Source organism: Streptomyces sp. NPDC043952, from assembly GCF_056435325.1.
The window spans coordinates 78395-134198 of record NZ_JBWKES010000009.1 but is presented as its reverse complement, the minus strand read 5'-3'; the positions used below and the strand labels follow the sequence as shown (position 1 = coordinate 134198).

Below are 55804 nucleotides of genomic sequence, written 5' to 3'. Positions count from 1 at the left end.
CCATCTCCAGGGTGAGGTCGATCGGGAAGCCCCAGGTGTCGTGGAGCAGGAAGGCCTTCTCACCGGACAGCACGCGGCCACCGGACTGCTTGGTCTCGGTGACGGCGGTGTCCAGGATGTTGGTGCCGGCCTTCAGCGTCTTCAGGAAGGCGTTCTCCTCGGCGAGGGCGACCTTCTCGATGCGCTCGCGGTCGGTGATCAGCTCCGGGTACTGCTGGCCCATCATGGCGATCACGGTGTCGATCAGGTCCTTGACGACCGGACCCGTGGCGCCGAGGAGCCGCATGTTGCGGATGGCGCGGCGCATGATGCGGCGCAGCACGTAGCCGCGGCCCTCGTTGCCCGGAGTGACGCCGTCGCCGATGAGCATCACGGAGGTGCGCATGTGGTCGGTGACCACGCGCAGGGAGACGTCCGAGTCGTGGGCGTCGCCGTAGCGGACGCCGGTCAGCTCGGTGGCCTTCTCGATGACGGCCATCGAGGTGTCGATCTCGTACATGTTCTGCACGCCCTGCAGGATCATGGCGAGACGTTCGAGGCCGAGGCCGGTGTCGATGTTCTTGCTGGGCAGGTCGCCGAGGATCTCGAAGTCGTCCTTGCCGGTGCCCTCGCCCCGCTCGTACTGCATGAAGACGAGGTTCCAGATCTCCACGTACCGCTCGTCGTTGACGGCCGGGCCGCCCTCGGCGCCGAACTCGGGGCCGCGGTCGTAGTTGATCTCGGAGCAGGGTCCGCAGGGGCCGGGGACCCCCATGGACCAGAAGTTGTCCTTCTTGCCCAGGCGCTGGATGCGCTCCTTGGGCACGCCGACGACCTCGTGCCAGATCTGCTCGGCCTCGTCGTCGTCCTGGTAGACGGTGATCCACAGGCGCTCGGGGTCGAGGCCGTAACCGCCCTTGTCCCGGTCGCTGGTGAGCAGCTCCCAGGCGTACTTGATGGCGCCTTCCTTGAAGTAGTCGCCGAAGGAGAAGTTGCCGCACATCTGGAAGAACGTGCCGTGGCGGGTGGTCTTGCCGACCTCTTCGATGTCGGGGGTGCGCACGCACTTCTGCACGCTGGTGGCGCGCTGGAAGGGCGGCTTGACCTCACCCAGGAAGTAGGGCTTGAAGGGCACCATGCCGGCGGGGACGAGGAGCAGAGTCGGGTCGTCCGCGATGAGCGACGCCGAAGGGACGACGGTGTGCCCGCGCTCCTCGAAGAAGCTCAGCCAGCGGCGGCGAATCTCGGCCGACTCCATCAGTGGTCCTCATTCCGGTTGTACGAGTGCATCGGGGATTCGATGTACTTCGGGTTGGTGCGGTTGGTGTTCGGGGCGTACTCGATGGCGGTGAGCCGCCGGGGGGCCGGGAGCGCGTCGCCCTGGATGCCGAGGGCCTCCTGGAGCTCGTCCTCCCGCTGGGCCATGTTGTCGCGGACGTCGAGCGCGAAGCCGACCGCGCGGTCCTTCAGGCGCTGCCCGGTCTCCAGGGCCTTGTTGGCCGCGGTGGCGGCCAGGCTCTCGGGAGTCAGCTGCCTCAGCTTGCGGTTGACCTTGGTGGTGGCCCAGACGCCGGCGGCGACACCGGTGGTGAACCAGAAGGTACGACGGAACATGGCTCGCTCTCAGTCCCTCTTCCCGCGGAGGTTGCGCTTGCGTCGTGCGGCGGGGACCGTGCGGCCCACGATCACGGTACGCCGGTCCGATGTCCCGGCCACGTCCTCCTCCTTGCGGCCGCCGAGCGCCCTGCGGACGCCGTAGCCGAAGGCCGCGACCTTGACCAGCGGGCCGCCGAAGGTGGAGGCGACGGTGGTGGACAGGGCGGAGGCGTTGGAGGTGACCTCCTGGACGTCGCTGGCGATCGCGTCGACCCGGTCGATCTGGGTCTGCGCGGAGCGCACCGCCCGGGAGGCGTCCGCGAGCAGCGGGACGGCCTGGTCGGTCACGTCCGCCACGAGCTTGGTGGTCGCCTTGAGCGTCTGGGCCACCCTCGCGAGAGCCACCGCGAGGAAGGAGACCAGGATCGCCCAGAAGACGGCCACCAGGATTCCGGCCACCTCGCCACCGGACACTGTGCGCACCCGCTCCCTGAAACGTGCCTGAGCATCGGAAAAGTCGTGTCCCGAGCCTATCGCGCCGGGGCGGACGCTCCGTACCGGATTACCGGCGGAAACGGTGGAGTTACAGGAAGCGATTGTACGGAATGAACACGGTTCAGTACGCTCCGTGTCCCATGCGAGGTCCTCAGTGCCCAGAATCTTTCGCCGATGGCGAGCCGCCCTTTGAACTGACCGGATTCGTCGGACGGACGGCGCAGGCGGCGGAGCTCGCCGCGGCGCTGCGGTCGGCCCGCCTGGTGACGGTGACCGGGGCCGGCGGAGTGGGCAAGTCCCGGCTGGCCGCGCGCGTCGCCGCCGGCTGGGAGACCGCCTACGGCTGGGTGGAGCTGGCGTCCGTGCACGACGGGGAGTCCGTGGAGTACGCGGTGGCGGAGGCCCTCGGGCTGACCGACCACACCACCCGGCCGCCGCGCGAGACCGTGCCGGAGCAACTGGCCGGGCGCCCGCTGCTGCTGGTCCTCGACGGGTTCGAGCATCTGGTGGCGGCCACCGCCGAGCTGGTCGCGCACCTGCTGCGCAAGCTGCCCGAACTGCGGGTGCTGGCGGTGGGCCGGCGCCCGCTGGGCCTCGCGGGCGAGCGGCTGTTCCCGCTGGCGCCGCTCGGCGCTGACGAGGCGGCCGAGCTGCTCGTCGAGCGGGCCGGGGAGCACGGGATCACGGTGTCCGACGGCCCCGAGGTGCGGGAGCTGTGCCGCCGGCTGGACGGCATCCCGCTGGCGCTGGAGCTGGCGGCGGCGCGGCTGCGGGCCCTGTCCCCCGCGCAGTTGCTGGACCGCCTCGACGACCGGTTCCGGCTGCTGACCGGCGGCGGGCGCGGTGTGCTGCCCCGGCACCGGACGCTGCGCACGGCGATCGGCTGGAGCCATGAGCTGTGCACCGGGCCCGAGCGGCTGCTGTGGGCGCGGCTGACGGTGTTCGCGGGGAGCTTCGACCTGGAGGCGGTCGAATACGTGTGCAGCGGGGACGGGCTCCCCGAGGCGGACATCCTGGACGTGCTCTCGGAGCTGCTGGCCCAGTCGGTGATCGCCCGCGAGGAGACCGGGGCGGGTGTGCGCTACCGGATGCTGGACTCCGTGCGGGCCTACGGCGCCGGCTGGCTGGAGGCGACCGGGGACGCGGCGCGGCTGCGGCGGCGGCACCGGGACTGGTACCTGGGCCTGGCGACCTGGTGCGAGCTGGAGTGGTTCTCGCCCCGGCAGCGGGAGGTGGCCGCGCGGGTGGCGGTGGAGCTGCCCAGCCTGCGGGCCGCGCTGGAGTTCTGCCTCACCGAGCCCGCGGAGGCGCATCTGGGGCAGTACCTGGCGGGGTCGCTGTGGTTCTGCTGGGTGGGCTGCGGGCGGCTGGCGGAGGGGCGGCGCTGGCTGGAGCGGAGCCTGGCGCTGGAGTCGGGTTACGAGCGGTCCCGGCTGAAGGCGCTGTGGGTGCTCGGCTATGTGGCGGTGCTCCAGGGCGACAGCGGGCCGGCGCTCCGGGTGCTGCGCGGGTGCCGGGAGCGGGCGCGGCGGTCGGGGGACGCGCTGGCGCTGGCGTACGCGGAGCACCGCACCGGCTGTCTGGCGCTGGTCACGGACGATCTGCCGCGTGCAGAAACGCTGCTGCGCTCGGCGCTGGCGCGCTACCGGGAGCTGGGCGAGCTGAACAGCAATGTGCTGATGGGGCGGGTCGAGCTGGCGATGGCGCGGGCCTTCCAGGGGGATCTGCCGGAGGCGGTGGGGCTGTGCGAGGACGTGCGCCGGGTGTGTGAGGAGCACGGGGAGCGCTGGGCGCGGTCGTACGCGCTGTACGTCCTGGCGTACGCGGCCTGGCGGGAGGGCGCCCCGGCGCGGGCGCGGGAGCTGCTGACCGAGTGCCTGGGCCACGCGCACGCCTTCGACGATCTGCTCGGCTCGGTCCTGGCCCTGGAACTGCTCGCGCTGGTGACGGCGACCGAGGGCGATCACGCCGAGGCGGCCGTCCTCCAGGGCGCGGCCGCCCGGCTGTGGCCCTCGGTGGGGCTGCCCCTGTTCGGTTCGGCGCACTACAACGCGCCGCACGCGCAGTGCGAGTCGGCCGCCCGCGGCGCGCTCGGCGATGCCCGGTACGAGGAGTGCGTCCGGCGCGGGGGGCGTCTGGACCGGGAGGCGGCGGTGCGCCGGGCGCTGGGCGCGCCGGGGGTACGGGCCGCAGTGCCGGCTCCGCGCGGGGCGGAGCGGCGGGACGCGGTGCGGACGGGCGGGGGGCGCGAGGCGGGGAAGGACCGGTAGGTCCGGCAGGGGGCGCGAACGGTCCGGTGGGGGTGTGCGCGGCGCGGCCTGGTCGCGTCGCGCGTCGCGCGGGCCCGGAAACGCGGACCCGCCGCCCCCTGCCCTCGCGGGCGGGAGACGGCGGGCCGGAGTGCGGTGCTGCGCCGGGGCTGGGATCAGCGGGCGTAGTACTCGACGACGAGCTGCTCGTCGCAGATCACCGGGATCTCCTTGCGGTTCGGCTCGCGGTCCAGGCGGAACGCCAGGGCCTTGAGGTTCACCTGGAGGTAGCGCGGGGTCTCGCCGTCCGCGGCGAAGCCACCCTCACGGGCGATCTGGAACAGCGTCTTGTCCTTGGAGCGGTCGCGGACCTGCACGACGTCGTCCGGACGGACACGGAAGGACGGCTTGTCGACCTTCTGGCCGTTGACCTGGATGTGGCCGTGGACGACCATCTGGCGGGCCTGGTAGATCGTGCGGGCCAGGCCCGAACGCAGGACCAGCGCGTCGAGGCGGCGCTCCAGCTCGATGATCAGGGCCTCACCGGTCTTGCCCTGAACCTTGGAGGCACGCTCGTAGGCGCGGACGAGCTGGCGCTCGGACACGTCGTACTGCGCGCGCAGGCGCTGCTTCTCCAGCAGACGGACCTTGTAGTCCGAGTTCTGCTTGCGGCCGCGGCCGTGCTCACCCGGCGGGTAGGGGCGGGCCTCGAAGTACTTGACGGCCTTCGGGGTCAGCGCGATACCGAGGGCACGCGACTTCTTGACCTTGGGGCGGGACTGGTTCGCCACTGTCTCAATCTCGTTTCGTAGTGTTCGGCTTGCCAGATGTTTCGGGAGGTCGCATCCGCAGCCGGGAAGACCCGCCGGTCCTGGGACCCGCTGGGCAGCCGCTTCCCTGGTCTGGGCACATACGTGCAGCACGCGAGTGGCCCACCGACCGCTCCGGGGCTCCGGGTGGTGGTGGGCTGCCCGCGACACCGTTCGACGGTGCGCGACGCTCCTGGAGTCCGTCCCGGAGGACGGGGTCTCCGGCCCGCTGTCCCGCTCTGACGGCACGGGACTGGGCGCTTCGCAGCAGTCTACAGGCTGCTCAGGACCGCCTGCGACCGAGGTGCTTGCGGGTCCAGTCGACCGCGTCCGCGTAGCGCGCCTCGGCGCCGTGCCGGGTCGGGGCGTAGTACTCGCGGTCCTTGATCGCGTCCGGGGCGTACTGCTGCTCGGCGATGCCCTCGGGCAGGTCGTGCGGATACACGTACCCCTGCGCGTGGCCGAGTTTGGCGGCGCCCTTGTAGTGGCCGTCGCGCAGATGCGGCGGGACGGCGCCGGCCAGGCCCTTGCGGACGTCCTCCAGGGCGGCGCCTATCGCGGTCGTCGCGGAGTTGGACTTGGGGGCGAGCGCGAGGGCGATGGTGGCGTGGCTGAGGGTGAGGGCCGCCTCGGGGAAGCCGATCATGGCGACGGCCTGGGCGGCGGCGACCGCGATGGGCAGCGCGTTCGGGTCGGCCAGGCCGATGTCCTCGCTGGCGGAGATCATCAGCCGCCGGGCGATGAACCGGGGGTCCTCGCCGGCCTCGATCATGCGGGCGAGGTAGTGCAGGGCGGCGTCCACGTCGGAGCCGCGGATGGACTTGATGAGGGCGCTGGCGACGTCGTAGTGCTGGTCGCCGTCGCGGTCGTACTTCACCGCCGCCCGGTCCACGGTCTGCTCCAGCGTGGCCAGGGAGATCTCGCTCTCGCCTTGGTCGAGGGCGGCGCCGGCGGCGGCCTCCAGGGCGGTCAGGGCGCGCCGGGCGTCGCCGCCCGCGATACGCAGCAAGTGCTCCTCGGTGTCCTCGGGGAGGGTGACCGCGCCCTTCAGGCCGCGCTCGGCGGTCAGGGCGCGGCGGAGCAGGCCGCGGATGTCGTCGTCGGTGAGGGGTTCGAGGGTGAGCAGCAGGGAGCGGGACAGCAGCGGGGAGATCACGGAGAAGTAGGGGTTCTCGGTGGTGGCCGCGATCAGGGTCACCCAGCGGTTCTCGACCGCGGGGAGCAGGGAATCCTGCTGGGCCTTGCTGAAGCGGTGGATCTCGTCCAGGAAGAGGACGGTCTCGGTGCCGAAGCCGCCGGTGGCGCGGCGGGCGCCGTCGATGACCGCGCGCACCTCCTTGACGCCCGCGGTGATCGCGGACAGCTCCACGAAGCGCTTGTTGGTGGCCTTGGAGACCACGTACGCGAGGGTGGTCTTGCCGGTGCCGGGAGGGCCCCACAGGATCACCGAGGACGGTCCGGCGGGGCCGCCGGAGCCCTCGCCGACCAGGCGGCGCAGCGGTGAGCCGGGCCTGAGCAGGTGCTGCTGGCCCACGACCTCGTCCAGGGTGCGCGGGCGCATGCGCACCGCCAGGGGACTGGCCGCCGGGTCCTTCTCCTGGCGTTCCTCGGCTGCGGCGGTGAAGAGGTCGGGTTCCACGCTGAAACCCTAAGACACGGCACTGACAATGCGGCCCGGCCCCTTGCCGGGACCGGGCCGAAGGCGGTGGGCGGGCCGGGTCAGGCCCAGAGGGCGCTGCCCCAGCGGGTCAGGATCAGCATGGCGATGATGCCGCAGTGGGTGACCGGCAGCACCCAGGTGAACTCGCCGAACAAGGAGCGCAGCCAGCGCGGGGCGGGCAGGAAGGCGTTGCGGACGTTGAACGAGGTGACGTACCAGAACATGGTGATCGTGGCGACCCAGGCCAGCGAGCACCACAGGCACAGCGCGTTGATCCGGTACAGGGACTGGAACTGGAGCCAGGTGACGAAGCAGACGCCGAAGAGGCAGCCGAAGTTGAAGGTCAGCCAGTACCAGCGCGGGAAGCGGGCGTGGGCCAGCAGGCTCATGCCGACGCAGATCACGATGCCGTAGCAGACGAGACCGAGCATCGGGTTGGGGAAGCCGAAGGCGGCGGCCTGCTTGCTCTCCATCACGCTGCCGCAGGAGACCACCGGGTTCATGCTGCAACCGGGGGTGAAGGTCTTGCCCGCGACCTTGTACTCGAGGATCTTGAACTTGTCGAGCGTGATCACCCAGGCGGCCAGCAGTCCGGCCGCGCCGGTGATGACCAGAAGCAGGGCGAAGGCGCGGCTGCCGCCCACCGAGCGGCCGTCGGCGGTGCGGTCGGGACCGGACACCGCGGAGACGTCGTTGACTGTCGTCTTGCTCATCACGCCGATTCCGTCACTTGAGAGTTGGACCATCTTCGGGCACCGGCCATTGTGCCGCACCCCTGTGTGTGTCCACCGTTCGATGGACATAAGGAAGTCCGCCCGGTGGTCACGGACCGCACGGTTTTGGCCGGAACATCAAGGCCATGACAGCACACGCGAACGAATTCGCGGTGAACGTACGGGGGCTGCGCAAGCAGTACGGGGACGTGACCGCGGTGGACGGCCTGGATCTCGGCATCCGGCGCGGCGAGGTGTTCGGCCTGCTCGGACCCAATGGCGCGGGCAAGAGCACCACGGTGGAGATCCTCCAGGGCAACCGGTCACGGGACGCGGGCGAGGTCTCGGTGCTCGGCGCGGATCCGGCGAAGGGCGGCCGCGCCTGGCGGTCACGGGTCGGCATCGTCTGGCAGGACGAATCGGCACCCGCGGAGTTGACGGTCGCCGAGACCGTACGGCACTTCGCCCGCTACTACCCGCGCCCCCGCGACCCCGAAGAGGTCATCCGCCTGGTCGGCCTGGAGGCGAAGAGGCACAGCCGGGTCAAGGGCCTGTCCGGCGGCCAGCGCCGCCGCCTCGACGTGGCGCTCGGCGTGATCGGCGGCCCCGAGCTGCTGCTCCTGGACGAGCCCACCACCGGCTTCGACCCGGCCGCCCGGCGCCGGTTCTGGGACCTGATCCGGCTGCTCGCCGACGAGGGCACCACGATCCTGCTGACCACCCACTACCTGGAGGAGGCCGAGCACCTGGCCCACCGGCTGGCGGTGGTCGCCCGTGGCCGGACGGTCGCCGAGGGCACCCCGGCCGAATTGCGCGAACGGTACGGCTCCGACGCCACCGTCACCTGGACCGACACCGACGGCACACCGCGCGCGGAACGCACCGCCACCCCCACCAGGACCGTCGCCGCCCTGACGCACCGCTTCGACGGCGAGATCCCCGGCCTGACCGTCACCCGCCCCACCCTGGAGGACGTCTACCTCCGGCTGACCGGCCAGGAGGCCGCCCGATGAGCACGACGACGGCCGCACCACCGGCCACCCGCGACACGGCCGGCGCCCTGCCCGGCGCCTGGCGGACCGGGCTGCTGCGCGGCGGCCTGGAGATCCGGCAGTTCTTCCGGCTGCGCGAGCAGGTGGTGTTCACCTTCGCCTTCCCGGTGGTCCTCCTGTTCCTGTTCGCGTCGATCTTCCACGCGCGGGTCGGCCACTCCGGGGTCACCGCCTCCCAGCTCTACGTCCCCGCGATGACCGCCTCCGGCATCATGTCGACCAGCTTCCAGTCGCTCGGCATCTCCATCGCCGTCGAACGCGACGAGAAGGTGCTGCGCCGGCTGCGCGGCACCCCGATGCCACCGGCCGCCTACTTCCTGGGCAAGCTCTGGATGGTTCTGTTCACCGGCCTGCTGGAGACCGCGCTCCTGCTCACCGTCGGGGTGCTCTGCTACGGCGTCCATCTGCCCGCCGACCCCGGGCGCTGGCTGAACCTCTGCTGGATCTTCGTGCTCGGCCTCACCGCCTGCGCCCTGCTCGGCATCGCGATCAGCTCCGTGCCGAAGTCGGCGAAAAGCGCCGGCTCCGTCGTCGTGCTGCCCTTCCTGGTGCTCCAGTTCGTCTCCGGGGTCTACATCTCCGTGGACGCCATCCCGCATTGGCTGCTCGACATCGGCGCCCTGTTCCCGCTGAAGTGGATGTGCCAGGGGCTGCGCGGGGTGTTCCTGCCCGACTCGGCCAGGGTCCTGGAGCAGGCGGGGAGCTGGGAGTTCGGGCGGATCGCGCTGGTGCTGGCCGCGTGGTGTGCCGGAGGATTGGCGCTGTGTCTGCTGACCTTCCGGTGGAAGAACCGGCGCGACGGATGACCGGCGCACGGGCCGCGCGGCCCACGGCCGGGGACACGCACGCCTGGGACCGCACGATCCGGTTCTGGGACGCGTACTTCGCCGTGGCCTGGGCGGGCACGCTCGCCTTCGTGCTCGACGCGCCGGGCCCGGCCGCGCCGGTCCGGGCCGTCGCCGCGGGACTGCTGGTGCCGCTCGTGCCCTGGTATCTGGCGGTGGGCAGGCGGCTGTTGCAGCAGGACCCGCCCGACGAGCGGCGCGCGCTGTGCTACCTGGCCGGGGCCATCGCCCTGTTCCTGCCGGCCGCCGTCCTGGTCGACCAGTCCCGGCTGATGGCCTACGCGCTGGTCCCGCAGTGCTTCATGGCGCTGCGGATGCGCTGGGCCCTGGTCAGCGTGACCGTCGTCAACCTGGTGCCGGTCTCCGGCTGGGCGCTGCTGTGGCGGCCGGCCTGGCCGGACCTGTTCGCCAACGCCCTGTTCGCCGTCGTCACCCTGGCCTTCTCGCTGGTGATCGGCGGCTGGATCATGCGGATCATCGAGCAGAGCGCCGAACGGGCCGGGCTGATCGCCGAGTTGGAGGCGAGCCGGCACGAGATCTCCCGGCTGTCCGTCGCCCACGGCGCCCTCGCCGAGCGCGAACGGCTGGCACGGGAGATCCACGACACCCTCGCCCAGGGCTTCACCAGCCTGCTGATGCTGGTCCAGGCCGTGGACGCGGAACTCGACGGCGACCCCGCGCAGGTCCGCCGCCATCTCGCGCTGATGGAGGACACGGCCCGCCGCAACCTCGCCGAGGCCCGCGCCCTGGTCGCCGGTGGCGCCCCCGCCGATCTGGCCGGGGCCAGCCTCCCGGACGCCCTGGAACGCCTCGCCGTCCGGCACGCGGCGGCCCTTGAGGTGACCGGCCCGGTGCGGCCTCTCTCCCCCGGCATCGAGGTCGTGGCCCTGCGCGCCTGCCAGGAAGCGCTCACCAATGCCCGTAAGCACGCCGGGAGTTCGGCCACCGTCGAGGTACGGCTCGACTACGCCGACGTGACCCTCACCCTCCTCGTCCGCGACGACGGCCGGGGCTTCGACCCCGCCGCCGCGCTGGGCGGATACGGTCTGGCGGGGCTGCGGGCCCGCGCCGCCGAGGTGGGCGGCACCGCGACGGCGCGCAGCGCCCCCGGCGCCGGTACGACCGTGAGCGTACGACTGCCCGTGCCCGCCGGGGTGGCATCCACCGTGAGGAGTGAGACCGCGTGATCCGGATCGTCCTGGCCGACGACCATCCTGTCGTACGGGAGGGACTGCGCGCGATGCTCAGCGCGGAGCCCGACCTCGACGTGGTCGGGGACGCGGCGAGCGGGCCCGCGGCGGAGGCGCTGGCAGCCGCACTGCGGCCGGACATCGTGCTGATGGACCTGCGGATGCCGGGCGGCGACGGGGTCGACTCCATCGTGCGGCTGACAGCGGCAGGACTGCCGTGCCGGGTGATCGTGCTCACCACGTACGAGACGGACCGGGACATCCTGCGGGCCGTGGAGGCGGGCGCGGCCGGCTATCTGCTCAAGGATCTCCCCCGCCGCGAACTCGCCGACGCGGTACGGGCCGCCGCGCGCGGCGAGACGATCCTCGCCCCCTCCGTCGCCGCCCGGCTGGTCGACCAGTTGCGCAGCAAGCCGGAACGCCCCCGGCTGTCCGACCGCGAGAGGGCGGTCCTGGCCCTGGTCGCCGACGGCTGCACCAACGCCGAGATCGGACGGCGGCTGTACATCGGCGAGTCGACGGTGAAGACGCATCTGCTGCGGATCTTCGGCAAGCTGGGCGTGACGGACCGGACGGCGGCGGTCACGAGCGCGCTGCGGCACGGGCTGCTGGAGCAGTGAAGCAGGGCGCCGGGGATGCCCCCGGCGCCCTGCACGCCGGCTGTCGGCCGCTAGCCGAGCCGCGACTCCAGTTCCGCCACGATCTCGTTGACGCCGATCGCGGTCTGCTCGCCGGACTCCATGTCCTTGAGCTGGACGACGCCCTCGGCCAGGTCGCGCTCGCCGGCGACGAGGGTGTAGCGGGCGCCCGAGCGGTTGGCGTTCTTCATCGCGCCCTTGAGCCCCTTGCCGCCGAACGCGAAGTCCGCCGCGATGCCCACCTTGCGCAGCTCGGTGACCTTGGCGAACAGCACGCGGCGGGCCTCCTCGCCGAGCGGGACGGCGTACACCGAGGTGGTGGACGGGAGGTCCAGCCGCACGCCCTCGGCCTCCAGCGCGAGGACCGTGCGGTCGACGCCGAGGGCCCAGCCGACGGAGGGCAGCGCGGGACCGCCGATCATCTCGGACAGGCCGTCGTACCGGCCGCCGCCGCCCACCGCGGACTGCGAGCCGAGTCCGTCGTGCACGAACTCGAAGGTGGTGCGCGTGTAGTAGTCCAGGCCGCGGACCAGCTTCGGGTCGTCCTCGAAGGCCACGCCGGCCGCCGTGATCAGCTCGCGGACCTCCTCGTGGTACGCCTTGCAGGCGTCGCACAGGTAGTCGCGCAGCAGCGGGGCGCCGGTGAGCTGCTTCTGCACCGACTCGCGCTTGTCGTCCAGGACGCGCAGCGGGTTGATCTCGGCGCGCCGCAGCGTGTCCTCGTCGAGGTCGAGGCCGCGCAGGAAGTCCTGGAGCGCGGCCCGGTACACCGGCCGGCACTCCTTGTCGCCCAGGCTGTTGAGCAGGATGCGGAAATTCCGCAGGCCCAGCGAGCGGTACGCCTGGTCGGCCAGGATGATCAGCTCGGCGTCCAGCGCCGGGTCCTCCGCGCCGATCGCCTCGGCGCCGACCTGGGAGAAGTGGCGGTAACGGCCCTTCTGCGGGCGCTCGTAGCGGTAGTACGAGCCGGAGTACCAGAGCTTGACCGGGAGGTTGCCGGTCTTGTGCAGGTTGGCCTCCAGGGCCGCGCGCAGCACGGAGGCCGTGCCCTCGGGGCGCAGGGCGAGCTTGTCGCCGCCCTTGGTCTCGAAGGCGTACATCTCCTTGGTGACGATGTCGGTGGACTCGCCCACACCGCGCGCGAACAGCTCGACGTTCTCGAAGCCGGGGGTCTCGATGTAGCCGTAGCCGGAGCCGCGCAGCGGGGCGGCGATCGCCTCGCGGACCGCCAGGTACGTCGCGGAGTCCGGCGGGATCAGGTCGTAGGTGCCCTTGGGGGCCTGGAAGGTGCTCACGGAAGCTCTCTCGTCACATTCCTCGTCGGGGAGCCGCGGGGGCTCCCTGGCCGGCGGCCACTTCCCGCAGATAGGGGTTGGTGGCGCGCTCGCGGCCGATGGTCGTCTGGGGGCCGTGGCCGGACAGGACCACGGTGGAGTCGTCGAGCGGCAGGCACACGCGTGCCAGCGACCCGAGCATGTCCGCCATGGAGCCGCCCGGCAGGTCGGTGCGTCCGATGGAGCCGGCGAACAGCAGATCCCCGGAGAAGAACACCGACGGTACGTCGGCGCTCTCGGGCATCCGGAAGGTCACCGACCCCTTGGTATGGCCCGGCGCGTGCGCGACGGAGAACTCCAGGCCGGCCAGGTCCAGCTTCGCCCCGTCGGCCAGCTCCCGGACGTCGTCGGGCTCGCCCACGGTCAGCTCGCCCATGAGGGGCATGCCGATGGAGCGGCCGAGCGCCTTCTCCGGGTCGCTCATCATGTAGCGGTCCGCGGGGTGGATCCAGGCGGGCACGTCATGGGCGCCGCACACGGGGACGACCGAGGCCACATGGTCGATGTGGCCATGGGTGAGGACGACGGCGACGGGCTTGAGCCGATGCTTCCTCAGCGCTTCCTCGACTCCCTCGGCGGCCTGGTGGCCGGGGTCGATGATCACGCACTCCTCACCGGCGGCGGGGGCGACGAGATAGCAGTTCGTCCCCCAGGCCCCGGCGGGGAACCCGGCAATCAGCACGATCGTCCTTCGTTTCATCGGTCGGCAGGCGGTGACAAGGCGGCCTCGGCCGCACTCAGAGCCTACCGGCGCTGCCGTTTCCTCAGCGAACCCATATACGGTACGGGGCTACACGCAGTGGTCGGCCCACGAGGACGCACGCGTACCGCTCGACACACGACACGCATGAGGAGAAAACCCGGTGGTCAGCCAGGAGCAGCGGCGGCGTCAGCTCGCCCGGGAGAAGTTCTTGCGGCAGCAGCAGCGACGCACCGAGTCACGGCGCAAGGCCCGCGTGCGCAACTCCGCGATCGCGTCGGTAGTGGGCGTGGTCGTGATCGGCAGTGTGGTGCTCTACACGACCCATGCGCTGAGCGGCGACGGCAAGAAGACCGACGCCGGTGCCAAGACGACGCCGAGCGCGTCCACCAAGCCGAGCAAGGCGCCGGACCCGTGCCAGAAGCCGGCGGCGGGCTCGGTGAAGAAGCTCAGCTGGAAGAAGGAGCCGGCGATGACGATCGACACGTCGGCGAAGTACACGATGAACCTCGCCACGACGTGCGGTGACATCCCGATCACGCTGAAGACGTCGGCCGCCCCGCACACGGTCAACTCCTTCGACTTCCTCGCGGGCAAGGGCTTCTTCGACCACACCAAGTGCCACCGCCTGACCACGCAGGGCATCTACGTGCTCCAGTGCGGCGACCCGCAGGGCACCGGCATGGGCGGTCCCGGCTACACGCTGCCGGACGAGAACCTGAAGGACGCCAGCCTGAAGAAGAACACCTACCCGGCGGGCACGGTGGCGATGGCCAACACCGGCCAGAAGCACACCGGCGGCAGCCAGTTCTTCCTGGTCTACAAGGACAGCCCGCTGCCGCCCCAGTACACGCCGTTCGGCACGATCTCCGCGTCCGGCATGAAGGTGCTGAACAAGATCGCGGCGGCGGGCGAGAGCACCGGGCAGGGTGACGGTGCCCCGAACGCGACCGTTGTGATCAACAAGGCGACGGTCACCAAGTCCTGAGGCCGGCCAGGGCCGTCGGCGCAATTTCGGTCGCGCTGGATGCGGACAGGGAACCCGCTGGTCGCCTATGTTGGCCGTGACGAAACTGTGGTGGATGTCCGGGGGCGCTGAGGCACCCCGCAGGCATCATGTGGAGGAGGCGCTGTGAGCAGCGACCCGTGGGGCCGCGTCGACGAGACGGGGACCGTGTACGTGCGTACGGCCGACGGCGAGCAGGTCGTCGGATCCTGGGCGGCCGGCTCCCCTGAGGAGGCGCTGGCCTACTTCGAGCGCAAGTACGAGGGCCTGGTTGTCGAGATCGGCCTCCTCGAGAAGCGAGTGCGGACCACCGACCTGTCGGCGAAGGACGCCCAGGCCGCCATCGACCATCTGCGCGAGCAGGTGGACGCGCACCACGCGGTCGGCGATCTGGACGCGCTGCGTGGCCGCCTCGACAAGCTCGTGGAGACGGTCGAGGCGCGCCGCGAGGAGCGCAAGGTCCAGCGGGCCAAGCAGTCCGACGAGGCCCGCAAGGCCAAGGAGGACCTGGTCGCCGAGGCGGAGCGGCTGGCGCAGTCCGACCAGTGGCGGGCCGCGGGTGAGCGGCTGCGGGCGCTGGTGGACACCTGGAAGGGGCTGCCGCGTCTGGACCGCAAGTCCGACGACGAGCTGTGGCACCGCTTCTCGCACGCCCGGTCGGCGTTCTCCAAGCGCCGCAAGGCGCACTTCGCGCAGCTGGACGCGCAGCGCGAGGACGCCCGCCGGATCAAGGAGCGGCTGGTCGCCGAGGCCGAGTCGCTGTCCGGGTCCACGGACTGGGGTCCGACGGCGGCCCGCTACCGCGATCTGATGGCGGAGTGGAAGGCCGCGGGGCGTGCCCAGCGCGAGCACGAGGACGACCTGTGGAACCGCTTCCGCGGCGCCCAGGACGTGTTCTTCGCCGCCCGCAGCTCGGTGTTCGCCGAGCGGGACGCGGAGCAGGCGGAGAACCTGAAGCTCAAGGAGGAGCTGGCCGAGGAGGCCGAGAAGCTGCTGCCGATCGGCGATCTGAAGGCCGCGCGTGCCGCCTTCCGTTCGATCAACGAGCGCTGGGAGGCCATCGGTCACGTCCCGCGGGACGCGCGCCCGAAGGTCGAGGGCCGGATGCACGCGGTCGAGCGGGCGATCCAGGAGGCCGAGGAGGCCGAGTGGCGCCGGACGAACCCGGAGGCGCGGGCGCGCGCCGAGGGTCTGACCGGCCAGCTCCAGGCCGCCGTGGACAAGCTCCGGGGGCAGATCGAGCAGGCCCGCGCCCAGGGCAACAACGCGAAGGCCGACAAGCTCCAGAAGGAGCTGGAGGGCCGCCAGGCACTTCTGGACCAGGCTCTGAAGGGCCTCCAGGAGTTCGGCGGCTGATTCCCCCGTTGCCGGTGTGAAAGGGCCCCGTACGCGCGTACGGGGCCCTTTCCGGGTTTACGGCGCGGTGGCCGCGGTGGTTACGACCGGGTGCGTCCCGAGGTCACGCGGTACACGTCGTACACGCCCTCCACACCGCGCACGGCCTTCAGGACGTGGCCGAGGTGCTTGGGGTCGCCCATTTCGAAGGTGAAGCGGGAGGTGGCGACGCGGTCGCGGGAGGTCTGGACGGCGGCCGACAGGATGTTGACGTGCTGGTCGGACAGCACGCGGGTGACGTCCGAGAGCAGCCGGGAGCGGTCCAGGGCCTCCACCTGGATGGCGACCAGGAAGACCGAGGACTGGGTCGGGGCCCACTCGACGTCGAGGATGCGCTCGGGCTCGCGGGACAGCGACTCCACGTTGAGGCAGTCGCTGCGGTGCACGGAGACGCCGCTGCCGCGGGTGACGAAGCCGATGATCGGGTCGCCGGGCACGGGCGTGCAGCAGCGGGCCAGCTTGACCCACACGTCGTCGACGCCCTTGACCACGACGCCGGGGTCGGCGCTGGAGCGGCGCTTGCGGCGGCCGCGGGACGGCGGGACCGACTCGTCGATCTCCTCGGTGGCGGCCTCCTCGCCGCCGAGGGCCTGCACCAGCTTCTGCACGATGTTCTGCGCGGAGACATGGCCCTCGCCTATCGCCGCGTACAGGGCGGAGATGTCCGAGTAGCGCATCTCGTGCGCGAGCGTGATCAGGGAGTCGCCGTTGAGGATGCGCTGGATCGGCAGGTTCTGCTTGCGCATGGCCCGCACGATGGCGTCCTTGCCCTGCTCGATCGCCTCGTCCCGGCGCTCCTTGGAGAACCAGGCGCGGATCTTGTTGCGCGCCCGCGGCGACTTGACGAAGCCGAGCCAGTCGCGGGAGGGCGCGGCGCCGGGCGCCTTGGAGGTGAAGACCTCCACCAGGTCGCCGTTGTCCAGGGTGGATTCCAGCGGTACGAGGCGGCCGTTGACCCGCGCTCCTATGGTGCGGTGGCCGACCTCGGTGTGCACGGCGTAGGCGAAGTCCACCGGGGTGGCGCCGGCCGGGAGCGCTATGACGTCGCCCTTGGGCGTGAAGACGAAGACCTCGTTGCGCGACAGGTCGAAACGCAGGGACTCCAGGAACTCGCCGGGGTCCTCGGTCTCCTTCTGCCAGTCGAGCAACTGCCGCAGCCACGCCATGTCGTTGATGGCGTCCTTGTCCTTGCCGGTCGTCCTCGGCGCGTCGGTGCGCACCTTGGAGGCGCCGGCGACGGCCTCCTGCTTGTACTTCCAGTGCGCGGCGATGCCGTACTCGGCGCGGCGGTGCATGTCGAAGGTGCGGATCTGGAGTTCGACGGGCTTGCCGTTGGGGCCGATCACCGTGGTGTGCAGCGACTGGTACATGTTGAACTTGGGCATCGCGATGTAGTCCTTGAACCGGCCGGGGACCGGGTTCCATCGCGCGTGCACGGTGCCGAGGGCGGCGTAGCAGTCGCGGACCGTGTCGACCAGGACGCGGATGCCCACCAGGTCGTAGATCTCCGCGAAGTCGCGGCCGCGGACGATCATCTTCTGGTAGACGCTGTAGTAGTGCTTCGGGCGGCCGGTGACGGTCGCCTTGATACGGGCGGCGCGCAGGTCGGACTGGACCTCGTCGGTCACTATGGCGAGGTATTCGTCGCGCTTGGGCGCCCGTTCGGCCACCAGGCGGACGATCTCGTCGTACATCTTGGGGTAGAGGATCGCGAAGGCGAGGTCCTCCAGTTCCCACTTGATGGTGTTCATGCCCAGGCGGTGGGCGAGCGGCGCGTAGATCTCCAGGGTCTCGCGCGCCTTCTTCTCCTGCTTCTCGCGCTTGAGGTAGCGCATGGTGCGCATGTTGTGCAGGCGGTCGGCGAGCTTGATGACCAGGACGCGGGGGTCCTTGGCCATGGCGACGACCATCTTGCGCACGGTCTCGGCCTGCGCGGCCTCGCCGAACTTGACCTTGTCGAGCTTGGTGACGCCGTCGACGAGGAGGGCGACGACGTCGCCGAAGTCGCGGCGCAGGTCCTCCAGGCCGTACTCGGTGTCCTCGACCGTGTCGTGCAGCAGGCCCGCCATCAGCGTGGCCGGGTCCATGCCCAGCTCGGCGAGGATGGTGGTGACCGCGAGCGGGTGCGTGATGTACGGGTCGCCGCTCTTGCGCTTCTGGCCGCGGTGCCAGCGCTCGGCGACCTGGTAGGCGCGTTCGATCTGGCGGAGGGTGGAGTTCTCGATCTTCGGATCGTTGCTGCGCACTATCCGCAGCAGCGGCTCCAGGACCGGGTTGTACGGGTTCGCGCGCTGGACGCCGAGGCGGGCGAGGCGGGCGCGGACGCGGTTGGAGGAGCCGGAGCGGCCGGGCTGCACGGCGGGCGGGCGCACCACGGGGGGCTGGGCCGGGCGCTCGGCGGGGGTCGCCGGTTTGGGGCGCGCGGACTCCGCGGACTTCTCGACGGGCGCGGACGGGGCATGCTCGACCGCCCCGCGGGTGTCGTTCGTGGCGGTCGACACGTTCGGCGCGGGCTTGGCCGCGGGCGCCGAGGCGGGCTCGGGCTTGGCGGCGGTCAGTGGCTGGGCCTCGTCTGGCAAGAGGGCTCCTCGTGCGCGTTCCGGGTCCCCCGGTCAGGCTCCGGAGACCCCATGGTAGCGATCCCGCCGCCGCGGATCGCCCGCAGGCGGAACGCAGGGACCGAGTACCCGTGTAACGCCAGGGGTGCGCAGGAGATTCCGGGAGGTGGCCGGGCGGTGATGTCCGGGGGCGGGCCGGGCGCCGGGAAGGGCGGGGAAACGCCGTACGGCCGCCTCGGCGGCGTGCCGGGGCGGCCGTACGGTGTTGTCGGCGGGGGCTCGCTCAGACCTGGAGGAGGGCCTGCAGGGGGGCTCCGGCGAGGGGCGGCTCCAGGCGGGTGCGGGCGCCGAGGAAGCCCAGCTCCATCAGGACCGCGAGGCCCGCGACCTCGGCGCCGGCGCGCTGGATGAGGTGGATCGCCGCCTCGGCGGTGCCACCGGTGGCCAGCACGTCGTCCACGATCAGGACGCGGTCGCCACCGGTCAGGTCCTCGGCGTGGACCTCGATCTCGGCCGAGCCGTACTCCAGGTCGTACGCCTGGCGCAGGGTGGCGCCGGGCAGCTTGCCGGCCTTGCGGACCGGGATGAAGCCCAGGCCCGCGCGGACGGCGACCGGGGCGCCGAGGATGAAGCCGCGGGCCTCCAGGCCGACGATCTTCGTGGCGCCGGTGCTCGTGGCGATGCCGGCGAGCGTGTCGGTGAGGGCGGTGAACGCGGCGGGGTCCGCCAGCAGCGGCGTGATGTCCTTGAACATCACGCCCGGCTCCGGGTAGTCCGCGACATCGCGGATGCGGCTGAGCAGCAGCTCCTGGATGTCGGTCATCGGCGCTTGCCCGCCTGCCGGCCGCGGCCCCGGCCGCGGGGGGAGGGCTGGTTGCGCGGGCCGACCACGGCGGGCGCGGCGTCCTCGGCGTCGCCGCCCGCGGTGGCGGGACCGGCCTCCGAAGCGGCCTGGGCGCGCTTGGCCATGATCCGCTTGGTGAGCGCCTTCATCGCGGGCTCGCGCTCCTTGAGGTCGGCGACGAGCGGGGTGGCGATGAAGATCGAGGAGTACGCACCGGCCGCGAGGCCGACGAACAGCGACAGCGAGATGTCGTTGAGGTCACCGGCACCGAGGAAGCCGCCGCCGATGAACAGCAGGCCGGCGACCGGCAGCAGGGCGACGACCGTGGTGTTGATGGAGCGGACCAGGGTGCCGTTGATCGACCGGTTGGCGATCTCGCTGTAGGTGAAGCGGGTCTGCTTGGTGATGTCCTTCGTCTGCTCCTTGAGGCTGTCGAAGACGACGACCGTGTCGTAGAGCGAGTAACCGAGGATGGTCAGCAGACCGATGATGGTGCCGGGCGAGACCTCGAAGCCGACCAGGGCGTAAATACCGGTCGTGATGGTGATGTCGTGGATCAGGGCGACCAGGGCCGCGACGGCCATGCGCCACTCGAAGGCGATGGCCAGGTAGATCACGACGAGCACCATGAAGATCGCCAGGCCCTCCCAGGCCTTGTCGGCGATCTCCTGGCCCCAGCTCGGGCCGACCAGGTCGGCGGCGAGCTTCTCGGGGTCGAGCTTCAGGTCCTTGGCCAGGCTCTGCTTGACCTGGTCGGACTTGGCGGTGTCCAGGCCGGCGACCTGGATGCGCAGGCTGCCGTTGCCGAGCTTCTGCACGACGGCCTCGTGGCCCGAGGCGTCTTTGGCGTACGTCTCCGCCTGGGCGACCGAGACGTTCATGCTGGTCGGCGTGGTGAAGACGGCACCGCCCTGGAAGTCGATGCTCATGTTCAGGCCGCGCACCGCCAGGCCGAGGATGGCCGTGATGGTGATCAGGATGGAGACGCCATACCAGATCTTGCGCTTGCCGATGAAGTCGTAGCTGATCTCGCCGCGGTGCAGCCGGGCGCCGATGGTGCCGAGTTTCGACATCGCTCACGCCTCCTTCGGGTCGACAGGGCCGGCCGGACCGGCGGGACGGCGGGTGCGGCGCAGCGGCGGATTGACGCCGAGACTCTTCGGGTCGAGTCCGGACCACTTGTTGCCGCCCGCGAAGAACTTGCGGCGGGCGAGCAGCGTCATCAGCGGCTTGGTGAACAGGAAGACCACGACCACGTCAAGCAGGGTGGTCAGGCCCAGCGTGAACGCGAAGCCCTGGACCTTGCCGACGGTCACGATGAACAGGACGGCGGCGGCGAGGAAGGACACGAAGTCGGAGACCAGGACGGTGCGCCGGGCGCGCGGCCAGGCGCGCTCGACGGCGGGGCGCAGCGAGCGGCCCTCGCGGATCTCGTCCCGGATGCGTTCGAAGTAGACGATGAACGAGTCGGCTGTGATGCCGATGGCGACGATGGCGCCGCAGACGGCCGGCAGGTTCAGCGCGAAGTGGATGGTCGGGCCGAGCAGCGACATGATCACGTAGGTGAGGATCGCGGAGACCATCAGGGACGCCACGGCGATGAGCGACAGCCCGCGGTAGTAGAACACCAGGTAGATGATCACGAGGGCGAGGCCGATCGCGCCGGCGAGGAGACCGGCGTGCAGCTGCTGGCCGCCGAGCGCGGCGGTCACCGTGGTGACGCTCGACTCCTTGAAGGACAGCGGGAGCGCGCCATACGACAGCATGTTGGCGAGGCTCTGGGCGTCCTGCTGGTTGAAGCTGCCCGAGATCTCGGCCTGGCCGCCGGTGATGGCGGTCTGGACGTACGGGTGGGAGACGACCTGGTCGTCGAGGACGATCGCGAACTCGTTCTGCGGGGTGGTCTTCTGCGTCAGCTGGCCGGTGATGTCGGCGAACTTCTTGGCGCCCTTGGAGTCGAAGGTCATCTGGACCTGCCAGCCGCTCGCGCCCTGGGTGTCGAAGACGGCCTGCGCCTTCTTCACGTCCTGGCCGTCGACGGCGACGGGGCCGAGCAGGAACTTGCTCCAGATCTTGCCGTCCTTGCCGCAGGCGACGGTCGACTCACCGGGCTTGGCGCCCTGCCCCGCGCTGTTCTGCGCGGAGGGCTTGGTGCAGTCGAGGGCCGCGTAGCGCGCCTGGAGGTCGGAGGAGCCCTTGTTCCCGGAGGGGGACGGCGAGGGCGAGGTGCTGGCGCCGGGGGTCGTGGACCCGGTCGCGGACGGCGACGGGGAGGTCTTCTTCAGCGCGTCGGTGACGGCGCGGCCCTGAGTGGTCGCGGACGCCGAGGGGCTGCTGGACCCGGTGGCCTTCTGCGAGCCGGTGGACGCGCTCGGTGAGGGGCTGCTGGAGGCGCCCGGAGAGGGGCTGCCGCCCTTGGTGGCGCTCGGGCTGGGCTGGCCGGTGGCGCCCTGGGCCTCCCGCTGCAGGACGGGGCGGAAGTACAGCTTGGCGGTGGTGCCGACCTGCTGCTGTGCCTCCTTGGAGTTCGTGCCCCGCGGAATGTTGACGATGATGTTGCGATCGCCCTGGGTCTGGACTTCCGCCTCCGACACGCCAAGACCGTTGACACGGCGGTTCATGATGTCGACCGCGGTGTCCATGTTGGTCTTGTTGATCGCGTTGGGCTGGCCCGGCTGGTTGACCGCCGTCAGCGTGATGCTGGTGCCGCCGGCAAGGTCGATACCGAGACGGGGGGTGGTGTGCCCTGAGGCGAACATTCCGCCGGTGAGCGCCACGATGGCGATCAGGATCAGGGCCAGTGAGCGCCCTGGTTTGCCCTGGGCGCTCGAGCTCCGGCCCTTCTTAGGTGCTGCCACCTTCTCGTACTCCCTCTCGGGCCGCCCCGCGCCCGGTCGGCGCTCGGCGGCCATGACATGGTGTCGGGCTCCCCGTGCGGGAAACAGACGCGCCCGGTGGTGCGCGGGGCGTGATTATGCCGTCTCGCGCACCACCGGGGCGTGACTACTTCGCGTCGGAGTCGCCGTCGGTCTTCTTCGGCTGGTCCTCCGTCGTGGCCTCGGCGGCCCCGGACTCGCCGGCGGTGTCCTCGTCGGCGTCCTTCTTACCGAGGTCGATCTTGTCGTCGGAGGCGGCGGCAGCGGCGGCAGATCCGTCGGTCTCGTCGGTCTCGGTGAGGGAGGAGGCGTCGTCCGGGACGATGTCGGCGTCGGACTTCAGGTCGTGCTCGATGCCGTGCACGATGCGGTTGTACTCGTCGTCGGTGAGGACGGCGCCGATCGCGTTCTTCGCGAAGAGGAGGTCCACGCCGGGAGCGGCGTCGAGGAGGACGGTGTCCTCGTTGATCTCCTTGACCGTCGCGTACATTCCCCCGATCGTGCGGACACCGGATCCGGGCTGCATCTCATTGCGCATCTGCGCGGCCTGCTGCTGCTTCTTCTTGGCAGAGCGCGTCATCAGGAACATGGCCGCGATGAGCACGATGAACGGGAGAAGGGTATACGGGTTCACGGGACGGGATTTCCTTCGCGCGACCGCGACGGAGAGCGGCCTTTTCGGGGATGGGGGTGTGTCGGCGCCGCCCACAAGGGCGGCATCGGCGGAGTCTAAGCGAGTCCGCGCACATGGAACAACGCCCAGCATGGCACCTGGGTTCCGCACCGGGCCACTGCCGAAGCGGAGGGGCGCCCGGCGCCGGTGGTGTCACGTCCCGAACAGGTCCTGTTGTCCGTTTCCCGGCGCGGCGGAGCCGGGCGGGGTGAGACCGAGGTGTGTCCAGGCGGCGGGCGTGGCGACGCGGCCGCGCGGGGTGCGGGCCAGCAGTCCCTCGCGGACCAGGAAGGGTTCCGCGACCTCCTCGACGGTCTCCCGCTCCTCCCCCACCGCGACGGCCAGGGTGGACAGGCCGACGGGGCCGCCGGCGAAAAGCTTCAGCAAAGCCTCCAGGACGGCGCGGTCCAGCCGGTCCAGGCCCCGCGCGTCGACCTCGTAGACGGCGAGGGCGGCCGCGGCGATCTCCCTGGTGATCATGCCGTCCGCCTTGACCTGCGCGTAGTCGCGGACGCGGCGCAGCAGGCGGTTGGCGATGCGGGGGGTGCCGCGGGAGCGGCCCGCGATCTCGGCGGCGCCCTCGGTGTCGATGCCGACGTCCAGGAGCTGCGCGGAGCGGTGTACGACGCGCTCCAGTTCGCGCGGCTCGTAGAACTCCATGTGCGCGGTGAAGCCGAAGCGGTCGCGCAGCGGGGGCGGCAGCAGGCCGGCGCGGGTGGTGGCGCCGACCAGGGTGAACGGGGGCAGTTCGAGGGGGATGGCGGTGGCGCCGGGGCCCTTGCCGACGATGACGTCGACACGGAAGTCCTCCATCGCCATGTACAGCATCTCCTCGGCGGGCCGGGACATGCGGTGGATCTCGTCCAGGAAGAGGACTTCGCCCTCCTGGAGGGAGGAGAGGATCGCGGCGAGGTCGCCGGCGTGCTGGATGGCGGGGCCCGAGGTGATGCGGATGGGGGCGCCCATCTCGGCCGCGATGATCATCGACAGGGTGGTCTTGCCGAGGCCGGGCGCGCCGGAGAGCAGTACGTGGTCGGCGGTGGCGCCGCGCGCGCGGGCCGCCCGCAGCACCAGGTCGAGCTGTTCGCGGACCTTCTCCTGCCCGATGAACTCGCCGAGGTCCTTGGGGCGCAGGGCGGCCTCGACGGCCTGGTCCTCGCGGTCGGCGACGGAGCCCACCAGCCGCTCGGCGTCGGGTGTGTCGGCCGGGTCGTCCCAGTTCATGTGGTGTGCCTCAACAGGGGTGGGGGTCAGCGGGCGCGGTTCAGGGTCTGGAGGGCTGCCTTCAGGAGGGGGCCGACCTGGGGGGTGCCGCCCGCCGCCTCGGCCTGCGGGGCCACGGCGGTCACGGCTTCGTCGGCCTCGCGGGTGGCGTAGCCGAGGCCGATGAGGGCCGCGTGCAGCTGGTCGCGCCAGCCCTGGGTGACCGGGGCGCCGAGGGCGGGGGCGGTGCCGGTGGGAGCGCCGAGGCGGTCCTTGAGTTCGAGGAGCAGTTTCTGGGCGCCCCTCTTGCCGATGCCGGGGACCGCGGTGAGCGCCTTCTCGTCCGCGCCGGCGACGGCGCGGCGCAGGGCGTCCGGGGTGTGCACGGCGAGCATGGCCTGGGCGAGCCGGGGGCCGACGCCGCTGGCCGTCTGGAGCAGTTCGAAGACCTGGCGCGTGTCGTCGTCGGCGAAGCCGTACAGGGTCAGCGAGTCCTCGCGGACGACCAGCGAGGTGTGCAGCCGGGCGGGCTGTCCGACGCGGAGCGTGGCCAGGGTGTCCGGGGTGCACCGGACGGCCATGCCGACGCCGCCGACCTCCACCACCGCGGTGTCGGGGGTGAGCGCGGTGACCGTGCCGCTGACGGAGGCGATCATGCCGTACGGCCTTTCGTCGTGTGGGTGGTGTTGCTGGGCCAGGTTATGCGGTGGCACCGACAGCACCGCGCAGGCCCCGATGATCAAGGACCGACGGCCCTCTTCCCGTGTCACCGGCCCTTCGGCGCGTGTGCGGTGTGCAGGGCGACGGCCTGCTGGAGCCGGTTCTGGGCGGGGGCGCGCCAGATGTGGCAGATGGCGAGCGCGAGGGCGTCGGCGGCGTCGGCGGGCTTGGGCGGCGCGGCGAGCCGGAGCAGCCGGGTGACCATGGCGCCGACCTGGGCCTTGTCGGCGCGGCCCGAGCCGGTGACGGCGGCCTTGACCTCGCTGGGGGTGTGCAGCGCGACGGGGATGCCGCGGCGGGCGGCGCACAGCATGGCGACGGCGCTGGCCTGGGCGGTCCCCATGACGGTGCGCACATTGTGCTGGCTGAAGATGCGCTCCACGGCGACGAACTCCGGCCGGTGTTCGTCCAGCCACTGCTCGATGCCCCGCTCGACGGCGAGCAGTCGGTGGCTGAGCTCGGCGTCCGCGGGGGTGCGGACGACACCGACGCCGACCATGGTGAGCGGGCGCCCCGCGACCCCCTCCACCACGCCGACCCCGCACCGGGTCAGCCCCGGATCCACCCCCAGTACCCGCACCGGGTCCCCCCTCCCTGCGACTGCTCGATCACCTGTTTGTGCAGGCTATCGGGTGCCTCTGACAACGCGACGGGCCGACGGGGTGTGTCCCGTCGGCCCGTCGCGATGCTCCACGCGTTACGCGTCGACCTTCTCCATGACCTCGTCGCTCACGTCGAAGTTGGCGAAGACGTTCTGCACGTCGTCGCTGTCCTCCAGGGCGTCGATCAGCTTGAAGATCTTCTTGGCGCCCTCCTCGTCCAGCTCGACCTGCATGGTCGGGACGAAGTTGGCCTCGGCGGAGTCGTAGTCGATACCGGCCTCCTGGAGGGCGGTGCGGACCGCGACCAGGTCGGTGGCCTCGCTGAGCACCTCGAAGGACTCGCCGAGGTCGTTGACCTCCTCGGCACCGGCGTCCAGGACGGCGGCGAGCACGTCGTCCTCGGTCAGCTCGCCCTTGGGGACGATGATGACGCCCTTGCGGTTGAAGAGGTACGACACCGAGCCGGGGTCGGCCATGTTGCCGCCGTTGCGGGTCATGGCGACGCGCACGTCGGAGGCGGCGCGGTTGCGGTTGTCGGTAAGGCACTCGATGAGGACCGCGACACCGTTCGGGCCGTAGCCCTCGTACATGATCGTCTCGTAGTCGGCGCCGCCGGCCTCGAGACCGCCACCGCGCTTGATCGCGGAGTCGATGTTCTTGTTCGGGACCGACTGCTTCTTGGCCTTCTGGACGGCGTCGTAGAGCGTCGGGTTACCGTCGAGGTCCACGCCGCCCATGCGCGCGGCAACCTCGATGTTCTTGATCAGCTTCGCGAAGAGCTTGCCGCGCTTGGCGTCGATCACGGCCTTCTTGTGCTTCGTCGTAGCCCATTTAGAGTGGCCGGACATCTGCCTGTCTCCTTCGCGTTACCCATCTATGAACGAACGCCTGAGATCCTACAAGGACTCCGCGGTGGCGTTGGCGCGCACCATGTCCACGAACAGGGCGTGCACACGGTGGTCGCCCGTCAGTTCCGGGTGGAAGGATGTGGCGAGCGCGTTGCCCTGGCGGACGGCGACGATGTGACCGCCGTGCTCGGCAAGCACCTCGGCGCCCGCGCCCACGGACTCCACCCAGGGAGCGCGGATGAAGACGCCCTCCACAGGATCGCCCGCGACGCCGCGCACGTCGACCGCGGCCTCGAAGGACTCGTTCTGGCGTCCGAAGGCGTTACGGCGCACGATCATGTCGATGCCGCCTATGGTCTCCTGGCCCGAGCGCGGGTCGAGGATCTTGTCGGCCAGCATGATCATGCCCGCGCAGGTGCCGTAGACGGGCATGCCGGCGCGCACCCGCGCGCGCAGGGGCTCCATCACGCCGAACAGCACGGCCAGCTTGGAGATGGTGGTGGACTCGCCGCCGGGCAGGACGAGCGCGTCGACCTCGGCGAGTTCCTCGGGGCGCCGCACCGGCCTGGCCACGGCGTCCGCCGCGGCCAGGGCGATGAGGTGCTCCCGTACGTCGCCCTGGAGCGCCAGGACACCGATGACAGGAGTGTTCATGGGATTCGGATACCTGTGGTCCCGTGCTTACCAGCCGCGGTTCGCGTAGCGCTCGGTCTCGGGGAGGGTGTCGCAGTTGATGCCGACCATGGCCTCGCCGAGGTTGCGCGACGCGTCCGCGATGATCTTCGGGTCGTCGTAGAAGGTGGTGGCCTTCACGATGGCGGCGGCACGCTTGGCCGGGTCGCCGGACTTGAAGATGCCGGAGCCGACGAACACGCCCTCGGCGCCGAGCTGGCGCATCAGGGCCGCGTCGGCCGGGGTAGCCACGCCGCCGGCGGAGAACAGCACCACGGGGAGCTTGCCCAGCTCGGCGACTTCCTTGACCAGTTCGTAGGGGGCGCGCAGCTCCTTGGCGGCGGCGTACAGCTCGTTGTTGTCGCAGCCGCGCAGCTTGGCGATCTCGCCCTTGATCTGGCGCAGGTGGCGCACGGCCTCCACGACGTTGCCGGTGCCGGCCTCGCCCTTGGAGCGGATCATCGCGGCACCCTCGGCGATGCGGCGCAGGGCCTCGCCCAGGTTGGTGGCGCCGCACACGAACGGGGTGGTGAACGCCCACTTGTCGGAGTGGTTGACCTCGTCGGCCGGGGTGAGGACCTCGGACTCGTCGATGTAGTCCACGCCGAGGGACTGCAGGACCTGGGCCTCGACGAAGTGGCCGATGCGGGACTTGGCCATGACCGGGATGGAGACGGCGTCGATGATGCCCTCGATCATGTCCGGGTCGGACATCCGGGCCACGCCGCCGTCCTTGCGGATGTCGGCCGGGACCCGCTCCAGGGCCATGACGGCGACGGCGCCCGCGTCCTCGGCGATCTTCGCCTGCTCCGGGGTGACGACGTCCATGATGACGCCGCCCTTGAGCTGCTCGGCCATGCCGCGCTTCACGCGGGCGGTACCGGTCTCGGGAGCCTGGTTCTCGGTGGTGGACACGGGTGACCTCACTGAAGTGAAAGAGGGTTCTCTGCTGCACCGAGGAAACGCGAGCGGACCAGGCCACAGCAAGGGCCAATGGAAAGCCGGTGGCTCGTTTTCGCTGGGAATGCCAGGTGAGGGGTGGTCAGGCGGCCCGTTCCACCAGGGCGGCGGGCGGCTCGTCGTCCATCTCGAAGGCCAGTGGGAAGGGGGCGTGGCCGGCCAGCCGGAACCAGCGGACCTTGCGGTGCTCGCGCAGCCGGCGGGCGGCGCCCACGGCGTCGTTGTGGAAGCGGCGGGCCATCGGGACCCGGCGGACGGCCTCGGCCAGCTCATGGGCGGCGTCCTCGCCGCCGGGCGCCTCGCGCAGGGCCTCCACCTGGGCCGGTTCCGCGAACACCGCGCGCAGCGCCTGGCTCAGCTCGCTCTCGGCCACCTCCCGCTGCTCCTCCTCGGCCTGCCGGGCGGCGTGCGCGGCCTCGTACAGCACGATCGAGGCGGCCGGGTCGAGCACGCCGGAGGTGGCGAGTTCCTGGGCGACGGAGGCGCGGCGCAGCAGCTGGGCGTCGAGCGCGGCGCGGGCCGCGTCCATCCGTACGTGCAGCCGGTCCAGGCGGCCTGCGGTCCAGCTCAGGTAGACGCCGATCGCGAGGAGGGCGACGAGGATCCAGATGAGGGTTGCGGTCACGCGGGAAGGCTACCGGCAGCCCGTCGGCCCACCGGACGCGCGCCTGGACGGCACCTGTTTCACCCGCGCACGGGGTTTCGGCCCCGGACAAGGTCGAAGTGCCGCCCAGGGGTGAAGATTCCGCCTCGTGGCGTCGGTCCTGCCCAGAGGTCGCGGTCCCGCCCAGAGCGCCCAGGGGCGTCGGCCCCGCCCAGGGGTGCCGGCCCCGGCCAGGAACCTCGGTCCCCGCCCGGAGGTTTCGGCTCCGGACGAGGTCCAAGCCGGCACCCCGCGAGCCTCGCTCCCACCGCAGGTTTCGGCCCCGGACGAGAGCTGAGCCGGCGCCCAGCAGGCCTCAGTCCCGCGCCAGTCCGAACCGCGCCCGCAGTCCCGTCGAACGTTCGTCCGCCGCGACCGCCGTGGTGCCGTCCGTGACCGTCTCGTAGACGGAGAGGATGTCCGCGCCGACCGTGGACCAGTCGAAGCGCCGTACATGGGCGCTGCCGCGGGCGCGCAGCGCGGCCCGGCGCTCCGGGTCGGCGAGCAGCCGTACGGCGGCGTCGGCGAGCGCGTCGGCGTCCTCGTTGGCGAAGATCTCGCCCGCTCGGCCCTCGTCGAGGACCTGCACGAAGGCGTCGAGGTCGGAGGCGAGCACGGGGGCGCCCGCCGACATGGCCTCGACCAGGATGATGCCGAAGCTCTCACCGCCGGTGTTGGGCGCCACGTACACGTCCACGCTGCGCAGCAGGCGTGCCTTGTCCTCGTCGCTGACCATGCCGAGGAACTCCACCCGCGAGCGCAGTGGCGCGGGCAGGTTCTCGACGGCCGCCTCCTCGTCGCCGCGGCCCGCGACCAGCAGCCGTGCGCCGGGCCGCGCGGCCAGGATCTTCGGCAGAGCCCTCATCAGCACGGGCAGGCCCTTGCGGGGCTCGTCGATACGGCCGATGAAGCCGATCGTCTCCCCCTGCCACTCGGGTTTCGGCTCCGCCTCGGCGAAGAAGTCGACGTCGACGCCGTTGGGGATGACCACCGCGTCCCCGCCCAGGTGCTCCACCAGCGTGCGCCGGGCGTACTCGCTCACCGCGATCCGGGCGCTGATCTTCTCCAGGGCGGCCTGGAGGATCGAGTACGCGGCGATCATCGCCCGCGAGCGCGGGTTGGAGGTGTGGAAGGTGGCCACGATCGGGCCCTGCGCCGCCCAGCAGGTGAGCAGGCCCAGCGAGGGCGAGGTCGGCTCGTGGATGTGCACCACGTCGAAGGCGCCGTCGTGCAGCCAGCGCCGCACCCGCGCGGCCGACAGGAAGCCGAAGTTCAGCCGGGCCACCGAGCCGTTGTACGGCACCGGGACCGCGCGGCCCGCCGAGACGACGTACGGCGGCAGCGGGGTGTCGTCGTCGGCCGGGGCCAGCACCGAGACCTCGTGGCCGAGGCGGATGAAGTACTCGGCGAGGTCGCGGATGTGGAACTGGACGCCACCGGGCACGTCCCAGGAGTACGGGCAGACGATCCCGATTCTCACGCGGGTCCCTTCGCGGGGTCGAGGTCGGCGAGCCACAGCCGCTGGAGCATGTGCCAGTCCTCCGGGTGCTCGGCGATCCCGGTGGCGAAGGCGTCGGCCAGGGCCTGGGTCATGACGGACGTCTTCTCGGCACGGGTGCCCGACGCGGGCACTTCGAGCGGGGGATGGACCCGGCCCCGCATGACCGGCGAGTCGTCGTACCAGAGGGTGACCGGCAGCAGCAGGGCGCCGGTGTGCTGGGCGAGCAGGGCGGGGCCGGCGGGCATCCGGGCCTTCTCGCCGAAGAAGTCGACCTCGACGCCGGAGGCGGACAGGTCCCGGTCCGCGACCAGGCAGACCAGACCGCCGTCGCGCAGCCTGCGGGCCAGGGTGCCGAAGGCGGAGCCGCCGCTGTGCGGCAGCACCTCCATGCCGAGGCCCTCGCGGTAGGCGACGAAGCGGTCGTAGAGCGTCTCGGGCTTGAGGCGTTCGGCGACCGTGGTGAACGGGGTGCCCAGCGCCGTGGTCACCCAGGCGCCGGCCAGGTCCCAGTTGGCCAGGTGCGGCAGGGCGAGGATCACGCCCTTGCCGGCGTCGAGGCCCTCGGTCAGGTGGTGGACGTCCTTGGGGTCGAAGCCCGCCTTGATCCGCTCCGGGCTCCAGGCGGGCAGCCGGAAGGACTCCATCCAGTAACGCAGGTAGGAGCGCATGCCCTTGCGGGAGAGTTCCGCGAGCCGCTCGGGGGTGGCGCCGGGCACCACCCGCGCGTAGTTCGCCTCCAGGCGCAGCACGCCCTTGCCGCGCTTCTTCCAGGCGAGGTCGGCGATGGAGCGCCCGAGGCGGACGGCGAGGGGTTCCGGGAGCTTCTTGACGGTGCTCCAGCCCGCGCCGTACAGCCCGTCGCTGAGCCGGTCGGCGAGGCTCACTGGGCCGCTCCGCTCGCGTCCTGCCGCGCGGCCGCCTCGGCCTCCGCGGACTCCCGGCGCACCGTGACGACCCGCTGGACCAGGGTGACCAGGCTGCCCGCGGCCACGATCCACAGGGCGATCGGCAGCAGCCACTGGATGCCCGGCACCCCGAATTTGTGCAGGCCCGCGAAACCGGCCGCGACCAGCGAGATCACCAGCCGCTCGGCGCGCTCGACCAGTCCGTTGACGGCGACCGGGAGCCCGATCGACTCGCCGCGCGCCTTGGTGTACGACACCACCTGACCGCTGGCCAGGCAGAAGATCGAGACCGCGCACATCATGTTGTCGTCGCCCCGCCCCGCGTACCAGAGCGCGAAGCCGCCGAAGATCGCGCCGTCCGCGACCCGGTCCAGGGTGGAGTCCAGGAAGGCGCCCCAGCGGCTGGAGCGGCCCAGCTGGCGGGCCATGTTGCCGTCGACCAGGTCGGAGAAGACGAACAGGGTGATCACGACCGTGCCCCAGAAGAACTCGCCTCGGGGATAGAAGACCAGCGCGCCCGCCACCACGCCCGCCGTGCCGAGCAGCGTGACCGTGTCGGGGCTCACCCCCCGCCGGATGAGAAACGCGGCGAACGGTGTGAGGACACGCGTGAAGAATGCACGCGCGTACTTGTTCAGCATGGCCTTCCCGACGGTCGGTGTCGCCGCGGCCCTGATGGCCGTCGGCTGGCCCATCGTAGCCACGCGCGCGTACGCGTGGCGGGCGGGCACCCGCGGCCCGTGCGCCGAGGTGGTGCGCCGGGGCTCGCGCACAGCTCCCCGCGAGCGGCCCGTACGACCCCGCGCGGGGCGCCGGCCTGGAGAACCGGGCGGCCCCGCGCGGGGAACGGGCGGCGGCCACCGCGGGACCTCGTCGGACGGCGGGATCGGGGCCGTCGTATGGACGCCACGTGACGGGAGTGGAAAGCTCGAATAACCGCGGGCGTCGCCGAAGCCGCCGCAGCACGCGGTTCGCGTGTCCGCGCCCCGATGACCTCACCGTGCACGGGAGGCAGGATCATGGGCGACAAGACTCAGACACACCCCGGAGCCGCCGGCAGGGCTCTGACGGCCGACCAACCCGCGTCCATACGGAACGTGGTGCTGGTCGGCCCCTCCGGATCGGGCAAGACGACCCTGGTGGAGGCCCTCGCGCTGACCGCCGGGGCGGTGAACCGGGCGGGCCGCGTGGAGGACGGCGGCTCCGTCTCCGACTACGACGAGATCGAGCATCGCCAGCAGCGCTCCGTCCAGCTGTCCCTGGTGCCGGTCGCCTGGGACGGCATCAAGATCAACATCCTGGACACCCCCGGCTACGCCGACTTCGTCGGGGAGCTGCGGGCCGGTCTGCGCGCCGCGGACGCGGCCCTCTTCGTCGTCTCGGCCGCGGACGGCGTGGACGGCTCCACCCGCATGGTGTGGGAGGAGTGCGCGGCCGTCGGGATGCCCCGCGCGATCGTGATCACCCACCTGGAGGCGGCCCGCGCCGACTTCGAGGAGACGACCCGGATCTGCGCCGAGGCCTTCGGCGGCGACGACCCCGACGCCGTACTCCCCCTCTACCTGCCGCTGCGCGGACCCGAGGGACCCGACGGGCACACGCCCGTCACCGGCCTGGTGGGACTGCTCACCCGCAAGCTGTTCGACTACTCGACCGGCGAACGCAAGGAGTCCGAACCCGGCCCCGACCAGCTGTCCGACCTGGACGAGGCCCGCGACCGGCTCATCGAGGGGATCATCGCCGAAAGCGAGGACGAGACCCTCATGGACCGCTACCTCGGCGGCGAACAGGTCGAGCTGAAGACCCTCGTCCAGGACCTCGAACGGGCCGTGGCCCGCGGCAGCTTCTTCCCGGTGCTGGCCGCCGCCCCCGCCGCCGACGGCGCCCGCCAGGGCCTCGGCACCGTGGAACTGCTCGACCTGGTCACCGGCGGCTTCCCGACCCCCTTCGAACACCCCATGCCCGGCGTGACCACCATCGACGGCGAGCCCCGCGAACTCACACCGTGCGACACCGGGGGGCCGCTGGCCGCAGAGGTCGTCAAGACCGCCTCCGACCCCTACGTCGGCCGCCTCTCCCTGGTCCGCGTCTTCTCCGGCACCCTGCGCCCCGACCAGCCGGTGCACGTCTCCGGACACGGCCTGACCGACCGCGGCCACGAGGACCACGACGTCGACGAGAAGGTCGGCGCCCTGTCCATGCCCTTCGGCAAACAGCAGCGACCGGTCACCCAGGCCGTCGCCGGCGACCTGGTGTGCGTCGCCAAACTCGCCCGCGCCGAGACCGGGGACACCCTCTCCGCCAAGGACGACCCGCTGCTGATGGAGCCCTGGCGGATGCCGGACCCGCTGCTCCCCGTCGCCATCCAGGCGCACAGCAAGGCCGACGAGGACAAACTCTCGCAAGGGCTGTCCCGGCTGGTCGCCGAGGACCCGACGATGCGCCTGGAGCAGAACCAGGACACCCACCAGGTGGTGCTGTGGTGCCTGGGCGAGGCGCACGCGGACGTCGCGCTGGAACGGCTGCGCAGCCGCTACGGCGTCCAGGTCGACGTCGTACCGCACAAGGTCTCCCTGCGCGAGACGTTCGCCGGCAAGGCCACCGGGCGCGGCCGGCACGTCAAGCAGTCCGGCGGCCACGGCCAGTACGCCATCTGCGAGATCGAGGTCGAACCGCTGCCCGGCGGCTCCGGCATCGAGTTCGTGGACAAGGTGGTCGGCGGGGCGGTGCCGCGCCAGTTCATCCCCTCCGTGGAGAAGGGGATCCGCGCCCAGGCCGCCAAGGGCGTCGCCGCCGGACATCCCCTCGTGGACGTACGGGTCACCCTGGTCGACGGCAAGGCGCACTCGGTGGACTCCTCCGACGCCGCCTTCCAGACCGCGGGCGCGCTCGCCCTGCGCGAGGCCGCCGCCGACGCGAAGATCCATCTCCTGGAGCCCGTCGCCGAGGTCGGCGTCCTGGTCCCCGACGACTACGTGGGCGCCGTGATGAGCGACCTCTCGGGCCGCCGCGGCCGGCTGCTCGGCACCGAACAGGTGGGCGCCGGCCGCACCCTGATCCGGGCCGAGGTCCCCGAGTTCGAGATCGGCCGCTACGCCGTCGACCTGCGCTCGCTCTCCCACGGCACGGCCCGCTTCGACCGGGCGTACGCGCGGCACGAGCCGATGCCCGCGCAGATCGCCGAACGCATCCGCGAACAGGGCGGGGACGAGGGGTAGTTCGGCGGGTGGTTCACCGATTCGGGGCGGACGGCTTCCGCCGTCCGCCCCCCGGCTGTCGGTGCCGGCGGATACCCTGATCACCCAGGGCACGTCCCGCGCCGGCCGTCCGGTTCCGGTACGACGACGGGCCCAGAAGGTGTGCGGGGCAGGGAAGCCGGGAAGGCCGCAGAGCGACACCGGCGGCGATGGGGGCGGGAATGTCGTTTGGAACGGAGTGGGACGGGCCCCAGGTGCCCGTCTCCGGCGACGGCCAGCAGGCGGCGACGGCCGCGCTGGCCTCCGCGGCCTACCGGGACGGCCCGGTCGACAAGATCAAGGACGCCGACAACGAATGGCACCAGTCCACCGTCAAGGGCGGCAGGATGCGGCTGTTCAGGCCCAATCTCGGTGAGGCGTTCTCCCGCGCCGTCGTGGACCGCATGCTCGGACCCGGCCGCAAGCCGCTCATCCAGTCCTTCGGTTCCGAACCCCAGTTCGTGGTCGAGCACTGCCTGGCGGCCAACAACATCCGCCGCGAGCGCGACAACCGGCTCACCCTCGTGACGGTCCTGTGCGGCCTGATCTTCCTGCCGGGCCTGATCGGCTGGCTGCTCGTCTTCCAGCTGCGCGCCTTCGTCGCCAGACGGGACGACAAACGGGCCGGCACCCTGGCCACCACCCTGCTCCTCGGCGTGGGCCTGCTGGCCGCGCTGTTCCTGTGGAAGATGCCGTTCGGCGGCTTCTGGGGATGGTACGCACGGGCGGCCGTGGTGCTGCCCGTCATCGGCTGGTACCTGGCCAAGCGGATCTGCGAGCGCACCGCCCAGGATCTGCGCGCCCGCTGGGACGGTCTGCTGTCGGGCAACAGCGTCGGCATCAAGGTGCCCGAGGCGGTGCCGCGCGGCCCGAACCAGAGCGCCGCCGACGCGCTGCGCGAGTCCCTGGCCCGGCTCAGCGCCGAACAGCAGTCCAACTCGGTCTTCTACGCGGGCCCCAAGGGCATACTCGGCATGGGCACCCGCTGGGGCTCCTGGCAGCTCGCCGAGGAACTGGTCTCCGCCGACCCCGGCCGCGAGATCCACCCGTTCCGCAGCTGGGACGTCATCCGCGCGATCCACGATCAGCTGGCCCTGCTGGAGCGCGGCCCGCTGAACACCGGGGGCTTCCCCAAGCCGTCCGTCAAGCACTGGATCGTCACCCCGATCCCCGAGGGCGCGGCGGCCGTCTCCCGCCCCGAGGGCACCGACGTGGAAGCCTTCCAGGTCAAGCCGCACGCCATACAGGAGATCTGCAACAAGCAGCAGTTCGGCAAGGGCGACCGGCACTACCTGGGCGTGCAGTGGACGCTGTGGGACGGCCAGCTGGTGATCACCATGATGATCACGGTCACCGTGCTGCACGAAACGCTGCGCATCGAGGTCACCGGCCATGCGCTCGGCCCGGTCAACGGACTGTTCTGGAGCAAGCCGGAGGCGCCGTCCAAGGAGGTCGCCAAGACCTTCAAGCCCTGGGAGACCCGCAAGATCAACCTGCCCCTGATGACCACCGACGAGGTCGTACGGCTCGCCGTGCGCGCCCCGCTGACCTGGTACCCGCCGCTGCTCAACTGGCTCGGCGGATCCCTGGGCCTGCCCGAGCCGTTCGGGCTGCGGCACGCCTGGGCGGACCAGCCGTGGAAGCACCGCTTCATGGCCGACGACGCGCTGCGCGCGGCCACCCCGGTGCTCAGGGTCGTGCACGCGGCCGCGATCAAGGTCCTCAGGGAACACGGCGTCGACACGGAGAAGTTCGGCAACCGCTCCTCGGTGCTCAGCGGACTGGTCCAGGACCCGTCCCCGCGCAAGGCGGACCTGTACGACGCGTAACGCGTCCGGAACTGGAAGAGGGCGCCCCCTGAGCAAGGGGGCGCCCTCTTGTACGCGGCGTCCCGGTCTAGACGGGCCAGGCGTCCGCCAGCATCTTGCGGGTGTCGGCGAGGAGCTGCGGGAGGACCTTGGTGTGGCTGATCACGGGCAGGAAATTGGTGTCTCCGCCCCAGCGGGGCACCACGTGCTGGTGCAGATGGGCGGCGATGCCGGCGCCCGCCACCGCGCCCTGGTTCATGCCGATGTTGAAGCCGTGCGCCCCGGAGGCGGTGCGCAGGGCGGTCATCGCCTGCTTGGTCAGCTCCGCCAGCTCGGCGGTCTCCGGACCGGTGAGGTCCGTGTAGTCGGCCACGTGGCGGTAGGGCACGACCATGAGGTGACCGCCGTTGTACGGGTACAGGTTGAGCACCGCGTACACCTGCTCGCCGCGCTTGACGATCAGGCCGTCCTCGTCGGGCTTGGCCGGAATCGAGCAGAAGGGACAGCCGTCTCCGGCCTCCGGGCCGCTCGGCTTGTTCTCGCCCTGGATGTAGGCCATCCGATGAGGCGTCCACAGGCGCTGGAACGCGTCCTGCGTCCCCACGCCGATCTGCTGCTCCGGCTCACTGGTCATGCCATGCAGCATATGGCGTAAGGCCTCCGGACAGGCCAGGGCCCCCGGAGACGGACGTCCGCCGGGGGCCCTTCTCGGCCAGGGTCAGACCTGGGCGCGCTCCGCCACGATCTTGGCGATCTTGGCGATGGCCTCGTCGACCGGGATGCCGTTCTCCTGGGAACCGTCGCGGTAGCGGAAGGACACCGAGCCGTTCGACATGTCCTCGTCGCCCGCGATGACCATGAAGGGCACCTTCTGCTTCTGCGCGTTGCGGATCTTCTTCTGCATGCGGTCCGAAGAGGAGTCCACCTCGACGCGCAGGCCCTGCTTGCGGGCCGCCGCGGCGAACTTCTCCAGGTACTCGACGTGGGCGTCACCGATCGGGATGCCCAGCGCCTGCACCGGCGCCAGCCACGCCGGGAAGGCGCCCGCGTAGTGCTCCAGGAGGACCGCGAAGAAGCGCTCGATGGAGCCGAACAGCGCGCGGTGGATCATGACCGGGCGCTGCTTGGAGCCGTCGGAGCCGGTGAACTCCAGGTTGAAGCGCTCGGGCAGGTTGAAGTCGAGCTGGATGGTCGACATCTGCCAGGTGCGGCCGATGGCGTCACGCGCCTGGACCGAGATCTTCGGGCCGTAGAACGCGGCGCCGCCCGGATCGGGAACCAGGGGCAGGCCCTGCTTCTCGGCGACCTGACGCAGGGTCTCCGTGGCCTCTTCCCACGCCTCGTCCGAGCCGACGAACTTCGTCTCGTCCTTGGTGGACAGCTCCAGGTAGAAGTCGGTCAGACCGTAGTCCCGCAGCAGGCCGAGGACGAAGGTGAGCGTCTTGTCCAGTTCCTCGGACATCTGCTCACGGGTGCAGTAGATGTGCGCGTCGTCCTGCGTGAAACCGCGGGCGCGGGTGAGGCCGTGCACGACGCCCGACTTCTCGTACCGGTACACGGTCCCGAACTCGAAGAGGCGCAGCGGCAGTTCGCGGTAGGAGCGGCCGCGCGCGTCGAAGATCAGGTTGTGCATCGGGCAGTTCATGGGCTTGAGGTAGTAGTCCACGCCCTCGTCGAGCTGCATGGGCGGGTACATGCCGTCGGCGTACCAGTCCAGGTGGCCCGAGGTCTCGAAGAGTTTCCCCTTCGTCGCGTGCGGGGTGTAGACGAACTCGTAGCCCTCCTCCTCGTGGCGGCGCCGCGAGTAGTCCTCCATGGTGCGGCGGATGATGCCGCCCTTGGGGTGGAAGACGGCGAGGCCGGAGCCGATCTGCTCGGGGATGGAGAAGAGGTCCAGCTCGGCGCCGAGCTTGCGGTGGTCGCGCTTCTCGGCCTCGGCGAGGAACTCCAGGTACGCCTTCAGCTCGTCCTTGGACGGCCAGGCGGTGCCGTAGATGCGCTGGAGCATGGGGTTCTTCTCGCTGCCGCGCCAGTAGGCGGCCGCGTTGCGCATCAGCTTGAACGCCGGGATGAGGCGGGTGGAGGGCAGATGGGGACCGCGGCAGAGGTCCTTCCAGCACAGCTCGCCGGTCTTGGCGTCCAGGTTGTCGTAGATCGTCAGCTCGCCGGAGCCGACCTCGACGTCCGCGCCGTCGTCGTGCGACGCGGAGCCCTTGAGGCCGATCAGCTCCAGCTTGTACGGCTCGTCGGCCAGCTCCTCGCGGGCGGCCTCGTCGGTGACGACGCGGCGGGCGAACTTCTGCCCCCGCTTCTGGATCTCCTGCATCTTCTTCTCGATGGCCTTGAGATCCTCGGGCGTGAACGGCTTCTCGACGTCGAAGTCGTAGTAGAAACCGTCCTTGACCGGCGGGCCGATGCCCAGCTTGGCCTCGGGGAACAGCTCCTGCACGGCCTGCGCCATGACGTGCGCGGTGGAGTGGCGCAGGATGTTCAGGCCGTCCTCGGAGGTGATCTCGACGGCCTCGACCTCGTCGCCGTCGGACAGTTCGTACGCGAGGTCCTTCAGCTCGCCGCCCACGCGCGCGGCGATGATCGAGCGCTCGCCCGCGAAGAGGTCGGCGGCCGTAGTGCCCGTCGTCACCACGCGTTCTTCCCGCTCGGAATCGCGTTGGATGATCACACGGACGTCTGACACCGGTCTCTCCTGACTGAAGGTGGGTGCGGCGCCATACCAGGAGCGCGCGCACAGGCGATCGTACCGACCCGAGGGCACCGACCGCGAAACGGTCACGGTCGGTCCCCGCGCCCTCACGCCTCCCCGCAGGCCTCCTCGAAGAAGTCCAGGTTCTCCTGGAGGGACTTCATCAGCCGGTCCCGCTCGGCGTCGTCCACCTGCACGGGTACGACCCCGGAGGCGCCGGTGAGCCTGCGGAAGCCGCCGCGCCGCTCCAGCCGGCCGTGCACCCGCACCGGGAGGCCGACGAGGTGGGCGTGGCCCGCGATGCGGTAGTCCTCCTCGTCCAGGGTGACGCGGACGTGCGGCACCTCGGCGCCGGCGAGGACGCGCAGCCGTACGGTGCCCTCGCCGCAGGGGCCCGAGCGGCGCAGGCGCACCACCGCGCCGGTGATCCGCACGGGCACGGAGGGCTCGGCGTGCAGATACCGGGCCGCGGCCTCGCGCAGCACGGGCAGGTCGCCGGGGGAGAACTCGACGGGTTCGGCGCCGGGGGCGCAGCCCTCGGGGACCCCGGCGGCGGGTGCCCAGGCGACGGCGACCCCGGCTCCCTCGGTGCCCCGTACCAGTGTCCCGATCGCCTCGGTGAGCTCGCGGCTGACGCCGGCCTCGACGGCGCCGTCGAAGGCGTCCATGCCGCCGGTGGCGCGCCGGTAGTCGATGGCCTCGCGGGCGGCGTACAGCGCCTGGTGGAGGCGGACGGCGAGGGGGCGGGCGACGGTCACGGGGGCGAAGGCGGTCAGCCGGCCGTCGTCCGCGGCGGGGCCGACGAGGACGTCGTCGAGGAGGGCGGTGGCGGCGCGGCGGTGGCGGGCGCCGTGGTAGCCGGCGCGGGCGTGGGTGGCGAGCGCGGCGGCGAGCAGCAACTGGCGTCCGGCGTCGCGTAGTTGTTCGTCGCGGCCCCAGGAGGCGGCGCCGGCCGGGCCGTTCGGGGCGTCGCGCCACCAGTGGATCTCGTCGCTGGGTACGGCGAGGCAGATCAGCATCTCGCGGGCGGCGGGGGTGTCGCTGCGGGCGAGGGCGTCGAGGGCTTCGGCGAGGAGGTCGTCGCTGTCGGGGAAGTCGCGGCTCTCCGGGACCAGGAGGCTGGTGGCGGTGCCGCCGGGTCCGGGCGGGGTCCAGCGGCCGTAGCGTCCGGTGGCGCCGCCGCGCCGCTGCCAGCCGTGCCGGCGCAGCAGGGCGGCGAGCACGGTGGGGTCGACGTCGGCGGGGCGGGGTGTGCGGTGCCAGGGGAGGGCGCCGGGGTCCGGTCGCTCCGCCGGCTCCTCGTGGGGACGGATCCTCATGGTCTGCCTCCCGTCCCGACGCGGGTCATGATCTCGCACAGCGCCCGGTCGTCGAAGATGCGTGTGGTCGGTATGCGCACGGTGGTCCGGTGCCGGCCGGTGAGGGGGTGGCCGGCCAGGTTGACCCAGTAGCAGCAGTGCCGCAGGTCGAGGCGGTCGTGGCCGGCGCGCAGCCAGTCGTCCTGGGTGCGCGGGACCAGCATCACGACGAGGATCTTGTGCACCGAGACGGGGGTGCGGGCGAGCTTGCGCAGATGGTCGTTGTCGAGAATGAAGGAGAAGGTGCGGCCCGGCGGGTGGGGCGGTATCTGGTACGTGGCCTTCAGCTGGACCTTGATGGTGACCTCGTCGTCGACGGTGTGGCCGGGCGCGCTGTGGCTGACGTGCCAGTCGATGCCGTTGTCCGGGAAGGGCTGGGACAGCGAGCAGCCGGCCGCGGCGGCGACCGCGTGCAGATAGCCGACCTGCAGTGTCTCCATGCAGGCGGTGGTGGCGAGCGAGCCGCGGACGGTGCCCGGGCGCTCGGGCAGCAGCCCGCTCCGCTCGGGCTGCACAGTGACCATGACGAACAGCCTTCCCAACCAAGGGTTTCCCCGCTGCGGGCTGCTGAACTGCAAAGACCCGTACTCCTGTTGTCTCCTCGCGGCGTACGGCGCAAACGGCGCGGGTATCACCAAACGGGCAGAAGACGGGACGTCATCTGCCGTGGGTGAACGAGGAGTTGGGTTGGGATGACGTACTGGTACGAAGGGCCGTTGGCCGCCTTCGACACGGAGACCACGGGTGTGGACGTCGAGACCGACCGGATCGTGTCGGCCGCGGTCGTGGTCCAGGACGCACCGGAGACCCTGCCCCGCGTCTCGCGCTGGCTGGTGAATCCGGGGGTGCCGGTGCCGGCGGAGGCGACGGCGGTGCACGGGCTGACGGAGGAGCACCTCCAGCGCAACGGGCGCTGGCCGGCGCCGGTGATGTTCGAGATAGCCGAGCAGCTGGCGGAGCACGCGGCGCGGGGGCGTCCGCTGGTGGTGATGAACGCGCCGTTCGATCTGACGCTGCTGGACCGGGAGTTGCGCCGGCACCGGGCGTCGTCGCTGGAGCGCTGGTTCCCTTCGGTGCCGCTGCGGGTGCTGGATCCGCGGGTGCTGGACAAGCAGCTGGACCGCTATCGCAAGGGGCGCCGCACGCTGACGGACCTGTGCGGGCACTACGGGGTGGAGCTGGCGGGGGCGCATGACGCGGCGGCGGACGCGCTGGCCGCGCTGGAGGTGGTCCGGGCGCTGGGCCGCCGCTTCGCCACCCGCCTCGAACGCCTCTCCCCCGCCGAGCTGCACGCCCTCCAGGCCGACTGGCACGCCGCCCAGGCCCGCGGCCTCCAGTCCTGGTTCGCCCGCAACGGCTCGGACGAGACGGTCAGCACGGAGTGGCCACTGCGACCGGAACTGCCGGCCGCGGCGTAGGAGACGGTTGGCTCGGCGTGGCGGACGTGGGTTGCGGCGTGGCGGACGAGGGTCGCGGCCTAGGTGACGGGGGTTGCGGCGTGGCGGACGGGGGTCGCGGAGGGGATGCCGGACGGCCGGTCAGGCCGCGCGCTCACCGCCTCGCCCGACGTTGTCGCGCCCGGCGCCGGCACGGGCTGACGCCCGGCGGCGCGGCGGTGCCGCTTCACCAGGAGCCGCCTCCGCCGCCGCCCGCTCCGCCGCCGACGCCCGAGGAGGAGCTGCCGCCGCCCGAACCGCCGCCGGAGCCACCGCTGGACGACGGGGCTCTGGAGGAGGCCCGCGCACGGTCGAGGAGGGCGAGGGCGAGCAGGGTGTCCAGGCGGACGGGGCGGTGGGAGGGCTGACGGGTGGGGACGGTGGCGGCTGCCATGGCCGCGCGCCAGTGGTCGGCGAGGCCGAAGGAGACGGCCCAGGCGGTGCAGTGCCGTATCCGGTCGTGGTCGAGGGGTTCGACGCCGGGGAAGGCGGCGGGGTCGGCGAGGTAGCGCCGGAACGTCTCGGCCCGTAGCCGCTGGGCGCTGCCCTCGGCGGTGCGCCGCTGGAGTTCCCAGGCGCGCCGGGCCAGTGCGAGGCCCGCGCCGAAGACGACCGCGCCGGTGACGAGGAGGGGGCCGCCCACCGTATGGCGGCCGCCGCCGAGGGCCGCGCCCACCACGGCGAGGGCGAAGCCGAGCGGGCACGCGGCGAGGCCGGCGTACCGGCCGATCCGGGCGCGGCGCACCGAGGCCGCCTCCCACAGGCCCGACTCGGCCTGCCACCGGGCCAGATGACCGGCGAGCGCCACCCAGCCCGCCCGGAACGCGGGGTCGTACGCCCCGAGGACGACCTCGCGGCGGCCGGCGAAGACACGCTGGAAGACGTCCCTGGTGACCGGGTCGTACGCGCCGGGACTGGCGCTGCGGCGGCGCAGTTTCGGCGCGTGCTGCTCGCCGGTGAGGTCGAGACGGCCGGCGGCGACGGCGTCGAGCAGCCACGCGGTCTGGTGCCGGGGCTCGATCCGCTCGGTGAGCAGGAGCCCGCCCTGGGCGGCGTTCAGCCCCGGTGGCGGTGTGGGGCCGGGTGTTCCGGGGTCGGTGTCCGGTGGGGCGGGGCGGTCGCGGCCGGCGAGGCGCAGCAGCCCGATCACGATCAGCGCGGTGGCGAAGGCGAGGCCCATGGCGTCGGCGGCGCTGCGCAGCGGATGCGCCAGCGTGGTGCCGACGGCCTTGCCTGCGGGCGGCGCGGGCAGGCGGGCCGCGGCCTTTGGGGCGCCGTGTCCGCGTCCGGCGTAGAGGGTGACCCCTTCCTTGCCCTTGAGCCGGTCCAGCCTGACGGTGAGTTCGCCGGGTCCGGAGTGCTCCACCGGGCAGGGCCGCTCGGAGCCGTCGGTGCCGTGCACACAGCGCGGGACGGCGAGCGGGTACGGGGTGGCGACATGGATCTCGACGCGGGAGCGGTCGACCCGCCAGCCGGTGCCGACCGCGTCCCAGCCCAGCCGGCCGTTCTTCACCACGTTCTGGAGCGTGTACTGGACGCGGTAGCGGTGTACCCCGGTGACGGCCCGGTCCGGGTCGCCGATCTCGATGCGGGTGGCGTCGTCCCGTTCGCCGTCCGGTTCCAGGTATGCGTCGCCCGCCGTCAGGTCCCAGGGGACGCGGTGGCCGTCCATGGTGGCGGTGACGCGGGCCTGTTCCTCGTCGTCGGGCAGGTCCGGCAGGTCGCGGTAGATGCCGTGCCGGTCCTGATCCGGGTAGCCGAAGTCGTAGTCGATGACCTCGGTGATCCGTGCGCTGCCGTCGGCGGCGATCCGCGCCCCGACCCACATCGTGGTCACGCGTTCGGTGTTGAAGGTGATCTGGGCCAGCAGCACGCAGAAGCCCGGCACCAGTACGAGGAAGAAGATCGCGATCAGACTGCGGGCGCGCGTCCCGCGCACCCGTGCGCCGGGTCTCGGTCCGTCCCCGCCGCGCGGCCCGCCCTGTTCCTTGCCCATGACGCCCCCCTGGCATCAAAAGAGCCGGCCCGCTGGTGCGGACCGGCTCTTTCCCGGTGGGCGATACTGGGTTCGAACCAGTGACCTCTTCGGTGTGAACGAAGCGCTCTCCCACTGAGCTAATCGCCCGGGAACGCACTGAACAATACAGGTCCCGACGCCGATCCTTCAAACCGCTCCCAGGTGGCGCAGCAGTCCGCGCCGGCCGGCCCGCATCATCAGGCGGTGGTTGGCGCGGAAGACCGGGCGACAGGGCACGGCGAGGTGCCGGAGCAGGGGCTTGCGGACGTCGACTTCCTGCTCGTAGACGGCGAGCGTCCCGGTGCCCTCGGCGGTGACCGACCAGCGGGCCCAGCCCTCGATGTCACCGCTCATGGCGATCTCCAGGACCCCGGCGGCCGGATTGCGGCGCCGCTCGTGCGCGGTGAAGGTCATGGCGTACGGCAGGGCCGAGCGGATGGTGAGGACGCCGGTGGTGTCGTCGAGCCGGGTCACCGAGCGCACCTGGGGCCACCAGTGGGGGTAGTCCTCGGGCCGTTCCAGCACGGCGTAGACGGCGGCCGGCGCGGCGGGCAGGTGCCACGGGCTGTGGAAGCGGTAGTGGTTCCAGTCCATGCGCCGAGTCTGCCCGCGGCCGGGCGGCCGTCCGCGCCGCGGGCTGATTCGGGCTCAGTTTCCGCACTCCCGCGGGGCGTTGGCGCCGGGCGGAATTTCCCGCTCCCGGCGCGGCGGCCGGGAAAGCCCGCGGCTTTCCGGAAAACGCGGGGTACTTTCGGCCGGTTGCGCGGAAGTGGAACTTGTCCAACCGCCGGGTGACGGTTCGTCACGGCTCATGAATACGACGACGGCCCGTCCGCTCTTTCGCGGATGGGCCGTCGGTCCGGGGTGGGCGATACTGGGTTCGAACCAGTGACCTCTTCGGTGTGAACGAAGCGCTCTCCCACTGAGCTAATCGCCCGGGCGCAGGAAGAACATTACCCCATGTCAGCCGGTGCCTTCGACCAGCACCGGGCCGGCGGGCGGGCGGCACGGCGCGAGCGGCTCACCGGCCGTTGATCTTCCAGGGCGGTACGAGGCCGAACCGGCAGAGATAGATCGTGCCCAGCACCACGATGATCACGGCTCCGGTCACGGTCAGCGCGATGTTGCGGCGGCGCACCTCGGGTTCGAGGGCACGCTGTGCCGCCTCGGTGACCTTGCGTTTGGTCCAGCGGAGCACGACCTGGGCCCAGACGAACTCGGTCGCCCAGATCGCCATGCCGGCGAAGATCACCACCCAGCCGGGTCCGGGCAGCGGGAGCATGGCGACACCGGCGACCACGACCGCGAGGCCGATCACGAAGACGCCGGCCTGCCAGCCGCGGTGCAGCAGCCTGCGCGCCTTGATGAATTCCGGCGCGCGGGACCCGAGCCCGGCTTCGTCACTCCCCGTATTCATACCGACAACGCTACCCGAGTGATTCACCTCACCGGAATGGTCGTAGATCCGGTACGAGTTCTCGGCCGTAAGAGTGTCGTAAACACACGCAAAACCCTCAGAGGGGTTTACAACGGCACCGTAGGTGGCATGTCGATTTCGCCGACGTGCGAATCCCCGAGCGCACACTGAGCGAAAGGCCCTGGCGCTTATGAACACCACGGTCAGCTGCGAGCTGCACCTGCGCCTCGTTGTGTCGAGCGAGTCCTCCCTGCCTGTCCCCGCAGGCCTGCGGTACGACACGGCCGACCCCTACGCCGTGCACGCCACCTTCCACACCGGAGCCGAGGAGACCGTCGAGTGGGTGTTCGCCCGCGACCTCCTCGCCGAGGGGCTGCACCGGCCCACCGGAACCGGAGACGTCCGCGTCTGGCCGTCCCGCAGCCATGGTCAGGGCGTTGTCTGCATCGCCCTCAGCTCCCCTGAGGGGGAGGCCCTGCTCGAGGCGCCCGCGCGGGCCCTGGAGTCCTTCCTGAAGCGAACCGACGCCGCCGTGCCGCCTGGTACGGAGCACCGGCACTTCGATCTGGATCAAGAGCTCTCGCACATCCTGGCGGAAAGCTAGCCCGCCGCCCTTCCAAGCAGCCCGGCGCCGTCCACTCGGGGAGACGGCTCGGGCCAGGCCAACCGCATACGGCACGGGCCGGCGCCGTCACCGTGAGCGCTCACGGAACGGCGTCGGTCCGTCCCTGCGTGCGCGCCCGTGCCGCTCCGGCGGGCCCGGAGCGGGCGTACAGCGGGCGTACGGCGGCTTCCGGGAACCCCTGGGCCCCTCGCGGCGTTCCACGGGCAGCCGGGGCCGGACAGGGCCCGTGCGGCGGGCGTTGTCGCTACCATCGGCCAGCATCGGCGGGCGCCTGCCCGACCCCCAGGCCAGGGAGCGATTACGTGCTGATCACCCATGACACCCGGTGCGCCCTCGACACCGTGGTGGATCTGGTGAACACCGCGCCGGAGGACGAGACGGCGCCGGACGGGCTGCCCGATGTCCCCGCCCTCGCGGAGTTCGTACGGAACCACGAGATCAGCGATGTCGGTGTGGTCTCGTCGGCCGACCTCTCGGCCGTGCGGGCGGTGCGGGCGCGGTTCGCGGCGATCTTCGCGGCCCCGGACGCCAGGAGCGCGGCCGGGCTGATCAACGAGTTGGTCGCGGCGGCGGGCACCACCCCGCGGCTGACCGACCACGACGGCTACGACTGGCACGTCCACTACTTCGCCCCCGGCGCGTCCGTGGCCGACCACCTCGCCGCCGACTGCGGCATGGCCCTGGCCTTCTTCGTCGTGGCCGGCGAGGAGGAGCGGCTGCGCCGCTGCGAGGCCCCGGACTGCCGCCGCGCCTTCGTGGACCTGTCCCGCAACCGCTCCCGCCGCTACTGCGACAGCCGCACCTGCGGCAACCGCCTGCATGTGGCCGCGTACCGGGCGCGCCGCAAGGAAGCGACCGGCTGAGCCGTCCACCCGAGCGGGTGAGATCCGGTCGGATCGATGCCCGCCGTCCGGGTCGGGGGCGGCGGTTCTCGGGCGACGTCCGTCCCGGCGGGTGGCGCCGGGACGGACGTGTACGGCTCACAGCAACAGCAGATCGTGCAGCGCAGCCATGAGGATCAGACACCCGATCACCGCAAGGAAGATCATCAGCGGTGGCTGGGAGAGGGCGAAGAGGCACCCGCGCGGCTCGTCCGGCTCGTCCTTCGGCGGCGCGGCCTCGCTCTGTGTCGTATCCAGCATCTCGCGGCCGATGATGGCGCACGCGGCAGCCGGTAAGCGATCAGGACTCACGATCTTGCGGGAGTTCGCCGAATCCCGTGATCTTGCGTCCGGCTCGCTTCGGCTGGTGAACGATTCAGGACATCCTCGGACTCACTGTGACGCTCCGGCGAGTCATGTGACTGTCATATGCCGTGCTTCTTGAGGATGGCCTCGATGTCGCTGAAGTCGTCCCCGGACGCCGGGTTCGCGGCCTGTCCCTGTGGCTGTCCCTGCCTCCGCGACGTGCCCTGGCCCTGGCGCAGGGCCGGTGTGGAGGACGCGGGTGCCGTGGTGCCCGCGCGTATCGACCCGGCTTCGGCCGCCGCCGCGCCGTGCGCTGCCGCCCTGCGGCGCTCGACCGCGCGGGTGCCGGCGAACAGCAGCCAGGCCGCGGCCAGCAGGCCGAAGCCCGCCCAGGCGGTGGGGCTGAAGGCGGTGTGCGCGAGCCAGCCCACGACGCCGGTCAGCACCAGGCCGACGGGCACCAGGGCGTAGGCCGCGATGCGGGCCGCCGACAGGAAACGTCTGCGGTAGGCCGTGACCACCGCGATACCCAGGCCCGCCGCGGACACGGCGGAGCAGACGGTCTCGGCAATCATCCGGTCCTCCAGGCGGGCTCGGTCGGGTGGCAGGTCGGTGCGCGGCGAGAGCGGGCACCGCGGCATGGCCGACGTGCGGCGCTTCGTCCCTTCCATCCTGCACCGCCCGGCCCGTGCGGGGCCACGGTCCGGGGCACAGATCAGGGTGATCTCCGGGTCGGCTCCTCCTTCGGTGCCGGTGCCGGCGGCGGCGGTGCCGGTGCCAGCGGCGGTGCCGGTGCCGGTGGTGGGCCGCTGTCTCCGAGGACCGCTGCGGGGCCGGGCGCGCCGAGGTCCGGATTGGGGTGGGCGTGGGCGGCCTGGAAGACTGGGGGTATGAGCGACTCCTCCCCCGTGCGCGCCGACGCCGTCGTCCTCGACGTCTGGTGCGAACTCCAGTGCCCCGACTGCCGTACCGCCCTCGACGACGTGCGCGCCCTGCGGGTCCGTTACGGCGACCGGCTGGACGTGCGGCTGCGGCACTTCCCGCTGGAGCGGCACAAGCATGCCTTCGCCGCCGCGCAGGCCGCCGAGGAGGCGCTGGCGCAGGGGGCCGGCTGGCCGTACGTGGAGGCCGTCCTGGAGCGGGTTGAGAGGCTGGACCGCGAGGGAGAGTCCTTCCTGGTCGAGGTGGCCCGTGAACTCGGCCTGGACGCCGAGGAGTTCGACACCGCGCTGATCGACGGACGGCACATCCTGATCGTCGACGCCGACCAGGCCGAGGGCAAGGCGATCGGCGTGACCGGCACCCCGACGTACGTCATCGGCGGCGAGCGGCTGGACGGCGGCAAGAGCCAGGAGGGCCTGCGCGAGCGGATCGAGGAGATCGCGGACCGGCTGCTGGGTGAGCAGGGCACCTGAGAACACCGCCGAACCGCAAGCCGGCGGAGCGGTGAGTCCGTGGGAGCGGTAAGTCCGGGGAGCGGTGAGTCCGCTGGGCCGGGAGGTCGCGGGGTGGTGAGTCCGGGGAGCGGTGAGTCCGCCGGGCCGCGAGGTCGCCGAGCCACGAGCCACGAGCCGCGAGGCCAAGCAGCCGCCCCGTGACCGGGGCCGGGGCCGGGGCCTGGCACCGGATCGGCCGCCGTACACCGGACACCGGCATCGGGCAACCCGCTGCATCGGGCACCGGATACCGGGCTGCACCGGACACTGGGGCCTGGGCTTTGGGCGCCAGGGACCGGGCGTACCTCATCAGACCCCGGCCACCCAGCCGCATGGCACACGGCATCTGGCATCAGGCCTCGGCACCCCGTCGCGCGGCCGGGTCTCAGTCACCACCCGCCCAGCACCCGGCACCGGAGACCAGAACTAGTGCCGCATCAGGCAACGTTCGCCAGTTCTTGCAGTCGGAAATCGGGCTGCTTCGGTTGGGATCGCCGCATAGCCTGCTCGACTGTGGACGAAGAGCGCAGTGCTCGGCAACTTCAGCTGATCGGTGAAACGGTGGAGATCGCGGAGGCCCTCGGCGTGGAGGTGTGGCTCCGCGGGGGTTGGGCCATGGACTTCTTCATCGGCGAGGTCACGCGTGACCATGTGGACATCGACTGGTTCGCCTGGGCGGAGGATGCCTCTGCTCTGACCGCCGGACTGCTGCGTTCCGGCTATGAGCCTCTGTCCGGGCCGCCTGCCGAGCAGCAGCTCGATTTCTGCAAGCAAGGCGTGGAGAGCAGCTTCGCTTTCTTGAGTAAGGACCGGTTCGGGCGCGTTGTGGTCGCCGGCGGCCCCTGGGCCGGGGAGATATGGCCGGAGGGCATGCTCGATGCTCCTGTTGGCCGTATCGAGGCACTGCGGTGCCGGATCATCAGTCCCCGCGCCCAGATCGAGATCAAGCAGATGATGCCGGTCTGGGTTCCAGGCCGGCCCCGCCGCAGGAAGGACACCGAGGACATCGCCCGGCTGGAGGCGGCCCTGCGAGAGCAGGGCACCCGCCCGGCATGAGCACTTGAAGACACGTGCGGCCGCTAGCGTCCGGGCATGGCAGAACCGGTGGGCTTACGTGGGATCGATGACAACGAGGGCGGCGGCTGCTGAGGGTCATTCGCCGCGTCTCCGGCGCGGTGGCGCCCTGGCGGCGCGCGCGGATGGTGCTGCTGCCGGCCCAGGGCATGCCCGTGGTGAAGATTGCCGAGGTGACGGTCACCACCCACACGGCGCCTAACACCGTTCCCCGGCCACCACGCCGCCCCGCCCCCGGCCCCCCGTCTACACCAGCGGCTTCGACAAGGAGTACGTCACTGTTTCGTAGCCGAGTGACGCGTACAGCCGCTCCGCCGGGGTGTTGCCCGTGAATACGTTGAGGGCGAGGAGGGGGCGGGCGGCGGTCAGGGAATGGTGTTCCGCGAGGAGCATCAGGGCCCGGCCGTACCCCCGGCCGCGCTCGGCCGACTCGGTCTCGACGTCGTACACGTACGCCGTGTTCTCCCGCAGGGCCAGCCACAGGGTGCCGACCCGGATTCCCGCGCGCTCCAGGACGCTGAAGACCATGTCCCCGGTCGCGAGCCCCTGCGGCAGCAGCCGGGCATGGTCGGCGCGGGCCTTGGCGCGGGCGGTCTCCTCGGCGAGGCCCCGCTCGGCCCAGGTGCGGGCGTAGCGCTCCTGCTCGCGGGCCTGCCACGCCGCGAACTCCGACTCCGTCATGGGGCGTTCGCGAAGGTCCGGCGGCAGCGCGGGCGGGGCCGCGGCGAGGTGTTTCTCCATGCCCCGGTTGCGCAGCGTGTAGCCGAGGGCGTCGAACAGCCGCAGCGCGGCGTCCGCCGAGGCCGCCGGTACGACCGTCTCGATCTGCCGGCAGCCCCAGCCGCGCGCCACCTCCTCCGCGGCGAGCGCGGCGATCGTCCCCCGGCCGCGGCGGCGGTCGGCCTCGGCGATCCGCAGTTCGTCGATGCGGGCCACCGTGTCGCCGAGGGTCGGCGAGGTGCCGATGCGGATCTCACCGGCGGGACGGCTGTTCACGCACACCTGGTAGCGGCGCGAGCGCGTGCCGTCGGGGTGCTCCTGAAGCGGCTCGGCCGGCCGCAGGGTCGTGGTCATCACGACTGTTCTACCCGCTCCGCGGCACCGCGATCGCCGTGATCACCGCACTGCGGGCGTCACCGCGGGTCGAGGTCCCCGGCCGCCCGCTCCTCGAAGATCCGCATCGCCTTGGCGGTCACCGGCCCCGGCGCGGCGGCGAGTTCGCGGTCGTCCACCCGGTGCACCGCCTGGATGTCGCGCAGGGTGGAGGTCAGGAAGATCTCGTCGGCGCGGTCCAGCACGTCGAGCGGGAGGTCGGTCTCCTGGGCGCCCGTCCATTCGGCGGCCAGGGCGCGGGTGATGCCGGGAAGGCAGCCGGAGGCGACCGGCGGGGTGTGGATCTCGCCGTTCAGGACGACGAAGACGTTCGAGCCGGTGCCCTCGCACAGGTGGCCGGAGGTGTTGGCGAACAGGGCCTCGGAGGCGCCGTGTTCGTGGGCGCGGGCGAGGGCGACGACGTTCTCGGCGTAGGAGGTGGTCTTCAGGCCGGTCAGCGCGCCGCGCTCGTTGCGGGTCCAGGGCACGGTGATCACGGCCGTGCTGTCGGGGCGGCGAGTGGTCTCGCCGAGGGCGACCACGAGGGTCGGGCCGTGCGCGCCGCGGTCGGAGCCGAGGGGGCCGTGGCCGCCGGTGTAGGTGATCCGCAGCCGGCCGAGCGGCATCGGGTTGGCCGCGAGCACGGCGGCGCACGCCTCACGGATCTCGTCGTGGTCGGGGTCGGGCAGCCCGAGGCCCCGCGCCGAGCGGGTCAGCCGGTCGAGGTGCCGGGTGAGCGCGAACGTGCGCCCGTCGGTCGCCTTCACCGTCTCGAAGACGCCGTCGCCGACGGTCAGCCCGTGGTCGAACACGGAGACGCGGGCGGCATCCGCGTCCCGGAGCCCGCCGTCCAGCCAGATCTTCATGCGCATGCCTCTCCACTCGCCTGGTACGACCCCGACGCTACCGCGAGCAGCCGGGACGCCTTCAGTTCGGTCTCCCGCCATTCCCCCTCCGGGTCCGACCCCCAGGTGATGCCGGCGCCGGAACCGAAGCGCAGGACGCCCTCGGTGCGGTCGATCCAGAAGGTACGGATACCCACGGCCAGCTCGGCGGTGCCCCGGTCGGCGTCCACCCAGCCGATGCCCCCGCAGTAGGGGCCGCGCGGTACCGGTTCCAGGGCCTCGATGATCCGCAGGGCGCTGGACTTGGGCGCGCCGGTGACGGAGCCGGGCGGGAAGGCGGCGCCGAGCAGCTCGGGCCAGCCGGCCCCGGTGCGCAGCTCGCCGCGGACGGTGGAGACGAGGTGGACCAGACCGGGGTGTTTCTCCACCACGCACAGGTCGGGGACGGTGACGGTGCCGGTGGCGCAGACACGCCCGATGTCGTTGCGGACCAGGTCCACGATCATCACGTTCTCGGCGTAGTCCTTCTCCAGCAGGTCCGCCTCGGTGCGGCCGGTGCCCTTGATGGGCCCGGACTCCACGGTGCGCCCGGCGCGGCGCAGGAACAGCTCCGGGGAGGCGGTGGCGATCTCCACGCCGTGCGCGGGCAGGCGAATCGTTCCTGCGTACGGCGCCGGGTTGCCGCGGGCCAGCAGGGCGGTCAGGGCGTCCACGTCGGCGTCGGGGGCGATCGGCGCGCTGAGCACCCGGCAGAGGTTGGCCTGGTAGACCTCGCCGGCCGCTATGTGGGCGCGGATGCGGCGGACGGCCGCGGTGTAGGCGGCGCGGTCCAGGGAGCTGGTCCAGTCCCCCACCGCGGGTCCGTGCCAGCCGCCGGGCGCCGGGGCGGGCACCGGGGCGTGCCGTACGTCCGCGAAGCGTGCGCAGGTCAGCCGGCCCTCGAAGTCCGCGCAGACGGCCCAGAAGCCGGTGGAATCCAGGGCGGCGGGATCGCTGGTGACGTCGAGGAGGCCGGTGGCGAGACGGTCGCCGAAACGGGCCAGCGGGGGAAGGCCGGGAGCATGGTGGAGCACGTGCCCGAGTCTAGGCGGGTGTCGCGGAGGTGCCTCCGGGATGTCCCGGAGGGGCCCCTGACCACCGGGTCCGCCGGACGCACCGCAGCACGCTGCGCAAACGCGTTTTTGTACTGGCCCGGGAATCCGCTAGAGTTCAACACGTCGCCGGGACGCGGAAGCGGACCGAAACGACAAGCGGACGTAGCTCAGTTGGTAGAGCGCAACCTTGCCAAGGTTGAGGTCGCGAGTTCGAGCCTCGTCGTCCGCTCGAAGGAAGAAGGGGTCGTCCCGATCCCCTACACTCCTGGTGGAGTGGCCGAGAGGCGAGGCAACGGCCTGCAAAGCCGTCTACACGGGTTCAAATCCCGTCTCCACCTCCAAGGACGATTAGCTCAGCGGGAGAGCGCTTCCCTGACACGGAAGAGGTCACTGGTTCAATCCCAGTATCGTCCACTGGATCCCCGGTCCGTCCGGAGGTCCGCGGGTCTTTCGAAGATCCATCCCGCGCGATTAGCTCAGCGGGAGAGCGCTTCCCTGACACGGAAGAGGTCACTGGTTCAATCCCAGTATCGCGCACTGGCTGTGATCCCCGGATCACCGTCCGCGGACGATTAGCTCAGCGGGAGAGCGCTTCCCTGACACGGAAGAGGTCACTGGTTCAATCCCAGTATCGTCCACACACCGAGAAGCCCCCGGCCGTTTCCACGGCCGGGGGCTTCTGCGTGGCCTCAGCTGGAGAACAGCATGTGCGTGAAGCTCCGGTGGTGGCGGTCGTGGTGGCCGTGATGACCGTGGTGCCCGTGCTCGTAGTGGCCGCCGTACGGGGCGCCCCAGGCGGGCGCGGACGGGGCCGGGTATCCCTGCGGGGCGGCGGGCGGTGCCGGCGGGGCGGGCTTGGACCACTGGGACTCCAGCTGGGTCAGCGCCTCCAGCTCGCCGTAGTCGAGGAAGATGCCGCGGCACCCGCCGCACTGCTCGATCTGGACGCCGCTGCGGTTGTACGTCTGCATGGGTGCGTGGCACTTCGGACACTGCATCGTCGGCTCAACTCCTCGCCGGTCGGTACTGCTTGGTGTTTCCCCTGCACAGACTCCGTTTCGCCGCGCGTGGTTGCACCGTCTTCTTACCGAAGCCTCCTGGGTCACCGGGCGGGCATGCGGGCGCAGGCGTCGGCGACGGCCTGTTCGACCTCGTCCAGCGGGCGGTCCGCCGCCAGCGCCTTGGTGATCGCCAGGGCGGCCGTCTGCACGGTGAGGGCGCGGGCCGGGACGTCCAGGGCGGGCCAGGGGTCGCCGGTCACGGGGACGGCCGGCCCCCCGGCCTCCCGGTAGGCGGTGAGGAAGCGGGTCCACTCCTCGGGCGGGAGGAGCCCGCAGGCGAACCAGGCGGCGGGGCGGGCGAGGTCCCAGGCGGGGACGCCGAGCCCCAGGTCGTCCACGTCGATCAGCCGCCAGGGGCCGTCGGGGGCGGGGTGCCGGACGAGCTGGCCGAGGTGGAGGTCGCCGTGGCAGAGGACGGCGGGCCCCGGTATCGGGGCCTCGGCACGGGCCCAGGCGGGGAGGGCCGCCCAGGCCGCGAGGACGGGGCGGGCGGCGGGGTGGGGGCGCCCGGCCAGGGCGGCGCGGAGCCGGGTGACGGCGCGGGCGGCCTTGGCGGGGCCGCGCATCGGGGGGAGCGCCGGGTGGGGGGTGCCGCGGTGCAGCCGGGCGAGGAGGGTGGCCACGGCTTCCCAGGGGGCGGCGGCGGGGGCGTCGGGGTCCACGGGGGCGCCGTACGGCCAGGTGGTGACCAGGCGGTCGTGCAGTTCTTCCGTGGTGGGGGTGAGCGGGGGCAGGAGGACGCCGGGAAGCTTGGCGGCCGTTTCGAGGCGGCGGGCCAGGTGGGTGGGGTCGGTGCCGGGGGCGTGGGCCTTGACGACGGTGTCCCCGAGACGGAGGACGGTGGCGTCGGGGCGGTCGGCGAGGATGGTGGGAGTGCCGGTGCCGGTGGCGCGGACGTGTGCCGTGAGCACGGGGAGGATGGTCACGGGGCCTCGGGGTGTCGGGGGTGGGGTGAGGGTTACGACGGTGGGGCGGGGGGTGCCGGTTGCGGTACGGGGTGCTGCGGCTGGGCGGGGGTGGGCCTCGCTCGCCCGCGCTGGCGCAGTGACGGGCAGCGGCGCCACGCAGGCAACGGCAGTGCAGTTCCCCCAGGGGCGCGGGGAACTGCGCGAGCGGCCACGGCGGGGCCGCACCCGCGCGACGGCCGTAGCCGCAACGGCGAGCAGGCGTCCGGCCGAGCACCCGCAGGGCACTCGCAGGGAACGGCGATGCCGGCGCAGCTCCCCAGCTGCGCCGGCATATGTGCCGTCCGCCGCACCCCCGTCCCCACGGGGTTTCATGGGTGGATGTCCCCGCCCGAACCGCTCTTCCGGGCCTGGGGTCGCCGCTCAGCGCCCCAGCATCGCACCCACGGACGACGCCTGTGTGGCCACCGTCTCCCAGCCGTCGAAGACGAGCAGGAGCAGGGCCGCCAGGGGAAGGGCCATGAGCGTCGCCACCAAGGGGTGGCGGCGGCCCGCGCGGCGGGGTGCGAACGCGGGGCGTCGCGGTGCCGGGTGGGCCATGGTCCCTCTCCTGACCGTCTCGTGTTGTCCTACAGCGGCGAGTGTCCGACCTCGGGGGACGAGCGCTGCACCCGCCGCTTGACCTCAAATCTAGGCGCGGGGCGCGAACCGGGCGTCATGCCCTCGTACCGATTGCCGGGCCTCCCGGAGGATGAGCCGCCGGCCGCGGTCTACTCCCCAGGGTGGAGAGCCGACCCCACGTCTCGGGGTCTTCCCTGAGGGGTCGCCCGCCGTGTCGGGCATGTCGGACGCGGGCGGCGTCCCCGAACGCGTGACTTCGATCACTCGGGGCGGTCACGGGGCGGGGGCCGGGCGCGGTGCGGGCACCGGTCGGCGACGGGCGCGGCGGGGCGTGGGCGGCGGGTCGCGGGAAGGGAGGGGAGGGAGGTGACCGCTGGTCGCGGTGCGATCAACCTCCTTTCGGGCGCGCCCGGTTGACGGTGACGGTCGGTCAAGAGGAGTCGGACCGCTGGGGTCCTGACCGCGTTTCACCTCACCGGCGTGGCGCGCACAATCCGTCGTGCCCAGAGGGCGCGGCCTCTGCGCGCACGCGGCTCGGGAAACGTAAGCTGTGCCACGTCAGAGGGACCGGGCAGCGGGGATGAACATGGCGATGATGCGCCTGAGGCGCGAGGACCCGCGCGTCGTCGGCTCGTTCAGGCTTCACCGACGGCTCGGCGCGGGCGGGATGGGCGTGGTCTACCTCGGCTCCGACAAGAAGGGCCAGCGGGTCGCCCTGAAGGTGATCCGGCCTGATCTCGCCGAGGATCAGGAGTTCCGCTCGCGTTTCGCGCGCGAGGTCTCCGCGGCCCGTCGTATCCGGGGTGGTTGCACGGCCCGGCTGGTGGCCGCCGACCTGGAGGCCGAGCGCCCGTGGTTCGCCACCCAGTACGTCCCCGGACCCTCGCTGCACGACCGGGTCGCCGACGAGGGCGCGCTCCTCGCGGCCGACGCGGCGGCGATCGGCGCGGCGCTGTCCGAGGGCCTGGTCGCGGTGCACGAGGCCGGGGTGGTCCACCGGGATCTGAAGCCCTCCAACATCCTGCTGTCCCCCAAGGGGCCGCGGATCATCGACTTCGGCATCGCCTGGTCCACCGGTGCCTCCACGCTCACCCATGTGGGCACCGCCGTGGGCTCCCCCGGCTTCCTCGCCCCCGAGCAGGTGCGCGGCGCGGCCGTCACCCCGGCCACCGACGTCTTCTCGCTGGGCGCGACCCTCGCCTACGCCTCGACCGGCGACTCCCCC

General features: G+C 71.8%; 53 protein-coding genes and 7 tRNA genes (2 of these 60 cut by a window edge). 20 read left to right on the top strand and 40 right to left on the bottom strand.

Annotated features, from left to right (window positions below):
* The 3 genes in view from alaS to AC069R_RS13470 are tightly spaced (at most 9 nt apart) and all read right to left on the bottom strand, a layout consistent with a single transcriptional unit that may run on beyond the window.
* A protein-coding gene (alaS, locus tag AC069R_RS13480) for an alanine--tRNA ligase (protein WP_478766974.1) crosses the window boundary here: on the bottom strand, nucleotides 1-1237 show its start. It extends 1436 nt beyond the left edge of the window; the window shows 1237 of its 2673 coding nt (coding positions 1-1237); its start codon is at nucleotides 1235-1237; the stop codon falls past the left edge of the window.
* Nucleotides 1237-1593, bottom strand: coding sequence for a hypothetical protein (locus AC069R_RS13475; protein WP_397986906.1), 357 nt, complete (start codon nucleotides 1591-1593; stop codon nucleotides 1237-1239). The genes alaS and AC069R_RS13475 overlap by 1 nt, the downstream gene beginning before the upstream one ends.
* Nucleotides 1594-1602: 9 nt before the next feature.
* On the bottom strand, nucleotides 1603-2049 hold the full coding sequence (locus tag AC069R_RS13470; RefSeq protein WP_478767076.1) for a DUF948 domain-containing protein: 447 nt from the start codon (nucleotides 2047-2049) through the stop codon (nucleotides 1603-1605).
* Between the two features lie 161 nt (nucleotides 2050-2210).
* Here AC069R_RS13470 and AC069R_RS13465 point away from each other — a divergent pair, with 161 nt between their 5' ends.
* A complete protein-coding gene (locus AC069R_RS13465) occupies nucleotides 2211-4340 on the top strand; it encodes an ATP-binding protein (RefSeq protein WP_478766973.1) in 2130 nt (709 codons plus the stop codon).
* Between the two features lie 155 nt (nucleotides 4341-4495).
* On the opposite strand, the gene rpsD is transcribed toward AC069R_RS13465, so the two are convergent.
* From rpsD to AC069R_RS13450, 3 genes are all read right to left on the bottom strand, one after another.
* A complete protein-coding gene (gene rpsD, locus AC069R_RS13460; RefSeq protein WP_366668402.1) occupies nucleotides 4496-5110 on the bottom strand; it encodes a 30S ribosomal protein S4 in 615 nt (204 codons plus the stop codon).
* Between the two features lie 301 nt (nucleotides 5111-5411).
* On the bottom strand, nucleotides 5412-6767 hold the full coding sequence (locus tag AC069R_RS13455; RefSeq protein ID WP_478766972.1) for a replication-associated recombination protein A: 1356 nt from the start codon (nucleotides 6765-6767) through the stop codon (nucleotides 5412-5414).
* Between the two features lie 80 nt (nucleotides 6768-6847).
* Nucleotides 6848-7501: a vitamin K epoxide reductase family protein gene (locus AC069R_RS13450; RefSeq protein ID WP_478766971.1), complete on the bottom strand. Its 654-nt coding sequence runs from the start codon at nucleotides 7499-7501 to the stop codon at nucleotides 6848-6850.
* A 146-nt stretch (nucleotides 7502-7647) separates the two neighbouring features.
* Here AC069R_RS13450 and AC069R_RS13445 point away from each other — a divergent pair, with 146 nt between their 5' ends.
* From AC069R_RS13445 to AC069R_RS13430, 4 genes are read left to right on the top strand one after another with little or no spacing between them, the layout of a single operon-like run.
* On the top strand, nucleotides 7648-8514 hold the full coding sequence (locus tag AC069R_RS13445; protein WP_478766970.1) for an ABC transporter ATP-binding protein: 867 nt from the start codon (nucleotides 7648-7650) through the stop codon (nucleotides 8512-8514).
* The gene (locus AC069R_RS13440) at nucleotides 8511-9359 is read left to right on the top strand and encodes an ABC transporter permease (RefSeq protein ID WP_478766969.1); all 849 of its coding nucleotides are present in this window, start codon (nucleotides 8511-8513) and stop codon (nucleotides 9357-9359) included. Before AC069R_RS13445 ends, AC069R_RS13440 begins: the two co-directional genes overlap by 4 nt.
* Entirely contained in the window at nucleotides 9356-10585 is a 1230-nt protein-coding gene (locus AC069R_RS13435; protein ID WP_478766968.1) for a sensor histidine kinase, read from the top strand. Before AC069R_RS13440 ends, AC069R_RS13435 begins: the two co-directional genes overlap by 4 nt.
* Nucleotides 10582-11208, top strand: a complete 627-nt coding sequence (locus AC069R_RS13430) for a response regulator (protein WP_478766967.1) — start codon at nucleotides 10582-10584, stop codon at nucleotides 11206-11208. The genes AC069R_RS13435 and AC069R_RS13430 overlap by 4 nt, the downstream gene beginning before the upstream one ends.
* 50 nt (nucleotides 11209-11258) lie before the next feature.
* On the opposite strand, the gene hisS is transcribed toward AC069R_RS13430, so the two are convergent.
* Nucleotides 11259-12521: a histidine--tRNA ligase gene (hisS, locus tag AC069R_RS13425; protein WP_397986902.1), complete on the bottom strand. Its 1263-nt coding sequence runs from the start codon at nucleotides 12519-12521 to the stop codon at nucleotides 11259-11261.
* A 13-nt stretch (nucleotides 12522-12534) separates the two neighbouring features.
* Complete coding sequence (locus AC069R_RS13420) at nucleotides 12535-13242, bottom strand: MBL fold metallo-hydrolase (RefSeq protein WP_478766966.1); 708 nt, start codon at nucleotides 13240-13242, stop codon at nucleotides 12535-12537.
* A gap of 181 nt (nucleotides 13243-13423) precedes the next feature.
* Here AC069R_RS13420 and AC069R_RS13415 point away from each other — a divergent pair, with 181 nt between their 5' ends.
* Nucleotides 13424-14248 (top strand): peptidylprolyl isomerase, encoded by an 825-nt coding sequence (locus AC069R_RS13415; protein ID WP_478766965.1) that lies wholly within the window; start codon nucleotides 13424-13426, stop codon nucleotides 14246-14248.
* Between the two features lie 144 nt (nucleotides 14249-14392).
* Nucleotides 14393-15622 carry a DUF349 domain-containing protein gene (locus AC069R_RS13410; protein ID WP_478766964.1) on the top strand — a complete coding sequence of 410 codons (1230 nt, stop codon included), beginning with the start codon at nucleotides 14393-14395 and terminating at the stop codon, nucleotides 15620-15622.
* 80 nt (nucleotides 15623-15702) lie between these two features.
* On the opposite strand, the gene AC069R_RS13405 is transcribed toward AC069R_RS13410, so the two are convergent.
* From AC069R_RS13405 to pgsA, 15 genes are all read right to left on the bottom strand, one after another.
* Entirely contained in the window at nucleotides 15703-18240 is a 2538-nt protein-coding gene (locus AC069R_RS13405; RefSeq protein WP_478766963.1) for a RelA/SpoT family protein, read from the bottom strand.
* Between the two features lie 262 nt (nucleotides 18241-18502).
* Nucleotides 18503-19042, bottom strand: coding sequence for an adenine phosphoribosyltransferase (locus tag AC069R_RS13400; RefSeq protein ID WP_478766962.1), 540 nt, complete (start codon nucleotides 19040-19042; stop codon nucleotides 18503-18505).
* On the bottom strand, nucleotides 19039-20136 hold the full coding sequence (gene secF / locus AC069R_RS13395; protein WP_478766961.1) for a protein translocase subunit SecF: 1098 nt from the start codon (nucleotides 20134-20136) through the stop codon (nucleotides 19039-19041). The genes AC069R_RS13400 and secF overlap by 4 nt, the downstream gene beginning before the upstream one ends.
* A 3-nt stretch (nucleotides 20137-20139) precedes the next feature.
* Nucleotides 20140-21921, bottom strand: coding sequence for a protein translocase subunit SecD (gene secD / locus AC069R_RS13390; protein ID WP_478766960.1), 1782 nt, complete (start codon nucleotides 21919-21921; stop codon nucleotides 20140-20142).
* A gap of 145 nt (nucleotides 21922-22066) precedes the next feature.
* Entirely contained in the window at nucleotides 22067-22573 is a 507-nt protein-coding gene (gene yajC / locus AC069R_RS13385; RefSeq protein WP_478766959.1) for a preprotein translocase subunit YajC, read from the bottom strand.
* A gap of 192 nt (nucleotides 22574-22765) precedes the next feature.
* Complete coding sequence (gene ruvB / locus AC069R_RS13380; protein WP_478766958.1) at nucleotides 22766-23836, bottom strand: Holliday junction branch migration DNA helicase RuvB; 1071 nt, start codon at nucleotides 23834-23836, stop codon at nucleotides 22766-22768.
* 26 nt (nucleotides 23837-23862) lie between these two features.
* Nucleotides 23863-24471 (bottom strand): Holliday junction branch migration protein RuvA, encoded by a 609-nt coding sequence (gene ruvA / locus AC069R_RS13375; RefSeq protein WP_478766957.1) that lies wholly within the window; start codon nucleotides 24469-24471, stop codon nucleotides 23863-23865.
* A gap of 110 nt (nucleotides 24472-24581) precedes the next feature.
* Complete coding sequence (gene ruvC / locus AC069R_RS13370; RefSeq protein ID WP_478766956.1) at nucleotides 24582-25115, bottom strand: crossover junction endodeoxyribonuclease RuvC; 534 nt, start codon at nucleotides 25113-25115, stop codon at nucleotides 24582-24584.
* A 117-nt stretch (nucleotides 25116-25232) separates the two neighbouring features.
* Nucleotides 25233-25985, bottom strand: coding sequence for a YebC/PmpR family DNA-binding transcriptional regulator (locus tag AC069R_RS13365; protein WP_397986890.1), 753 nt, complete (start codon nucleotides 25983-25985; stop codon nucleotides 25233-25235).
* A gap of 48 nt (nucleotides 25986-26033) precedes the next feature.
* The gene (gene pdxT / locus AC069R_RS13360; RefSeq protein ID WP_397986889.1) at nucleotides 26034-26639 is read right to left on the bottom strand and encodes a pyridoxal 5'-phosphate synthase glutaminase subunit PdxT; all 606 of its coding nucleotides are present in this window, start codon (nucleotides 26637-26639) and stop codon (nucleotides 26034-26036) included.
* A 27-nt stretch (nucleotides 26640-26666) separates the two neighbouring features.
* The gene (gene pdxS, locus AC069R_RS13355; protein ID WP_037651067.1) at nucleotides 26667-27572 is read right to left on the bottom strand and encodes a pyridoxal 5'-phosphate synthase lyase subunit PdxS; all 906 of its coding nucleotides are present in this window, start codon (nucleotides 27570-27572) and stop codon (nucleotides 26667-26669) included.
* 127 nt (nucleotides 27573-27699) lie between these two features.
* A complete protein-coding gene (locus tag AC069R_RS13350) occupies nucleotides 27700-28242 on the bottom strand; it encodes a LemA family protein (RefSeq protein ID WP_478766955.1) in 543 nt (180 codons plus the stop codon).
* Nucleotides 28243-28576: 334 nt separating this feature from the next.
* Nucleotides 28577-29740, bottom strand: a complete 1164-nt coding sequence (locus AC069R_RS13345; RefSeq protein ID WP_478766954.1) for a glycosyltransferase family 4 protein — start codon at nucleotides 29738-29740, stop codon at nucleotides 28577-28579.
* Complete coding sequence (locus AC069R_RS13340; protein WP_478766953.1) at nucleotides 29737-30645, bottom strand: phosphatidylinositol mannoside acyltransferase; 909 nt, start codon at nucleotides 30643-30645, stop codon at nucleotides 29737-29739. The genes AC069R_RS13345 and AC069R_RS13340 overlap by 4 nt, the downstream gene beginning before the upstream one ends.
* The gene (gene pgsA / locus AC069R_RS13335) at nucleotides 30642-31361 is read right to left on the bottom strand and encodes a phosphatidylinositol phosphate synthase (protein ID WP_397986886.1); all 720 of its coding nucleotides are present in this window, start codon (nucleotides 31359-31361) and stop codon (nucleotides 30642-30644) included. The genes AC069R_RS13340 and pgsA overlap by 4 nt, the downstream gene beginning before the upstream one ends.
* Before the next feature lie 324 nt (nucleotides 31362-31685).
* On the opposite strand from pgsA, the gene AC069R_RS13330 reads away from it, so the two are divergent.
* Together AC069R_RS13330 and AC069R_RS13325 are read left to right on the top strand one after the other, a co-directional pair.
* Entirely contained in the window at nucleotides 31686-33884 is a 2199-nt protein-coding gene (locus tag AC069R_RS13330) for an elongation factor G-like protein EF-G2 (RefSeq protein ID WP_478766952.1), read from the top strand.
* A 200-nt stretch (nucleotides 33885-34084) separates the two neighbouring features.
* A complete protein-coding gene (locus tag AC069R_RS13325; RefSeq protein WP_478766951.1) occupies nucleotides 34085-35731 on the top strand; it encodes a hypothetical protein in 1647 nt (548 codons plus the stop codon).
* Between the two features lie 67 nt (nucleotides 35732-35798).
* Here AC069R_RS13325 and AC069R_RS13320 read toward each other — a convergent pair whose 3' ends face one another.
* The 4 genes from AC069R_RS13320 to AC069R_RS13305 all read right to left on the bottom strand — a co-directional run bounded on the left by AC069R_RS13320 (nucleotide 35799) and on the right by AC069R_RS13305 (nucleotide 40293).
* Nucleotides 35799-36356 (bottom strand): HIT family protein, encoded by a 558-nt coding sequence (locus AC069R_RS13320; RefSeq protein WP_478766950.1) that lies wholly within the window; start codon nucleotides 36354-36356, stop codon nucleotides 35799-35801.
* A 72-nt stretch (nucleotides 36357-36428) separates the two neighbouring features.
* On the bottom strand, nucleotides 36429-38405 hold the full coding sequence (gene thrS, locus AC069R_RS13315) for a threonine--tRNA ligase (RefSeq protein ID WP_478766949.1): 1977 nt from the start codon (nucleotides 38403-38405) through the stop codon (nucleotides 36429-36431).
* Between the two features lie 113 nt (nucleotides 38406-38518).
* A complete protein-coding gene (locus tag AC069R_RS13310; RefSeq protein WP_478766948.1) occupies nucleotides 38519-39730 on the bottom strand; it encodes a hypothetical protein in 1212 nt (403 codons plus the stop codon).
* Nucleotides 39727-40293 carry a DUF4365 domain-containing protein gene (locus AC069R_RS13305; RefSeq protein WP_478766947.1) on the bottom strand — a complete coding sequence of 189 codons (567 nt, stop codon included), beginning with the start codon at nucleotides 40291-40293 and terminating at the stop codon, nucleotides 39727-39729. Before AC069R_RS13305 ends, AC069R_RS13310 begins: the two co-directional genes overlap by 4 nt.
* 168 nt (nucleotides 40294-40461) lie before the next feature.
* Here AC069R_RS13305 and AC069R_RS13300 point away from each other — a divergent pair, with 168 nt between their 5' ends.
* Nucleotides 40462-41187, top strand: coding sequence for an exonuclease domain-containing protein (locus AC069R_RS13300; protein ID WP_478766946.1), 726 nt, complete (start codon nucleotides 40462-40464; stop codon nucleotides 41185-41187).
* A gap of 205 nt (nucleotides 41188-41392) precedes the next feature.
* Here the strand turns inward: AC069R_RS13300 and AC069R_RS13295 are convergent, their stop codons facing one another.
* The 5 genes from AC069R_RS13295 to AC069R_RS13275 all read right to left on the bottom strand — a co-directional run bounded on the left by AC069R_RS13295 (nucleotide 41393) and on the right by AC069R_RS13275 (nucleotide 44639).
* Nucleotides 41393-43201 carry a DUF2207 domain-containing protein gene (locus tag AC069R_RS13295; protein ID WP_478766945.1) on the bottom strand — a complete coding sequence of 603 codons (1809 nt, stop codon included), beginning with the start codon at nucleotides 43199-43201 and terminating at the stop codon, nucleotides 41393-41395.
* A 57-nt stretch (nucleotides 43202-43258) separates the two neighbouring features.
* Nucleotides 43259-43330, bottom strand: a tRNA-Val gene (locus tag AC069R_RS13290).
* 39 nt (nucleotides 43331-43369) lie between these two features.
* Entirely contained in the window at nucleotides 43370-43816 is a 447-nt protein-coding gene (locus AC069R_RS13285) for an SRPBCC family protein (protein WP_478766944.1), read from the bottom strand.
* A 271-nt stretch (nucleotides 43817-44087) separates the two neighbouring features.
* Nucleotides 44088-44159: transfer RNA gene (locus AC069R_RS13280), tRNA-Val, on the bottom strand.
* An 84-nt stretch (nucleotides 44160-44243) separates the two neighbouring features.
* The gene (locus AC069R_RS13275; protein WP_478766943.1) at nucleotides 44244-44639 is read right to left on the bottom strand and encodes a TIGR02611 family protein; all 396 of its coding nucleotides are present in this window, start codon (nucleotides 44637-44639) and stop codon (nucleotides 44244-44246) included.
* 190 nt (nucleotides 44640-44829) lie between these two features.
* Here AC069R_RS13275 and AC069R_RS13270 point away from each other — a divergent pair, with 190 nt between their 5' ends.
* Together AC069R_RS13270 and AC069R_RS13265 are read left to right on the top strand one after the other, a co-directional pair.
* The gene (locus AC069R_RS13270; protein WP_004002642.1) at nucleotides 44830-45243 is read left to right on the top strand and encodes an SsgA family sporulation/cell division regulator; all 414 of its coding nucleotides are present in this window, start codon (nucleotides 44830-44832) and stop codon (nucleotides 45241-45243) included.
* Nucleotides 45244-45566: 323 nt separating this feature from the next.
* Nucleotides 45567-46127 carry a CGNR zinc finger domain-containing protein gene (locus AC069R_RS13265; protein WP_478766942.1) on the top strand — a complete coding sequence of 187 codons (561 nt, stop codon included), beginning with the start codon at nucleotides 45567-45569 and terminating at the stop codon, nucleotides 46125-46127.
* Nucleotides 46128-46244: 117 nt separating this feature from the next.
* On the opposite strand, the gene AC069R_RS13260 is transcribed toward AC069R_RS13265, so the two are convergent.
* Nucleotides 46245-46406: a hypothetical protein gene (locus tag AC069R_RS13260; protein ID WP_478766941.1), complete on the bottom strand. Its 162-nt coding sequence runs from the start codon at nucleotides 46404-46406 to the stop codon at nucleotides 46245-46247.
* A 164-nt stretch (nucleotides 46407-46570) separates the two neighbouring features.
* Complete coding sequence (locus AC069R_RS13255) at nucleotides 46571-47026, bottom strand: hypothetical protein (protein WP_478766940.1); 456 nt, start codon at nucleotides 47024-47026, stop codon at nucleotides 46571-46573.
* Nucleotides 47027-47341: 315 nt separating this feature from the next.
* On the opposite strand from AC069R_RS13255, the gene AC069R_RS13250 reads away from it, so the two are divergent.
* Together AC069R_RS13250 and AC069R_RS13245 are read left to right on the top strand one after the other, a co-directional pair.
* The gene (locus AC069R_RS13250) at nucleotides 47342-47866 is read left to right on the top strand and encodes a DsbA family protein (RefSeq protein ID WP_478766939.1); all 525 of its coding nucleotides are present in this window, start codon (nucleotides 47342-47344) and stop codon (nucleotides 47864-47866) included.
* 534 nt (nucleotides 47867-48400) lie between these two features.
* Nucleotides 48401-48943, top strand: a complete 543-nt coding sequence (locus tag AC069R_RS13245; protein WP_478766938.1) for a nucleotidyltransferase domain-containing protein — start codon at nucleotides 48401-48403, stop codon at nucleotides 48941-48943.
* A 264-nt stretch (nucleotides 48944-49207) separates the two neighbouring features.
* Here AC069R_RS13245 and AC069R_RS13240 read toward each other — a convergent pair whose 3' ends face one another.
* From AC069R_RS13240 to AC069R_RS13230, 3 genes are read right to left on the bottom strand one after another with little or no spacing between them, the layout of a single operon-like run.
* The gene (locus AC069R_RS13240) at nucleotides 49208-50035 is read right to left on the bottom strand and encodes a GNAT family N-acetyltransferase (RefSeq protein ID WP_478766937.1); all 828 of its coding nucleotides are present in this window, start codon (nucleotides 50033-50035) and stop codon (nucleotides 49208-49210) included.
* A 59-nt stretch (nucleotides 50036-50094) separates the two neighbouring features.
* Nucleotides 50095-50919, bottom strand: coding sequence for an aminotransferase class IV (locus tag AC069R_RS13235; protein WP_478766936.1), 825 nt, complete (start codon nucleotides 50917-50919; stop codon nucleotides 50095-50097).
* Nucleotides 50916-51971 (bottom strand): chorismate-binding protein, encoded by a 1056-nt coding sequence (locus AC069R_RS13230; protein WP_478766935.1) that lies wholly within the window; start codon nucleotides 51969-51971, stop codon nucleotides 50916-50918. Before AC069R_RS13230 ends, AC069R_RS13235 begins: the two co-directional genes overlap by 4 nt.
* 177 nt (nucleotides 51972-52148) lie before the next feature.
* Here AC069R_RS13230 and AC069R_RS13225 point away from each other — a divergent pair.
* The 5 genes from AC069R_RS13225 to AC069R_RS13205 all read left to right on the top strand — a co-directional run bounded on the left by AC069R_RS13225 (nucleotide 52149) and on the right by AC069R_RS13205 (nucleotide 52630).
* Nucleotides 52149-52221, top strand: a tRNA-Gly gene (locus tag AC069R_RS13225).
* 38 nt (nucleotides 52222-52259) lie between these two features.
* Nucleotides 52260-52333, top strand: a tRNA-Cys gene (locus tag AC069R_RS13220).
* 1 nt (nucleotide 52334) lies between these two features.
* Nucleotides 52335-52406: transfer RNA gene (locus tag AC069R_RS13215), tRNA-Val, on the top strand.
* Between the two features lie 51 nt (nucleotides 52407-52457).
* A tRNA-Val gene (locus AC069R_RS13210) sits at nucleotides 52458-52529 on the top strand.
* 29 nt (nucleotides 52530-52558) lie between these two features.
* Nucleotides 52559-52630 (top strand) — tRNA-Val (locus AC069R_RS13205).
* Between the two features lie 51 nt (nucleotides 52631-52681).
* Here the strand turns inward: AC069R_RS13205 and AC069R_RS13200 are convergent.
* From AC069R_RS13200 to AC069R_RS13190, 3 genes are all read right to left on the bottom strand, one after another.
* A complete protein-coding gene (locus AC069R_RS13200) occupies nucleotides 52682-52990 on the bottom strand; it encodes a TFIIB-type zinc ribbon-containing protein (protein WP_478766934.1) in 309 nt (102 codons plus the stop codon).
* Nucleotides 52991-53094: 104 nt separating this feature from the next.
* Entirely contained in the window at nucleotides 53095-53973 is an 879-nt protein-coding gene (locus AC069R_RS13195; protein ID WP_478767075.1) for a phosphotransferase, read from the bottom strand.
* Nucleotides 53974-54381: 408 nt separating this feature from the next.
* Nucleotides 54382-54558 (bottom strand): hypothetical protein, encoded by a 177-nt coding sequence (locus AC069R_RS13190; RefSeq protein ID WP_397986869.1) that lies wholly within the window; start codon nucleotides 54556-54558, stop codon nucleotides 54382-54384.
* Nucleotides 54559-55159: 601 nt separating this feature from the next.
* Between AC069R_RS13190 and AC069R_RS13185 the strand changes: the two genes are divergently transcribed.
* On the top strand, nucleotides 55160-55804 hold the 5' end (the start) of the coding sequence (locus tag AC069R_RS13185) for a serine/threonine-protein kinase (protein WP_478766933.1). Its footprint extends 807 nt past the window's final position; 645 of the gene's 1452 nt are visible here — the first part of the coding sequence; it begins with the start codon at nucleotides 55160-55162; its stop codon lies off the right edge, out of view.

Bases quoted from the DNA above. Each gene is read 5' to 3' on its own strand.
- AC069R_RS13475 (WP_397986906.1), bottom strand. From the start codon at position 1,593: ATGTTCCGTCGTACCTTCTGGTTCACCACCGGTGTCGCCGCCGGCGTC.
- AC069R_RS13465 (WP_478766973.1), top strand. From the start codon at position 2,211: ATGCGAGGTCCTCAGTGCCCAGAATCTTTCGCCGATGGCGAGCCGCCC.
- AC069R_RS13450 (WP_478766971.1), bottom strand. From the start codon at position 7,501: ATGAGCAAGACGACAGTCAACGACGTCTCCGCGGTGTCCGGTCCCGAC.
- AC069R_RS13445 (WP_478766970.1), top strand. From the start codon at position 7,648: ATGACAGCACACGCGAACGAATTCGCGGTGAACGTACGGGGGCTGCGC.
- AC069R_RS13440 (WP_478766969.1), top strand. From the start codon at position 8,511: ATGAGCACGACGACGGCCGCACCACCGGCCACCCGCGACACGGCCGGC.
- AC069R_RS13435 (WP_478766968.1), top strand. From the start codon at position 9,356: ATGACCGGCGCACGGGCCGCGCGGCCCACGGCCGGGGACACGCACGCC.
- AC069R_RS13400 (WP_478766962.1), bottom strand. From the start codon at position 19,042: ATGACCGACATCCAGGAGCTGCTGCTCAGCCGCATCCGCGATGTCGCG.
- secF (WP_478766961.1), bottom strand. From the start codon at position 20,136: ATGTCGAAACTCGGCACCATCGGCGCCCGGCTGCACCGCGGCGAGATC.
- ruvB (WP_478766958.1), bottom strand. From the start codon at position 23,836: ATGAACTGGGACGACCCGGCCGACACACCCGACGCCGAGCGGCTGGTG.
- ruvA (WP_478766957.1), bottom strand. From the start codon at position 24,471: ATGATCGCCTCCGTCAGCGGCACGGTCACCGCGCTCACCCCCGACACC.
- AC069R_RS13365 (WP_397986890.1), bottom strand. From the start codon at position 25,985: ATGTCCGGCCACTCTAAATGGGCTACGACGAAGCACAAGAAGGCCGTG.
- pdxT (WP_397986889.1), bottom strand. From the start codon at position 26,639: ATGAACACTCCTGTCATCGGTGTCCTGGCGCTCCAGGGCGACGTACGG.
- pgsA (WP_397986886.1), bottom strand. From the start codon at position 31,361: ATGGGCCAGCCGACGGCCATCAGGGCCGCGGCGACACCGACCGTCGGG.
- AC069R_RS13330 (WP_478766952.1), top strand. From the start codon at position 31,686: ATGGGCGACAAGACTCAGACACACCCCGGAGCCGCCGGCAGGGCTCTG.
- AC069R_RS13325 (WP_478766951.1), top strand. From the start codon at position 34,085: ATGTCGTTTGGAACGGAGTGGGACGGGCCCCAGGTGCCCGTCTCCGGC.
- AC069R_RS13320 (WP_478766950.1), bottom strand. From the start codon at position 36,356: ATGCTGCATGGCATGACCAGTGAGCCGGAGCAGCAGATCGGCGTGGGG.
- AC069R_RS13310 (WP_478766948.1), bottom strand. From the start codon at position 39,730: ATGAGGATCCGTCCCCACGAGGAGCCGGCGGAGCGACCGGACCCCGGC.
- AC069R_RS13305 (WP_478766947.1), bottom strand. From the start codon at position 40,293: ATGGTCACTGTGCAGCCCGAGCGGAGCGGGCTGCTGCCCGAGCGCCCG.
- AC069R_RS13300 (WP_478766946.1), top strand. From the start codon at position 40,462: ATGACGTACTGGTACGAAGGGCCGTTGGCCGCCTTCGACACGGAGACC.
- AC069R_RS13295 (WP_478766945.1), bottom strand. From the start codon at position 43,201: ATGGGCAAGGAACAGGGCGGGCCGCGCGGCGGGGACGGACCGAGACCC.
- AC069R_RS13285 (WP_478766944.1), bottom strand. From the start codon at position 43,816: ATGGACTGGAACCACTACCGCTTCCACAGCCCGTGGCACCTGCCCGCC.
- AC069R_RS13275 (WP_478766943.1), bottom strand. From the start codon at position 44,639: ATGAATACGGGGAGTGACGAAGCCGGGCTCGGGTCCCGCGCGCCGGAA.
- AC069R_RS13270 (WP_004002642.1), top strand. From the start codon at position 44,830: ATGAACACCACGGTCAGCTGCGAGCTGCACCTGCGCCTCGTTGTGTCG.
- AC069R_RS13260 (WP_478766941.1), bottom strand. From the start codon at position 46,406: ATGCTGGATACGACACAGAGCGAGGCCGCGCCGCCGAAGGACGAGCCG.
- AC069R_RS13255 (WP_478766940.1), bottom strand. From the start codon at position 47,026: ATGATTGCCGAGACCGTCTGCTCCGCCGTGTCCGCGGCGGGCCTGGGT.
- AC069R_RS13250 (WP_478766939.1), top strand. From the start codon at position 47,342: ATGAGCGACTCCTCCCCCGTGCGCGCCGACGCCGTCGTCCTCGACGTC.
- AC069R_RS13240 (WP_478766937.1), bottom strand. From the start codon at position 50,035: ATGACCACGACCCTGCGGCCGGCCGAGCCGCTTCAGGAGCACCCCGAC.
- AC069R_RS13235 (WP_478766936.1), bottom strand. From the start codon at position 50,919: ATGAAGATCTGGCTGGACGGCGGGCTCCGGGACGCGGATGCCGCCCGC.
- AC069R_RS13200 (WP_478766934.1), bottom strand. From the start codon at position 52,990: ATGCAGTGTCCGAAGTGCCACGCACCCATGCAGACGTACAACCGCAGC.
- AC069R_RS13190 (WP_397986869.1), bottom strand. From the start codon at position 54,558: ATGGCCCACCCGGCACCGCGACGCCCCGCGTTCGCACCCCGCCGCGCG.